Annotated in this window: 55 protein-coding genes, 1 rRNA gene and 4 pseudogenes (1 of these 60 running past the window's edge); 8 read left to right on the top strand and 52 right to left on the bottom strand. The window is 32.4% G+C overall.

Annotated features, from left to right (window positions below; genetic code table 11):
• The 8 genes from HS848_RS09735 to HS848_RS09700 form a co-directional block, all read right to left on the bottom strand.
• Positions 1–125, bottom strand: a 16S ribosomal RNA gene (locus HS848_RS09735); the annotation flags it as partial.
• Between the two features lie 449 nt (positions 126–574).
• On the bottom strand, positions 575–1,642 hold the full coding sequence (locus tag HS848_RS09730; protein ID WP_119527077.1) for an Mrp/NBP35 family ATP-binding protein: 1,068 nt from the start codon (positions 1,640–1,642) through the stop codon (positions 575–577).
• A gap of 186 nt (positions 1,643–1,828) precedes the next feature.
• Positions 1,829–3,259 carry an MDR family MFS transporter gene (locus HS848_RS09725; protein ID WP_198612160.1) on the bottom strand — a complete coding sequence of 477 codons (1,431 nt, stop codon included), beginning with the start codon at positions 3,257–3,259 and terminating at the stop codon, positions 1,829–1,831.
• Between the two features lie 80 nt (positions 3,260–3,339).
• Positions 3,340–3,810, bottom strand: coding sequence for a SepA family multidrug efflux transporter (locus tag HS848_RS09720; protein WP_107508405.1), 471 nt, complete (start codon positions 3,808–3,810; stop codon positions 3,340–3,342).
• Positions 3,811–3,911: 101 nt separating this feature from the next.
• A complete protein-coding gene (sdrM, locus tag HS848_RS09715; RefSeq protein WP_198612159.1) occupies positions 3,912–5,243 on the bottom strand; it encodes a multidrug efflux MFS transporter SdrM in 1,332 nt (443 codons plus the stop codon).
• A gap of 279 nt (positions 5,244–5,522) precedes the next feature.
• Complete coding sequence (gene trhA / locus HS848_RS09710; protein ID WP_107508403.1) at positions 5,523–6,212, bottom strand: PAQR family membrane homeostasis protein TrhA; 690 nt, start codon at positions 6,210–6,212, stop codon at positions 5,523–5,525.
• A gap of 17 nt (positions 6,213–6,229) precedes the next feature.
• Entirely contained in the window at positions 6,230–7,417 is a 1,188-nt protein-coding gene (locus tag HS848_RS09705) for a UTP--glucose-1-phosphate uridylyltransferase (RefSeq protein ID WP_198612158.1), read from the bottom strand.
• Between the two features lie 158 nt (positions 7,418–7,575).
• Positions 7,576–8,094: a metal-dependent hydrolase gene (locus HS848_RS09700; protein WP_198612157.1), complete on the bottom strand. Its 519-nt coding sequence runs from the start codon at positions 8,092–8,094 to the stop codon at positions 7,576–7,578.
• 172 nt (positions 8,095–8,266) lie between these two features.
• Between HS848_RS09700 and HS848_RS09695 the strand changes: the two genes are divergently transcribed.
• Together HS848_RS09695 and HS848_RS09690 are read left to right on the top strand one after the other, a co-directional pair.
• The gene (locus HS848_RS09695) at positions 8,267–8,527 is read left to right on the top strand and encodes a SunI/YnzG family protein (RefSeq protein WP_107508400.1); all 261 of its coding nucleotides are present in this window, start codon (positions 8,267–8,269) and stop codon (positions 8,525–8,527) included.
• A 158-nt stretch (positions 8,528–8,685) separates the two neighbouring features.
• Positions 8,686–9,000 (top strand): annotated as a pseudogene (locus HS848_RS09690) (heme oxygenase).
• A 119-nt stretch (positions 9,001–9,119) separates the two neighbouring features.
• On the opposite strand, the gene HS848_RS09685 reads toward HS848_RS09690, so the two are convergent.
• From HS848_RS09685 to HS848_RS09655, 7 genes are all read right to left on the bottom strand, one after another.
• Positions 9,120–10,493 (bottom strand): YjiH family protein, encoded by a 1,374-nt coding sequence (locus tag HS848_RS09685; protein WP_232806137.1) that lies wholly within the window; start codon positions 10,491–10,493, stop codon positions 9,120–9,122.
• 213 nt (positions 10,494–10,706) lie between these two features.
• Entirely contained in the window at positions 10,707–11,672 is a 966-nt protein-coding gene (locus HS848_RS09680) for a FecCD family ABC transporter permease (protein ID WP_198612155.1), read from the bottom strand.
• A complete protein-coding gene (locus HS848_RS09675) occupies positions 11,669–12,700 on the bottom strand; it encodes a FecCD family ABC transporter permease (RefSeq protein ID WP_198612154.1) in 1,032 nt (343 codons plus the stop codon). The genes HS848_RS09680 and HS848_RS09675 overlap by 4 nt, the downstream gene beginning before the upstream one ends.
• Positions 12,701–12,712: 12 nt before the next feature.
• Complete coding sequence (locus HS848_RS09670; RefSeq protein WP_198612153.1) at positions 12,713–13,711, bottom strand: ABC transporter substrate-binding protein; 999 nt, start codon at positions 13,709–13,711, stop codon at positions 12,713–12,715.
• A 234-nt stretch (positions 13,712–13,945) separates the two neighbouring features.
• Positions 13,946–15,010: an alanine racemase gene (locus HS848_RS09665; RefSeq protein WP_198612152.1), complete on the bottom strand. Its 1,065-nt coding sequence runs from the start codon at positions 15,008–15,010 to the stop codon at positions 13,946–13,948.
• A complete protein-coding gene (locus tag HS848_RS09660; RefSeq protein WP_198612151.1) occupies positions 15,011–16,771 on the bottom strand; it encodes an IucA/IucC family protein in 1,761 nt (586 codons plus the stop codon). It abuts the gene before it with no gap.
• A 3-nt stretch (positions 16,772–16,774) separates the two neighbouring features.
• A complete protein-coding gene (locus HS848_RS09655; protein ID WP_198612150.1) occupies positions 16,775–17,944 on the bottom strand; it encodes an MFS transporter in 1,170 nt (389 codons plus the stop codon).
• 102 nt (positions 17,945–18,046) lie between these two features.
• Here HS848_RS09655 and HS848_RS09650 point away from each other — a divergent pair, with 102 nt between their 5' ends.
• Positions 18,047–20,002 (top strand): IucA/IucC family protein, encoded by a 1,956-nt coding sequence (locus HS848_RS09650; protein WP_198612149.1) that lies wholly within the window; start codon positions 18,047–18,049, stop codon positions 20,000–20,002.
• A 113-nt stretch (positions 20,003–20,115) separates the two neighbouring features.
• On the opposite strand, the gene HS848_RS09645 is transcribed toward HS848_RS09650, so the two are convergent.
• From HS848_RS09645 to HS848_RS09620, 6 genes are all read right to left on the bottom strand, one after another.
• Positions 20,116–20,646, bottom strand: coding sequence for an Asp23/Gls24 family envelope stress response protein (locus HS848_RS09645; RefSeq protein WP_198612148.1), 531 nt, complete (start codon positions 20,644–20,646; stop codon positions 20,116–20,118).
• A 66-nt stretch (positions 20,647–20,712) separates the two neighbouring features.
• Entirely contained in the window at positions 20,713–20,952 is a 240-nt protein-coding gene (locus HS848_RS09640) for a DUF2273 domain-containing protein (RefSeq protein WP_103166903.1), read from the bottom strand.
• A 12-nt stretch (positions 20,953–20,964) separates the two neighbouring features.
• Positions 20,965–21,501, bottom strand: a complete 537-nt coding sequence (amaP, locus tag HS848_RS09635) for an alkaline shock response membrane anchor protein AmaP (RefSeq protein ID WP_107508391.1) — start codon at positions 21,499–21,501, stop codon at positions 20,965–20,967.
• Between the two features lie 180 nt (positions 21,502–21,681).
• Entirely contained in the window at positions 21,682–23,241 is a 1,560-nt protein-coding gene (locus HS848_RS09630; protein ID WP_198612147.1) for a BCCT family transporter, read from the bottom strand.
• Positions 23,242–23,384: 143 nt separating this feature from the next.
• Complete coding sequence (locus HS848_RS09625) at positions 23,385–24,395, bottom strand: zinc-binding alcohol dehydrogenase family protein (protein ID WP_198612146.1); 1,011 nt, start codon at positions 24,393–24,395, stop codon at positions 23,385–23,387.
• A gap of 136 nt (positions 24,396–24,531) precedes the next feature.
• Complete coding sequence (locus HS848_RS09620) at positions 24,532–25,536, bottom strand: NADP-dependent oxidoreductase (protein ID WP_198612145.1); 1,005 nt, start codon at positions 25,534–25,536, stop codon at positions 24,532–24,534.
• A gap of 131 nt (positions 25,537–25,667) precedes the next feature.
• Between HS848_RS09620 and HS848_RS09615 the strand changes: the two genes are divergently transcribed.
• On the top strand, positions 25,668–26,669 hold the full coding sequence (locus HS848_RS09615) for an LLM class flavin-dependent oxidoreductase (RefSeq protein ID WP_198612144.1): 1,002 nt from the start codon (positions 25,668–25,670) through the stop codon (positions 26,667–26,669).
• 173 nt (positions 26,670–26,842) lie between these two features.
• Here the strand turns inward: HS848_RS09615 and HS848_RS09610 are convergent, their stop codons facing one another.
• From HS848_RS09610 to HS848_RS09600, 3 genes and pseudogenes are all read right to left on the bottom strand, one after another.
• Positions 26,843–27,697 (bottom strand): alpha/beta hydrolase, encoded by an 855-nt coding sequence (locus tag HS848_RS09610; protein ID WP_198612143.1) that lies wholly within the window; start codon positions 27,695–27,697, stop codon positions 26,843–26,845.
• A 386-nt stretch (positions 27,698–28,083) separates the two neighbouring features.
• Positions 28,084–29,496: a 6-phospho-beta-galactosidase gene (gene lacG / locus HS848_RS09605; RefSeq protein WP_198612177.1), complete on the bottom strand. Its 1,413-nt coding sequence runs from the start codon at positions 29,494–29,496 to the stop codon at positions 28,084–28,086.
• Between the two features lie 16 nt (positions 29,497–29,512).
• Positions 29,513–31,060 (bottom strand): annotated as a pseudogene (locus HS848_RS09600) (PTS lactose transporter subunit IIBC); the annotation flags it as partial.
• Between the two features lie 306 nt (positions 31,061–31,366).
• On the opposite strand from HS848_RS09600, the gene HS848_RS09595 reads away from it, so the two are divergent.
• Complete coding sequence (locus HS848_RS09595) at positions 31,367–32,674, top strand: TrkH family potassium uptake protein (protein WP_198612142.1); 1,308 nt, start codon at positions 31,367–31,369, stop codon at positions 32,672–32,674.
• A gap of 594 nt (positions 32,675–33,268) precedes the next feature.
• Here the strand turns inward: HS848_RS09595 and HS848_RS09590 are convergent.
• The 16 genes from HS848_RS09590 to HS848_RS09515 form a co-directional block, all read right to left on the bottom strand.
• Positions 33,269–33,718 (bottom strand): hypothetical protein, encoded by a 450-nt coding sequence (locus HS848_RS09590; protein WP_198612141.1) that lies wholly within the window; start codon positions 33,716–33,718, stop codon positions 33,269–33,271.
• A complete protein-coding gene (locus HS848_RS09585; protein ID WP_198612140.1) occupies positions 33,711–34,352 on the bottom strand; it encodes a Panacea domain-containing protein in 642 nt (213 codons plus the stop codon). The genes HS848_RS09590 and HS848_RS09585 overlap by 8 nt, the downstream gene beginning before the upstream one ends.
• Before the next feature lie 352 nt (positions 34,353–34,704).
• Positions 34,705–34,875 (bottom strand): hypothetical protein, encoded by a 171-nt coding sequence (locus HS848_RS09580; RefSeq protein WP_198612139.1) that lies wholly within the window; start codon positions 34,873–34,875, stop codon positions 34,705–34,707.
• A gap of 193 nt (positions 34,876–35,068) precedes the next feature.
• The gene (locus tag HS848_RS09575) at positions 35,069–35,386 is read right to left on the bottom strand and encodes a DUF3102 domain-containing protein (protein ID WP_198612138.1); all 318 of its coding nucleotides are present in this window, start codon (positions 35,384–35,386) and stop codon (positions 35,069–35,071) included.
• Positions 35,387–36,145: 759 nt separating this feature from the next.
• On the bottom strand, positions 36,146–36,511 hold the full coding sequence (locus HS848_RS09570) for a transcriptional regulator (protein WP_198612137.1): 366 nt from the start codon (positions 36,509–36,511) through the stop codon (positions 36,146–36,148).
• A 1,503-nt stretch (positions 36,512–38,014) separates the two neighbouring features.
• Positions 38,015–38,356 carry a sigma-70 family RNA polymerase sigma factor gene (locus HS848_RS09565; protein WP_198612136.1) on the bottom strand — a complete coding sequence of 114 codons (342 nt, stop codon included), beginning with the start codon at positions 38,354–38,356 and terminating at the stop codon, positions 38,015–38,017.
• A 14-nt stretch (positions 38,357–38,370) separates the two neighbouring features.
• Positions 38,371–38,793 carry a pathogenicity island protein gene (locus HS848_RS09560; RefSeq protein WP_198612135.1) on the bottom strand — a complete coding sequence of 141 codons (423 nt, stop codon included), beginning with the start codon at positions 38,791–38,793 and terminating at the stop codon, positions 38,371–38,373.
• A 10-nt stretch (positions 38,794–38,803) separates the two neighbouring features.
• Positions 38,804–39,253 carry a hypothetical protein gene (locus HS848_RS09555; protein ID WP_198612134.1) on the bottom strand — a complete coding sequence of 150 codons (450 nt, stop codon included), beginning with the start codon at positions 39,251–39,253 and terminating at the stop codon, positions 38,804–38,806.
• 39 nt (positions 39,254–39,292) lie between these two features.
• On the bottom strand, positions 39,293–39,472 hold the full coding sequence (locus tag HS848_RS09550) for a hypothetical protein (RefSeq protein WP_198612133.1): 180 nt from the start codon (positions 39,470–39,472) through the stop codon (positions 39,293–39,295).
• Positions 39,473–39,711: 239 nt separating this feature from the next.
• Positions 39,712–40,497, bottom strand: coding sequence for an ATP-binding protein (locus HS848_RS09545; RefSeq protein ID WP_198612132.1), 786 nt, complete (start codon positions 40,495–40,497; stop codon positions 39,712–39,714).
• An 11-nt stretch (positions 40,498–40,508) separates the two neighbouring features.
• Entirely contained in the window at positions 40,509–41,651 is a 1,143-nt protein-coding gene (locus HS848_RS09540) for a DnaD domain protein (protein WP_198612131.1), read from the bottom strand.
• Complete coding sequence (locus HS848_RS09535; protein WP_198612130.1) at positions 41,644–41,967, bottom strand: helix-turn-helix domain-containing protein; 324 nt, start codon at positions 41,965–41,967, stop codon at positions 41,644–41,646. Before HS848_RS09535 ends, HS848_RS09540 begins: the two co-directional genes overlap by 8 nt.
• A gap of 42 nt (positions 41,968–42,009) precedes the next feature.
• Positions 42,010–42,303 (bottom strand): type II toxin-antitoxin system toxin TscT, encoded by a 294-nt coding sequence (gene tscT, locus HS848_RS09530; protein ID WP_198612129.1) that lies wholly within the window; start codon positions 42,301–42,303, stop codon positions 42,010–42,012.
• Between the two features lie 269 nt (positions 42,304–42,572).
• A complete protein-coding gene (locus tag HS848_RS09525) occupies positions 42,573–43,193 on the bottom strand; it encodes a BRO-N domain-containing protein (RefSeq protein WP_198612128.1) in 621 nt (206 codons plus the stop codon).
• Between the two features lie 62 nt (positions 43,194–43,255).
• The gene (locus HS848_RS09520; RefSeq protein WP_198612127.1) at positions 43,256–43,519 is read right to left on the bottom strand and encodes a helix-turn-helix domain-containing protein; all 264 of its coding nucleotides are present in this window, start codon (positions 43,517–43,519) and stop codon (positions 43,256–43,258) included.
• Between the two features lie 42 nt (positions 43,520–43,561).
• On the bottom strand, positions 43,562–43,789 hold the full coding sequence (locus tag HS848_RS09515) for an XRE family transcriptional regulator (RefSeq protein WP_198612126.1): 228 nt from the start codon (positions 43,787–43,789) through the stop codon (positions 43,562–43,564).
• Between the two features lie 131 nt (positions 43,790–43,920).
• Here HS848_RS09515 and HS848_RS09510 point away from each other — a divergent pair, with 131 nt between their 5' ends.
• On the top strand, positions 43,921–44,520 hold the full coding sequence (locus tag HS848_RS09510; RefSeq protein WP_198612125.1) for an XRE family transcriptional regulator: 600 nt from the start codon (positions 43,921–43,923) through the stop codon (positions 44,518–44,520).
• A 117-nt stretch (positions 44,521–44,637) separates the two neighbouring features.
• A complete protein-coding gene (locus HS848_RS09505) occupies positions 44,638–45,774 on the top strand; it encodes a site-specific integrase (protein ID WP_198612124.1) in 1,137 nt (378 codons plus the stop codon).
• A gap of 91 nt (positions 45,775–45,865) precedes the next feature.
• Here the strand turns inward: HS848_RS09505 and HS848_RS09500 are convergent.
• From HS848_RS09500 to HS848_RS09470, 7 genes and pseudogenes are all read right to left on the bottom strand, one after another.
• Positions 45,866–46,095: pseudogene (locus tag HS848_RS09500) on the bottom strand (PTS transporter subunit EIIC); the annotation flags it as partial.
• 5 nt (positions 46,096–46,100) lie between these two features.
• A complete protein-coding gene (gene lacF / locus HS848_RS09495; protein ID WP_107508664.1) occupies positions 46,101–46,415 on the bottom strand; it encodes a PTS lactose transporter subunit IIA in 315 nt (104 codons plus the stop codon).
• Between the two features lie 22 nt (positions 46,416–46,437).
• The gene (gene lacD, locus HS848_RS09490; RefSeq protein ID WP_198612123.1) at positions 46,438–47,415 is read right to left on the bottom strand and encodes a tagatose-bisphosphate aldolase; all 978 of its coding nucleotides are present in this window, start codon (positions 47,413–47,415) and stop codon (positions 46,438–46,440) included.
• Positions 47,416–47,418: 3 nt separating this feature from the next.
• Positions 47,419–48,351 (bottom strand): tagatose-6-phosphate kinase, encoded by a 933-nt coding sequence (locus tag HS848_RS09485; protein ID WP_198612122.1) that lies wholly within the window; start codon positions 48,349–48,351, stop codon positions 47,419–47,421.
• Positions 48,352–48,364: 13 nt separating this feature from the next.
• A complete protein-coding gene (gene lacB, locus HS848_RS09480) occupies positions 48,365–48,880 on the bottom strand; it encodes a galactose-6-phosphate isomerase subunit LacB (protein WP_198612121.1) in 516 nt (171 codons plus the stop codon).
• Between the two features lie 15 nt (positions 48,881–48,895).
• Positions 48,896–49,323: pseudogene (gene lacA / locus HS848_RS09475) on the bottom strand (galactose-6-phosphate isomerase subunit LacA).
• 246 nt (positions 49,324–49,569) lie between these two features.
• Entirely contained in the window at positions 49,570–50,325 is a 756-nt protein-coding gene (locus HS848_RS09470; RefSeq protein ID WP_198612120.1) for a DeoR/GlpR family DNA-binding transcription regulator, read from the bottom strand.
• A 289-nt stretch (positions 50,326–50,614) separates the two neighbouring features.
• Here HS848_RS09470 and HS848_RS09465 point away from each other — a divergent pair, with 289 nt between their 5' ends.
• Positions 50,615–51,349 (top strand): NAD-dependent protein deacylase, encoded by a 735-nt coding sequence (locus HS848_RS09465; protein WP_232806134.1) that lies wholly within the window; start codon positions 50,615–50,617, stop codon positions 51,347–51,349.
• A gap of 168 nt (positions 51,350–51,517) precedes the next feature.
• Here the strand turns inward: HS848_RS09465 and rpsI are convergent, their stop codons facing one another.
• From rpsI to HS848_RS09440, 5 genes are all read right to left on the bottom strand, one after another.
• Positions 51,518–51,910, bottom strand: a complete 393-nt coding sequence (rpsI, locus tag HS848_RS09460) for a 30S ribosomal protein S9 (RefSeq protein WP_216081180.1) — start codon at positions 51,908–51,910, stop codon at positions 51,518–51,520.
• 19 nt (positions 51,911–51,929) lie between these two features.
• Complete coding sequence (gene rplM, locus HS848_RS09455) at positions 51,930–52,367, bottom strand: 50S ribosomal protein L13 (protein ID WP_070442762.1); 438 nt, start codon at positions 52,365–52,367, stop codon at positions 51,930–51,932.
• A gap of 250 nt (positions 52,368–52,617) precedes the next feature.
• The gene (truA, locus tag HS848_RS09450; RefSeq protein ID WP_198612119.1) at positions 52,618–53,421 is read right to left on the bottom strand and encodes a tRNA pseudouridine(38-40) synthase TruA; all 804 of its coding nucleotides are present in this window, start codon (positions 53,419–53,421) and stop codon (positions 52,618–52,620) included.
• A gap of 4 nt (positions 53,422–53,425) precedes the next feature.
• Positions 53,426–54,232, bottom strand: a complete 807-nt coding sequence (locus tag HS848_RS09445; protein WP_198612118.1) for an energy-coupling factor transporter transmembrane component T family protein — start codon at positions 54,230–54,232, stop codon at positions 53,426–53,428.
• Positions 54,222–54,341, bottom strand: the final stretch of a protein-coding gene (locus HS848_RS09440; RefSeq protein ID WP_198612117.1) for an energy-coupling factor transporter ATPase. 744 nt of this gene lie beyond the right edge of the window; 120 of the gene's 864 nt are visible here — the last part of the coding sequence; the start codon falls outside the window, past its right edge; the stop codon is at positions 54,222–54,224. Before HS848_RS09440 ends, HS848_RS09445 begins: the two co-directional genes overlap by 11 nt.

Genomic DNA, 54,341 nt, shown 5'->3' with positions numbered 1-54,341 from the left:
CCACGTGTTACTCACCCGTCCGCCGCTAACGTCAAAGGAGCAAGCTCCTTATCTGTTCGCTCGACTTGCATGTATTAGGCACGCCGCCAGCGTTCATCCTGAGCCAGGATCAAACTCTCCATAAAAATTTATGATGTTTGATTAGCTCATAATACTAAATAATGTTTGTAACATTTAAGTTACTTATTGGAATTAACGTTGACATATTGTCATTCAGTTTTCAATGTTCATCATTTTAAAAACAATCTCTATTAATATAACATTTCTTTTCGAATAAGTCAATATCAATTTCGATTACTTTTATAATTCTAAGTCATCTCAAGTTGTTTTGCAATAGTAATTTTTACACTATGTTAACAATCTTTTAAAAGAATTAATATTCTTTTTCGACGACTTTTATATCTTATCAACTTTCAATAAGTAAGTCAACAATTATTTTTAAATATTTTTTTAGTCATATTTAATCAACTTGTTGCTCACAAAAAATAATTCTATCAGATACAAAATATATTGCAATAGAAAAAGCGCATGTATTTTAAGTTTTACATGCGCTAATTTTTCACTTTTATATTCATTATTTTTTAATAGTAGAAGCAATTACTTTTTGTGCGATTGAAGTATAAATTTGTCCTAATCGATCCTCTGGTTGATAAATAGATGGTGAGAAATCTTTAGGGTTCCATGTTGGTTGTTCTAAAGGTAGCTCTCCTAGTAATTGTGTATTTAATTCGTCAGCAAGTTTACGTCCTCCACCTTTACCAAACACATACTCTTTATTACCAGTTTCTTTACTTTCAAAGTAACTCATATTTTCGATTACACCTAAAATAGAATGTTCTGTATGTTTTGCCATTGCTCCAGCACGTGCTGCTACAAATGCCGCAGTTGGGTGTGGAGTTGTAACGATAATTTCTTTACTACTTGGTAACATTGAATGTACATCTAATGCTACATCTCCTGTTCCAGGTGGTAAATCTAGTAATAAATAATCTAACTCGCCCCATTTAACTTCAACAAAGAAGTTAGTCAACATTTTACCTAGCATTGGACCACGCCAAATGACAGGAGCATTTTCTTCTACAAAGAATGCCATTGAAATTACTTTTACTCCGTGACGTTCCACTGGAATAATTTCTTTCCCTTGAACGCCAGGTTTTTCATCTATACCCATCATATCTGGAACACTGAATCCATAAATATCAGCATCGACTAATCCTACTCTTTTACCTTCACGAGCTAAAGCAACGGCTAGATTAACAGCAACAGTTGATTTACCTACCCCTCCTTTACCTGAAGCGATGGCAATAAATTCCACTGGGTTATCTTTCGAAAGTAAACCTTCAATTGTTTTGGGTTGTTCTTTCTTCTTACCAGTATATTGTTCAACCTTTTCAGCAGGTAATTCTTCAAATCGAATTCCTACAGTATTAGCGCCATTTTCTTTTAAAGCCTTAACAATTGCCATTTGTAAATCTAATTGTGGTTGCCCACCTAATTGAGCCATAGCTACTTTTACACTAACATGCTCAATTTCATCTTTAGTTGTTACTTCGATAATACCTTCTGTCTCTTTAAGAGGTACATCGATAATTGGATCCTTCAACTCTCCAACTATTTCTTTTACTTGATCTACCGTTAACAATGTAAATCCCCCTTAGTTCTTTTACATCTATTTTAACAAATATATTTATAACTTGTGCCTATCTTATTCAGTATATTATTTTCCAATATATAAAAAAAGAAGTTAGCTCATCTAAGAAAAGCTAACTTTTAAAGATTAAAGGCTAGGAAACAGAAATCTAATTTATTTTAAAAATCGATCCACTTCCTACTGCTTAGTATAATGTCTTTCTTCTTTAATAAATAATGAGAAAATAAAACCGATAATAACAAAGCCAGTAACGATTGCAAATGATAAATCGACGCCTGCTGCAACACTTTGTCTTTGTAGTATATCACTATTTGTACTAGCTGAAGAACTTGAAGTTAGTAATTTAGCTCCTATACTCATGAAAGTAACCATTAGAGCCGTACCTAAAGAACCAGCCATAACACGTCCAAAGTTCATAATTGCTGTACCATGAGAAATATCTTCATTTCTTAATGCATTAATACCTGCTGTATTGATAGGCATCATTAATAATGAAACAGCAAACATTCTAATAGCATAAATGATAACTAATAACATGTATGAAGTATCATATTTTAAGAAACATAAGAAAATAGTTGTAATTATTAAAATTGTAAAACCAGTTAGAATTAATAATCTAGGTCCATATTTGTCATAAATCTTACCAGTGTAAACTGACATAATCCCATTTAGGATGGCACCTGGCATAATTACCATTCCAGAAAGAAAGGCAGATAAGCCTAAACTATTTTGTACAAATAATGGAATTAATAATGCGGGACCAACCATTGACATCATCACAATCATAGATGTGATGGTACTAAACGTGAATATTTTACTCTTGAACACTCTTAAATTAAGTAATGGATTAGAAATGTTTAACTGTCTTTTCACAAATACGCCTACTATAACAATACCAACTATAAATGAAATTATAATAATTGGATTTGTAAATCCTAGGTTACCCGCACTACTAAAGGCATATAAGATGATACCGAATCCTAATGTCGAATATACAACAGATCTCTTATCTAATTGAGTGTCTTTCGTTTCATTATAGCTTGTTAAGAAGATCGCTCCGAAGATGTATCCTACTAATGCAATACCCACAATAATTATGAAAGGAACTCTCCAACTTGTGTTATCAATAATTAGACCTGAAAATGTAGGACCTATAGCTGGAGCAAATTGAATGACTAGTCCAGCTAATCCCATTGCAAAACCACGTTTTTCTTTTGAAAATAAGGTAAACAATGTGAATTGCATTAAGGGCATTATGATACCTGCACCAATTGCTTGGATGACTCGTGCAAGCATTAACACACCAAAGTTTGGAGCAATGGCAGCCACAATTGAACCAAGCAAGAAGATACCCATCGATATTAAATATAAAGGTTTCGTTTTAATTTTATCCATTAGATAAGCAGTTAGAGGAATCATGGTTCCATTGACTAACATAAACCCAGTTACTAGCCATTGGGCTGTACTTTCTGACGTTTTTAATTCTTTCATTATATGAGGGAGAGCAGTATTTAATAAAGTTTGATTTAATATTGCTATAAAAGCACTTAAAAGCATGACGGCAACTATTAAATTTCGTTTCTTAGTGGACACTTCTATATTCGACATATCTAATCTCCTTTAAATTTATTGAGCATTTACCTATTCAAACAAATATTAGTTAGCGAAACAAACTAAATGCTTAGTACTTATCGTTTCTTTTCATTTAAATTCTCGCTGTCCGGATAAAAAATGATTTTGAAGATATAGAGCAATCCGATAATTAATGCAATGACCCAAAAATCAATCTTGATATAGACGTAGTTAACGTGAATGATGAAAAAGAATAATACGGTAGTTACTATATATGAAATTAAATGATATGTTACCCCATTGAAATATGGATTGTTTGGTAGTTGTTTTCTGAAGTAGTCCATTAAATGCTCAATTGCGAATAAGATAAAATAGCCGAATACAATATAACTACCATAGTAAATCAAATTATCTTGAAGATTTTTATTATAGGTAAAGTAGCCTAATTTGAAAAATATTAAAATGCGACTTAAACCAAAGAGACCAAATCCTAAAAACATTAGAAATATACACCCAGAAATTATAAAGATAGTAAGGACAAGTAAAGTAGAAAAAACATTTTTAAATTTATTTTTAAAAAACTTCATTTCAAGTCCTCCTATTTTCATTTTACACGCATATTCTATCATTAATGAAAGGTATTATAAATTTAAAAAGGACGAACTACATTTAGTTCATCCTCAAAAGTTTACTCTGCTTCATTTTTATATAAAGTAGACCACATAACTATTAATATAATAGTCACTAAAATTACGGCTCCAAGTATATTATGGAAGTTTCCATCAAATAGACCAAAAGATAGAGCGTATAAATATCCCATAACAGTAGAACCTATAGAAGAACCTAAATTTTTAGTTAATGCATATAAAGACATCATTTTCTTCATATGTTTAGGATTAGTTTCTTCTTGTACAATCACGCTATCTTTAGTGTAAATAAATCCGAAACTTAGACCAGCTAATATAACTGTTGCACCAATTAAGAGTGGCACTTTAAGACCAAACGTAATGATAATACTACTAATTAACAGTAAGGTAAAAGCTCCAAGATATAATGCTTTTCTAGAAAATTTATCTTCGACTTTAGCTAAGTTAAAATTGAGCACAAGCCATGCTACAGATAATGGGAAGATAACTAATCCACTTTCAAGAGGAGAAATATTTAAATGATCTTGTAAATAAATTGGTATATATAAGTTGTACCCCATTAAAGACATTGCAATCAATAAATCTGTAATAAATACTAGTGAAACTGAACGATTAAATTCAGAGACCGGTAAGAAAGGCTGATCTTTAGTTTTTTCATATTGAAACAATATTATCGCTACTATTATAGCTACTATAAAGGCACCTAAATTTAACGTAAGTATAATTTTATTTAATAAACTAAACATTAATAATCCTATGAATAGATAAAATAGTAATAATCCTTTTGAATCAAAGTGAGTCGTTTGAACTTCCGCTTCTTCTGAAAAATGGAATGTGATAAAAGCTAGTATAATTGCAATAATAGCAATCGGTATATTAATGAAAAATAACCAATGCCATGTGGCAAATTCTAGAATTGCTCCTCCTAATAAAGGTCCAATAATACTAGAAATACCCCATACACTACCTACAATTCCCATAATTTTATAGCGTAACGGTATTTCAAACGCAAGTTTAGGTACTATCTGAGTTAATGCCATCATTACTCCGGCGCCCATTCCTTGTACAATTCTTGAAAATATTAGCATCGCAAACGTTCCGCTCATACCGGATAATAAACTACCGATACCGAATAATAATAAGCCAACCATTGCAATATATAGAATTTTAAATCGAGTTAATAATTCGCCTACAATAGGATTAGCTACCACTAGTGCTATAAAATATACTGTGAAAACTAATGATATGGCTGTCCCAGCATTTAAATCTTTACGTATAGTAGGCATAGCTAATGAAATAATGGAAGTTTCAATTGCTGCCATAAACATTGTTAAGACTAACGTCACTACAATTCCGATTGATTTTAAATTCATTAATCAATGACCTCCTTCCTTGATTTTTATTTATTGAACATTTTAATTTTCCAATTAAAACACTAACGAAAAACTTTGGAATAAAAATAGCAGCCAAGGACATTTAAAATGTTCAAGGCTGACTCATTTGAAAGTAGTTAATTAATTATAAGGGAATAGAAATCTAACATAATTTCAAAGATTTTATTATCTCTCTTAGTCAATCTTGCAAATTCTAAGTGGAAATATCACTAAATTCAATGAGAATTTGATATTTCCACTCTTATTTTTAACTCTTTATTACATAAAATATAAAATCCCTATTAAATGTAAAAGCGATGCTAGTACTATAAAAACATGCCATATCATATGAAAATAGGGACGATTTTTCTGTGCGTAGAACCATGCCCCAATAGTATAGGCAAGTCCTCCGAGTACGATGAATAATAAAAATAACCATGAGGTACGCATAAAAATAATTGGTAAAAATATTATGCCTACCCATCCCATAACTAAATACACAATCAGGCTTAGTTTATGGTTAACTTTTACAGAAAGAGATTTATAAAGAATCCCCCATATCGTTGTGCCCCACAAAAGTATAAAGACAAGCCAACCAATCCATCCACCAACTACAGTCAACATAACTGGTGTATAAGTTCCAGCAATTGCCACGTATATCATACTATGATCAATAATTCTTAAAATGTACTTATGCGCAGTATTATTTTGCATTGAATGATAAACCGTAGACGATATAAACATCATGAAAATACTAATAACGTAAATCGACACGCTTATTGAACTTAAGGTTCCTTTATCTATATAACTATGGACGGCAGCATAAGGTAAAATAAATAACGTTAGTAAGGCTGCTGCACCATGCGAGGTAGCATTGCCTATTTCTTCCCCAAAAGATAGTGGAATAATGTCTTTAAAAGATTCAATTGCATTATCTTTTGAATTCTTAGGTTTAGGTGTTTTAGACATCTAAACTCCACCACCTTTTAAATTAAGTTTTTTCGTTTTAAATCTGCTGTAGCAGTTTCAACGCTATCCTTACCTTCCTTATTTTTTAATGGAGAAAATTCATCTTCACGAGATACTTGTAGCGTTATAAAGCTAGTCGCATATCTAAAAATATCAAAATAGAATAATTCAAATTTTAATGTAGGCTTTTCAACTACACCAAAATCCTCGTCCAATTGTTTTAATTTCTTAACTGCTAAATGGTATGGTAATTCATTATCCACGGCTTGTTTAATAAAAGCTAATTTAAACGCATGGATACCGATGTTAGCATTATCAAATGTATTTGCAACGTCTTCGTCAAGTTCAGAGTACTCTAGAACGGTATCTTTGCTCTCTTTATTTACTAATCTACCGACACTTTCTCCATGTTTCGGTTGAATAGATTTAGACGTTACATCTTTATTATTCACTACCGTATAACCAGCAAATAAAGGATCCAATACTTTAACTAATACGTTATCGATGTTATTTAAGAAAATGTACTTAACTCCATCTGTTTGCATTTTATCTAAATAGCCCGTTTTTTCTAGAGATTTAAATACGCCACCATTTCCATTTGGTGTTTCTAGAATATATCCTTGTTCATTAAGTACAAGTTGTCCTTTTTCACTTAAAGCTACAATATTATCTTGTTTGAAAAAGTGAATGTTCTCAGGATTATATCCGAAGTAATTGTGTTCTTTGAAATAAGTAAGTGTTTCTTCATGATTAATATCACTTGTCATAATATACCAGTTAACAAGATGGCCAGTTTCTTTTTTTAGATTGAGTAATTGGCGTGCTTGTAATTCAAATAAACTTACTCCTTCTATTTCAAAAGAACCTTTAGGACCTTTATATCCTAAACGTGTACCTTGTCCACCAGCCATAAGTAGAACAGCAAATTCGCCGTTTCTAATAGCTTCTATTCCTTTGTGTTCGTATTTTTCAACTTCTTGTTCTGTAAGTTCATTACTACGAGCATACTTGACTTCCGTTACAGAAGAAACATCAGAAATCGTTTGACGATTCACATATAAATCTTGATATAAATTTTGTGTAAATTCTAAATCTAGTGAGTCGACTTTTGATTCCAACTGTTCTTTTTCATTACTGCTCATAAGCTTTTCATATTCACTTAAATGTTCTTGATTATATTTCTTTAGTTTACTTTGGTCTAGCATTTTAACTCTCCTTATAGTTAGTTTTATTCTTTCAACCTATTGAAAAAAATCATTTAAATAACCTAAATTTATAATTTGCAAATTGAATTTAAGCAAATATTTTAATTCGATGTATTCATATGCTAACTATCTAATTGTTTTATTTATTCACATTCTACTTACCCTAAAAATGAATGACTAATATAGTGTATTAAATCAATCAAAAAAGTTTGGAAAAATATGTATAGTGCTCCAATACTTAAAGCCGTAGCTAATGATGCATCCACCATGCCACCGGTTTTAAAAGTAAAAGGAAATTTAATTGTTAGAGGAATAGGATAAAGTAACTTTACTCCTCTTGGCGTTAACATATCTAGTATAACATGAGATGCCATTGCACCGATAATTGAAACTAAATAGTACGTAGGTGTTTGTATTAAATTAAGCAAGAAAATAATTATTCCTAAAAATAAAAGTGAATGTGTGAAGGTTCGGTGACCAAAGAAAAGATTGATTAATACGCTAAGCACCTTAAATTGTCTTCCAACTTTACTTCGAGTATGACAGATGTCAGGAAGTAAACTTGATACTATTGCCAAGCATATTACTGTAACAGTAGAAAATATATCAATATGAAAGTGTTCGGTTGTTAATGCACCTACTAATAAGCCAGCAGATACGTGTGTTTTTCCTGTCATTTATCTTCTCCTTTATGTAGAACATATTAACATAAATCGAACAAAAACACGAACATATCTTCGGTAATAATAGTATGTCATAAATATTTAAAAAGTATCACACAAACTCTTGAAAACGATTACACAATGATATATGATGTAACTATAACTTACATAAAGGATGTGTTCTTTAATGGCAATGACAGTTAAAAAAGATAATAATGAAGTTAGAATTCAATGGAGAGTAGCAGATATTAAAATTCCTACTAACGAAATTAAAAATATTTCTCAAGATCAAGACCTTCATGCGGTTCCAGATTTAGAGTCTAAAAATATTTCTCGTATCGGTTCTACTTTTGGTAAAACAAATCGTGTGATTATTGATACTGATGACCATGAATACATTATTTATACTCATAACGATCAAAAAGTATACAACGAACTTACTAAATAATCTTTCTTAATCGATAACTTCGCAAAGTTGATCATTTAACTGCTAGCTAATCTCAAATTAGTTAGCAGTTATTTATTTTGTAATCAATAATAGTTTTTAATTTTATTTTTTTGAAAAAGTGATTATGATAATCATAAAGGTTCAAGGAGGAAATTAAAATGTTTGTAGTAACGAATAGAATTACCGTTAAAAAAGGATTTGCTGAAAAGATGGCGCCTCGTTTTACAAAAGGTGGAAAAATCGAATCATTAAAAGGATTCCATAAAATTGAAGTGTGACAAGTAGCTAATGATGATGAAAGTGAAGATATGTATGTGAATACTTGGTGGGAAACTGAAGAAGATTTTAAAGCCTGGACGCAGAGTGATGCATTTAAAGAAGCCCATAAAAACAGAGGATCATCTGATTCTAAAGAATCTCCTGTCATTAAAAGTGAAATTGTTAAAGCCAATGTATTATCTACATTAGGATAATATGAGAATACACTTATGATTATAAAATCAAGAAAGCCTGATACATACTGTTGAATGCTCATGCACTCACATGTATGAATCAGGCTTTTTAATATGCTAAGTTGTATTTTATATTTTTCCTATAACAATAGATGTGCCATAAGTGAAATAATTGGCAATGTTATCACTGTTCTAATGAGGAAGATCATAAATAACTTGCCTATACTAACAGGAATTTTCGAACCTAAAATTACTCCCCCAACTTCTGATAAATAAATAAGTTGAGAAATACTTAAAGCCCCTATGATAAAACGTGTAATATCACTGTGTACATCAGCGATTAATATAGATGGTAAGAACATATCTGCAAAACCAATCAATAATGTTTCAGAAGCTCTAGCCGCTTCAGGAATTTGAAGTAACTCAAGAATAGGTATAAATGGTTTACCTACAATTTCAAAGAGTGGCGTATAATTTGCAATCATAGTAGCTAATGTCCCAATACTCATAACCACTGGCAGAATAACAAACCACATATCAATCACTGTTTTAAAACCAGATTGCATAAATTCTTTAAAACCTGGTGCTTTATAACCTACTTCTGTAGCTTCTTCAAAGCCATATTTTAGAGCTGATGCTCCTTCTGGGAGTTTTTCAAGTCTTTTCTCTTCAGAAACTTCTTTTGTGTATTCATCAGGAATACTACTTAATGGCCAAATTCTAGGCATAATCATTGCTGCTACAAAACAAGAAATAATAACAGTTAAATAGAATCCAAAAAATTTATTTTGCATTCCAACTGTTTCAGCAATAACGATTGCGAATGTAATAGATACTACACTAAAAGTTGTAGAAATAACGGTAGATTCACGTCTTGAATAAATCCCACGGTCATATTGACGACTTGTAATAAGTACGCCCACTGTACCATCACCTATAAATGAAGCCAAGTTATCTACTGTAGAACGACCTGGTAACGTAAATAATGGTCTCATAACGGGTCTGAAAAGTGGCCCAAGAAATTCTAATAAGCCGTATTCCATTAAGAAAGGTAAAAATAATGCTGCAAATAGAAATACAGCTACTAACGTTGGTAATAAATCGTTAAATACCAATCCACCAGTGTCTTCTGAATAAATAACTTTTGTTCCTAATTTAAAATAAGTCATCCATGCAAAGACAACGGCTAATAATCTCAATGTTAACCAAATAGGACCTACATTGAAGGCGTTATCTAGTAAACCACCTGGCTTAATCTTATTCTTTAAAAATAAGGAGCACACCACGGTGAATATTGCCGATAATGTAATAATAAATAAGATAATAATAAGCATAGCATCGCCAAGCACACTTTTTAACCAACTTGCTAAAAAGGCTACTGGTAATGTAGTTTGTTTTTGACCATCTTGTGTAACAGGTACAGGTATTAAAAATAAAATAATACCTATTATAGACATGGTTATAAATTTGGCTCGCCCTGTTATAATCTGTTTTTTTGTATACCCCTCCACCATTTATACCTTCTTTCTCTTTTTATAAATGCTTATATATTCATTAGTTGTATGTAAATAAGTAAAATTCAATTATCCAAAATATATAAATATAACTTTAAATGTATTTTTATAAACAATATGTATATTACTATATCTCATTTTCAAAAGGTACGCAATATACAAAAAGCTAATTTCTCAATGATAAAATATGAGAAATTAGCTTTTAACTATCTATTATATTCTACGTAGTAAGAACAAGAAGTAAGGAACGCCGATGATAGCTATAATGACGCCTACAGGCACATCTAATGGTGGATGTATCCCTCTTGCAAGTCCATCACTTACTAGAATTAGTATCGATCCAATTAATCCGGACATAATTACCACATGAATATAACGTTGACCTACTATAGTACGCGCAATATGAGGTGCAATTAGTCCTAAAAAACTAATGCCACCCACTACTGAAATGGATGCACCAGCTAACATTACTGATAAGATTAATAGAATCATTTTAAGTCGTTGGACTTTAGCACCTAGCGCTATGGCTATACTATCGCCCAAATTTAAAATATCTAGTTGATAACTTAAAGCTATCACTAGTGGTAACGTAATAATGAACCACGGTAAGATTGAATAAAAATTCTCAATCGTATGACCGTATAAACTACCTGTTAACCACACTAATGCATTATTAGCATCCATCGGGTTACGTATTAATAAGAATTGAACAATTGCGCTACAAATTGCCCCTATTGCCAATCCTATTAATGCTAAAGTAGACCCTTTGACATTAAATTTTGAAATTAGAAAAGATAAAATCAAACTAATAATAAGTGCCCCAATAAACGAAGCAATTGGTAATACAATCAAAGGCGCAGTAGGAAATACCATAATCACGATGACGGCCGCTAGACTAGCACCTTTTGTAATCCCTATAACGTCTGGTGAGGCTAAAGGATTTCTTACAACTCCTTGTATAACTGCTCCGGCAATAGCTAAACTACTTCCAACTATTAAGCCTAATAACGTTCTAGGAAGACGATATTCATTGATTATAAAATCATCTAATTTAATAACACTTTTAAGCGCATGTAGGGGATTGAACATTGTAGATCCCACACACAAACTTATAAAAATACTTATAATTAAGCATAAAATAACTATGGAGTAACGAATCGATAGTTTACGTTTAGTCATATTCGTTTCACTCCTTTAAGCGTAATCATTAGGAAATAAATTGCTCCTACAAATGATGTAACTATACCTACAGGTGATTCGTATGGGAATGTAATTAGCCGACTAAGTGTATCAGATAGTAATAATAAATCTGCACCAATTAGAAAAGTTAATGGCACCATAATAAAGTAATCTTTGCTAACGTAACGTTTAACTATATGAGGAACAATTAAACCTACAAATCCAATTGGGCCTACTATCGATACGGAAGCACCAGCTAACACAATAACTAATAAACCGATTATAATACGTAGCAATTGCGTTTTTTGTCCTAACCCTTTTGCTATATCATCACCTAATTCCATAATAGTTAACTGGCGACCCAATAATAATGTAATTATCACTGCAAGTATAAGCCATGGCATAATCGTTAACACTGCTTCCCATTTTAGACCATTTAACGATCCTACTAACCAAAACATCACAGTTGTATTGGAATCTTCATTTAAAAGGATAATACCTTGAGTTAAACTGCTAAAAAATAAGTGAATAGCCATGCCGGCTAGGGCTAATTTAACAGGGGTAATTTTTTGAGTTGAACCTGACAATACATAAACCGTCAATCCACCAATAAATGCCCCGATAAATGCAAGATATGTCGCATAATTTCCAAGAGCTGGAATTAACACCGTTACTAACACAATTACAAAAGATGCTCCTGCATTAACGCCAAAAATTTGTGGTGATGCTAATGGGTTCCTTGTAATAGCTTGCATCAATAACCCAGCTAGCGCTAATGATCCACCTATAATTAGACCACCAATCATTCTCGGCATTCTTACATTATGAATTAAAAATGTTTGTTTTGTTTCAGTAGAAGTAAAAAAATATTTAAAGATATCATGAGTATGAACTTCGGAAGAACCAATCGCTAAATTAAAATATGCAAAAATAAAAAGAAAGCACACACTCACGATAAACGTGAGTGTAGTGCGTCTCTTATTTGCTCTTTCAATTTCTGATTGACTATTATTTAACTTCATAGTCATTGAGCATCCACCTTACTTACTTGAATCTTTTTTAGAAAGTTCAACAATTTCTTTAGCCATTTCTTCTGATGAAATTAAGCCACGTGCACGTGCCCATGTATCACGGTCTACCACTTCTACTTTGTTGTTTTTAACAGCGTCTAACTTTTTCCATACTGGGTCTTTTTTCAATTCTTGATATGACGGTTCATCTGAACTAGCACCATTTGTCATAATAAACATGCGACCTGGATCAACATCCGCTAATGTCTCAGCGTTTAATTGTAAATAAGGACCTTTCAAGTATTTACTTAAGCCTTTAGTAACGTCTTTAGTTAACGCTTCTTTAAAACCAAGTTCACTTAGTAATTGTCCAACATATGATTCTCTTGGGTGTGCGAGTAAACCAGATTTAGACGCAACAGCTGGTAATACTTTTTCATTTTTATCAAATTGAATTTGATCTTTGTATTCTGCGATTTTTTTATCATGTTGTTCTAAACTTTTTTTACCTTCATCTTCTTTATTTAAAGCTTTAGCTACTACTTTGAATGCTTCAATATTTTGTTTATAGTCCCCATCAAAGCTTTTCAACTCAATAGTAGGAGCAATCTTACTTAATTCTTTATAAATATTTTTATGTCTATTACTATCAGCAATAATTAAATCAGGTTTCAATTTACTGATTTCTTCTAAATTAGGTTGTTTACGTGCCCCTACTGATGTATAGTCACCAATTTTATCTCTTAAAGGTTTAATAATACGTTCTTTTTTATTATCATCAGCAATACCTACTGGTTTAATATTTAAAGCTGCTAAGGCATCTACAAATGAAAATTCTAATGCCACTACACGTTTAGCATCTTTAGGTACTTTGGTAGTGCCTAATTCATGCTTTACTTCAATCGTGTCTTTTGAAGATGACTTACTATTAGAATCTTTTGAGCCATTATTGCTTACGTTACCACAAGCAGACACTAATACTAAAACAGCTAATAATGCTATAACTCCTAAAATCTTAAAGCCTTTCATGACTTCCACTCCTTAATATGTATAAGTTTACACTTCATAGTGTATTGATAACGATTATCAATGTCAATATAATTTGAATAATTTTTTAAATTTTTTATAAAAAAGTTCCTTAATTTAAATTCTAGTTGGGATAAAACACGTTTAGGATAATTAAAAAAACCATTAATCCGATTTTAAATCTAAATTAATGGCTTTTAGTATATTTACATATTTTAAATTGTGCAAAGCATTTTATTATGCTTTATGAGGTACAAGCGTAGAGGCGTCGATATGTTTAATCAAAGACTCAATCATCTTATCCTTTTTATATCGTTTAGATAAACGTTGTTGGTACATAACTTGGGATAATGCCTCATATTCCAAACTAAATTGCATAGTATCACCAACTTGATAGAAATCTTGGTTATCTAAATCCACCATGAGATGATCACTTGTCGCCCCTATTATCTTCACTTTGTCATTGATTGGAATAATTTTCTCAATATAGGTGTCTATATAACCAATGTCTAAGATAGCTTGTAGATAACATTGATTTGTGCCTATTACTCTAGGTTTTATTTCAATAATTTCCGCTTCCAACGTTATGGCATCTTGGTAAAGTCGAGGCATAGGTTGAAGAGTGGTTGTATCAATACCTCTAAACAACGTTTCTCCTATTCTCAACTCATTAATACGTCCTAAGTCGTTATACATTAACTGAGGAAGCATACTAGAATTACCGCCAGAAATCATTTTCAATCTAAAGCCCAATTCATTTTCAATAGCGCCAACAAATTGATTCATAGCATAAATATCATCTTCGGTCGGTGCCATTGATTTAAAGCACATGAAATTAAATGCAACGCCCACTAATTGAATGTGTTTCATCGCTATAATTTCTCGTATATATTCAAGGACGTCATACGTTAAGATACCTTCACGACCGTCCTTCCAATCAATCATTAACATGACTTGATGCTTGTCATTCAAACGCGAGGCCATCTCATTTAATTGTCTAATCGTTTCAATTTCTGTTTGCATACTTATTTTAACTGTTTGGATTAACCCTTCATATTGGTCCTTGGCTGTTGGTCTTAGTAATAAATAATTAATTTTTTCGCTTGTATTAGAATTTATGTTTTCCAATCTTGAATCAGCAAAATGATTAAACCCTAATTGAATTAATGTTTCAATAATTTGAGTATCTCCGGCTACACATTTAACGACGGGTGTTAATTGAATATCTTGTTCTTCTAATAAACTGCATAGCATTTCAGCATTATATGCAATTTTCGATAAATTTATATCAATATGTGCCATTTAATTCACCTCTGTATTTATCGGATTATCTAAATCTATGTTCACATACTTTTTAACTTTATTTTCTATACGCATACGTAATAACGCTTTGACCGTAATTTTAGGTCCAAATAATACTTTTTTAAGAACTGCAGCGTGAGGTTTATTATCATTAATGGCATGCGCTATCTCTGTTTGAACAATATCAAACAATTCTTTTTCCTCAATATTTTCATATTTGGAAAAGTGGAAGATTAATTCCGCCAGTTGATTTTGAACCACTGCATGTTGGAATTTAGCGATGACTTCTTCAATTGAATTAGCTATCAAACTATCATTCGTTATTTCAATATCTTTCAATGATTGCGATAGCGTATTTAAATCAATACGCGAACCTCCAAGATCTCTAACTACAAATTGCATTTGATAATGTGGTCCTAAGTTTACAATGGTATTTTGCATATGAGCTTCTAATGCAATTCCATAATCTTGAATTAACGTTATTAAAGGTTTAACAAGTTGACGCGTATATGTCTGAATAAATAAGTGGATACTTTTCTTATCCACTACGCCTTTAACCCATTCAATATAACTATCAACTGTCACGTTATCATCTATAGGATTGCGATTCACTAAAGCGCCTGTAACAATAGTCGCTCCATTATTAGCAATATAAGGTGCTTCTCGTATAATACATGCTAATTGACGAGCGTCATCATTACCTGTATCAGCATAGATACCATATGGCTCAATTGCCACACTTAATTGTGGATACTGATTAAGCACATTTTGTAACGATAAACTTAATTTAGGGCCGTCTACAGTAGTAACACTAGAAACCGTTCTAACTGCGCTAGTTGCTTGCACATTAACAGGTAATTTAACGTGAAACGGGCGACCGATAAGAGACATAGTTCTAAATGATAGCGTTGCTTTTGATTTCACTTCAAAAGGCGTTGTAATAAGTGTTTGATTCTCAATCCACTTTTCGAACTTATCATAAATTATATTTTCATATTGCCAAGGATGAACAAGTAGCACTTGATAATCTTCTAATGATAAGTGCAACGACTGCGCAAATTTTCTTATTTTTGCACGATATTCTGGTATAACCTTATGTAAAATAAATTGTGTGTCGCCATCGATAGTAGTTACCCTAGCGTATTTTTTATGTAATAACATAATTTTAAGGGGAATCATTTTCTCAAATTCAGGAGAATATGCCTTTACCTCATCCATTGTTAACGGCAATTTAGTCTTAGTAAGTGGGTGTGTAGGATGGCCTTCAATAACTAAGCTTTCAGAATACAGTAAATCATCAGTTTCATCTGAATCGCTAATATGTTGTAACCATGCAAAGAAATTTAAGGTCATTGGCATACGTGAAAATTGCATACTAGCTTGAATATTATGTTTACGACTACTAAACAATTTATATATTTCTACAAAACTATCACGACTATGTAATAATTCTTTATTTAACTGAGCACTAATCTCTATATCAAAATGTTGAACTAAAATATCGATTAAGTTTTCTAATGATGTCACTTCAGTTTTATGTTTCCCACAGCTATATATAATAGGACCTTCAAATTCATATCTACTCATCATACTTGAACGTTTAAAGTGAGTGATAAGTAGACATCCATGCAACTGAATTTCAAGTGTATGATCTTGTGAAGTGATTATTGTATTCTCAGACCAAACTTTTTCCTTAGTTAAGGCGTTTAAAACTCGATATTGCATATTTTTATCTGCTAATTGCCAATCATTTTGACTCATTTTTTACTCCTCCACTTTACTAGTTCGTTGCATTAAGTATACTGTTAAGGCTACTAATGTTGTAAATAATCCCATTACTAAAAATGTATCTAACACACCTATAAGTTGCGCTAATGCTGTCATAAGTAGACTTCCTAATGGAATCATACCTCTATCCATCATAATGACACTTAATAATTTCCCTCTATTTTCAGGAGAAACATGTTCTTGGAAATAAATGCGATTAGATGTACGTGCCCATTGGCTAAATAATCCTACTAAGGACATACTCATAAACATTAAAATTACGTTATGTATAACTACGCCTAATAATGCTATGCCGAAAAGACATGAACTCAAATAATACATATGCACTGTACTTATTTTATTCAAAATCATGGGTAATAGGATCGTCGCAATGATACCACCTATTGCACAAAAGGTCATAGAGATCCCAAAAATCTCAGATTGACCTGGAAAGACATGATGAACTAATACAGGTATAAGCGTCGTATATGAGAACCCTGTGGCCATGATGATTAAAGAAGTTATAAAAATTTTCGATGCTTGTGCATTATTTTTAAAGTAACTCCAAACAAATTTTAAAGACAGTTCTTTTTTATTAGTGATTCCTTCATTATCATTTTTAAAATGAAGCGGTAAACAAAACAGAACAGCTACAAAGTAACATACACTTTGTGCTAAAAACGTTGATGGTGCATGATAGACTGCTAAGATAACCCCGGCAATAGCTGGCCCGATTGATCTACATATATTGATAATAAATGAATGGTAAGAGACAGCTTGGCTAGTACTCAACCGTTTAGATAAATCAGGTAATAGCGCCTGTCTAACTGGTGTTTCAACAGCGTTTAACATCCCTCTTAAAGTAGCATAAATTAATATCACTATTATTGAAACGTGGGCGATAGTATAGGTGCAAATGCATAATAGAGCGGTAACCAAGAATGAAGAAGAAATTGTAATTCTAAGTAATTTACCCCTATCATATTTGTCAGCAATTGAACCTGCCCACACACTTAGTAGCAAAATCGGTACGAGTCGGCAAAAATTTACTAATCCTAAATAAACTGCGTTATGATAACTTGTAAGTACATACCAGTTCAAACCAATTTGTCCTATCCAATTTCCTAGAAATAGCAAAAAGGAACTGGAGAAGAAAAATTTTGCCACTGTAGCTCACCTACTCCTTTATTATTGATAATGAATATCATTATCGATATTATGGATTATACAAATCATTTAGATTTTTGTAAAATAATTTTGAGGTGTTTTATGGATAAATCAATCACTATAGATCATTTAAATATACAACTTAAACAAGAAGAATACGAGGCGTATTCTTTTTTACATCAAGAATATCCACACTTAGTAACTGCTTTTGAAGAAAATTTACTACTTGGACGCGATAAAATTTCTCAAAGACTAATTACTTCTTTATATCGTGAAAATTTAGTTAATGCGAAAGACAATAGTCAAATACTTACATATTCTGAACTAGGAGATATCTTCGTAGACAAACATTCTCATGTGCTATGTATACATTTTCCAAAGGCAAATAGATATTTATATGCGCCAATCGAAGGATTTCATGCGTTTGGGCGTGTAGATGTCGTGGGCCCTTTCTTCTTTACTACGTCTAAAGAAGATAAAGATTATACACGAATCATGCACCCTAATGAGGTATTAGCGTTAATATTAATAGAAGCTCCGAATTTAGACAATGAAGCTAGCCAACAATTTAAAGATGATTTAGAAAATAGTGTCGTTAATATGACGTTAGCGTTGACACATCAGGCTTATACCATGAGAGATACTACTCAAACCTTATGGGAGATTATAAGTAACAATAAAGATAGTTATTTACGATCAGAACAAGCAGTTATTGAAGGACATCCGCTTCACCCTGGCGCCAAACTACGTAAGGGTCTTAGCGCTCAAGATAATATTCATTATAGTTCCGAATACGGTGAAGAAATTAAATTGAAATGTGTTTTAACGCATCATAGCGTGGCACGGACTCAGTCGTTACATAATAATTACAACGAAGATTTAAACAAACAATTTCCAGAGTTATATAAGACAATTCAAGATGAACTGGCTGAAGATATCATTTTAGATGATTATCATCTTATGATTATTCACCCTTGGCAATATGAGAATATTTTACTGACTCAATATAATCAGGAAATTCAATCACAACTAATCATTCCTTTAAAAGTTGAACTATCCTATTATGCGGGGCTGTCGTTTAGAACTTTAATGCCAAAATATCCGTCCTTATCTCCACATATAAAATTATCGACCAACGTACATATTACTGGAGAAATTAGGACACTTTCTGAGCAAACGACACACAATGGTCCTTTAGTCACTCGTATTTTAAATGACATCTTAACTAAAGATAGTGATTTCCAACTATATAAAATAGGCATTATGGAAGAATTAGCAGGTAGTCATTTTTATAATGCACAAGATACTGAAGCTATTCAAACTGATCGTAGTGAACAAGTGGGTACCCTTTTCAGAGAAAATATTTATGCGCTTATAGACCCACAAACAATACCTATGATTCCTTCAAGTTTGGTTGCGACATATAAATATAATAAGGAAGCGCCGATTATAAGTCTTATGCACCTGTATCGACAAAATACAAAAGAAGACCAATCATTTAATACAGCGGCAAGAGCCTGGATTACGTCTTATGCGACACACTTATTAGGTATCGTTATTCCACTATACGTTAAGTATGGTATAGCGTTAGAAGCACATTTACAGAATTCAATCGCTACGTTTAATAACGATGGTTCTTTAAATAAGATATATATCCGTGATTTTGAAGGTTTGCGAATTGAGGAACAACAACTCAATTCTTGTGGTTATAGTACTGAGGATTTTCATGAAAAATCTCGAATATTAACTGATTCTCAAACAACAGTCTTTAATAAGGTATTTTATTCTACTGTGCAAAATCATTTAGGTGAATTGATTCTAACAATAGCTAACTACGTTAATGACGATGATTTTGAAAACCTAGTTTGGCAAGAAATTAGTGATATTATTAAAGATATTCTTGCAAATCTAAATAATGTCGATTCAACGCGAGTATCACATATACAATCTATTCTATTTGCACCAGAGATTGACTATAAATGTGTAACGACGATGCGCTTAGAAGATGAAGCGCATCACTATAGCTACATTAAAGTAGATAACCCGCTTCATAAATAGTACTCTATATAAAGCTTGAACTGGTGATTTCTCATCAGTTCATGTTTTATTTTAAAAGAACAAAAAACCTTAGAATGTCTATACATCCTAAGGTTAAAACTACAACATACTTATTATTGTAAGCCTGATCTTTCAGTGTTGTTATTGTTGTTGTTATTATTTTTTTCATTTTTTTGTTGCCATTCTTTTTTAGTCATTACATCGTCAACTTGCATGTTAACTTCAACAACTTGTAAACCAGTAATATATTTAACTTGTTCTTTAACTAATTCAGTTACTTTACGGAAGATTTTAGGAGCTGATTCACCGTATTCTAAGATTACTTTTAAGTCTACAGCAGCTTGTTTTTCTCCAACTTCAACAGAAACACCTTGTGTTACGTTGTTATTATTGCTTGAGAATGCATTAGTGAAACTGTCAGCGAAGCCGCCTTTCATGTCTAAGATACCTTTAACTTCGCGAGCTGCGATACCAGCGATTTTTTCTACAACTTCATCAGAGAAAGTTAATTTGTTTTCAAATTGTTGTTCTTCTCTTTGTTCTCTGTATTGTTCATGTTGTTTTTGTTGTTCTTCTCTTTCTTTTTCGTTAACTCCAGTTTGGTTGTTATATGCGTGTTTAGCTTTATTGTTATCTACTGTCATGATAAAGTCTCCTTTATAAATAAAATATAATTTTTAAATTTAATTTTAAGTCTTAAATATCCTAACCTAACTCCATCTATTTAAGAAATTCATAAAGTCTTGTGTACGGTCTTTAATATACCCCACACCAATTCCAATTAAACACAATACAATAATTAAAATTGTTTTCCAGAATCCTAAAGTTAGGAATAAAATTGCTATAATTAAGAATGCGAAGAAACCAATGATACGCCATTTATAAGACTTGATGAAATCAATGATTTGTTGACTAGCATCTTGTCCATTTTGATTGTTATTATCAGCCATGTTATCCCTCCCTTATAGGACGCGTTGTCCAGAAGTTTTTTGATCTCGCACATTAACTTCAAGTTTTCTTACTGGAATTTCAGTAAAGTGCTCTACGTTATGTTTAAGATCTGCTCTAATGCTTTCAGTTAATGATTTAACTTGAATATCATTTGGTACTAAGAAATCAGCTTTAATATCGATATAAGACTTGTTCTTCTTATTGAAAAGCTTAGTAACCACATTCGGTTGTCTTACTTGGTCATATTTAGTTAATGTATCATAAGCTGATTTTTCAATTGCTTTACGTGATACATAAATATGGCCATCATCATAATCTTTATATAAACCTGGTTTTCTATATGTTGGTTTAAAGATGCTGAATACTAATATTAAACCGATTAATATGAGTAGAGCAGCCAAACCAATTAATAGTGGTTGGAACCAGTTGAATTGTAGGAAGTAGTCTTGATATTTAGAAATTCGACTATCCTTTATGTACATAAACAACAGGAACCCAACAATAGCAACTATTAATAGGCCGAGGACAAAGTTTTTTAATCTTTTCACCTTGTCATGCACCTCCTTAGGTATTGTTGAATTATTATAATTATAGAAATCAGTACCCTTTTAATGTTTTTCAAAACATTAATTTAAAATTATTTAATTAAATTCCTAAAAAATCATTAAAGTTTACTTTCTAAAATAAATATTCCCAAATTTAACACAATAGAAACATAAATTTTATTATTATTTTTCCTCTACTTTATCTTTTGAACTTTTATATTGTAATACGTTTTTCCCCATTGTCAGCTTATTCGAATGCTTTGGATGATCTATCGCTAATGATTTAAAGAGCGACCAAATCATCATGATAATTACAATTGAAAATGGCAAGGCAGCTATAATAAGTAGGTTTTGGATGGCTTGCGTACCGCCTGTATAAATCATAATGATGGCAAATAGTGCTAGTATAATACCCCAACTTACTTTTACGAATGAAGCAGGATTAATATCACCTCGGCAACTTAACATACCTAATACGTAAGTCGCTGAATCGGCTGATGTAACAAAGAAGATCATAATTACGACGAGTGTCACTAAACTTAAGACAAATCCTAATGGGAAATGTTCTAAGGTCGCAAACGTCGCTGTCTCTGTTGCTTCTTTCGCTATATTTGCAATACCTTTATCTTGTAAATATACCGCTGACGCGCCAAACACTGAGAAGAAGAAAAAGCATACGAGTGCTGGCACAAATAATACGCCTAAGATAAATTCTTTAATTGTTCTTCCCCTTGATACACGGGCAATAAAGATACCGACGAATGGTGCCCAAGATACCCACCATGCCCAATAGAAGATAGTCCAATTTTGTAGCCATTTAAACTTCTCGCCACCGTTCATTGGAATACGTAAACTCATGTTAAAGAAATTAAAAATATAGTTACCTAGACCGTTCGTAAAGGTATTTAAAATATATAATGTTGGACCTACAATAAATAATCCTAATAATACGATAAACGCTAATAACATATTGATATTACTTAATGTTTTAATCCCTTTATCGATACCAGACCATGCTGACCATGTAAATAATGCCGTAGCAATCACGATTAGAATGACTTGTGTTCCAAAGTTATTCGGCACGTTAAATAGGAAGTTGAGCCCTTCGTTAATTTGTAATGCTCCGAAGCCTAAAGTAGCGGCTACCCCTGTAACCGTTGCGATAACGGCTAACACGTCTATTGCCCCACCAATAGGACCTTTCATGGATTTTTCACCAAAAATAGGAACTAACGTAGCACTTACTAATCCTGGATATTTTTTATGGAAACTGAAATAAGCGAATACTAACGCTACAATTCCATATACCGCCCAAGCATGCACGCCCCAGTGGAAGAATGCAAATTGAAAGGCATCATTAATCGCTGATTGTGTTCCTGCTTTATGTATAGGTGTTAACGTAAACGCATGACTAACTGGTTCAGCAGTTGTCCAAAAGACTAAACCGATTCCCATCCCAGCGCTAAATAACATCGCAAACCATGATGGTAAAGAAAACTCAGGATCTTCTCCCTCTTCACCAAGCGTAATTGATGCATATCTTGAAAATAATAGATATACACATACAAAGAATATAAGTAATACAAGTAACAAATAATACCATGAGAAATTCATAGCTATAAATGAAGTAATGTTTTGAGTAACAGTTTCTAATTGTTTCGGAAATATAGCGCCATAAAGCACGAATAAAGTACAAATCGTTAACGCTGTCCAAAACACTGCACTAATAGATTTATTTCGCATCTAATTCTCCTTTTCTGTGTTGCAGTTTATTGCCAATCTCCCAATTACGAAAAAAATGACGTTTATATTATTACCTATTTGAATAATAATAAACGCCATTTTATAAATAAGTTAACTTTATTTAAATACTAATTAATTTTTTCTCAGTCCAAGTTAATGACAAATTTACCAATCATCGTATTAGATTCTAATAATTGATGTGCCTCATATAGACTCTCTGGTGTCAAACCGTTAACGATTTTAGTAGTGGTAGGTTGATAGATGCCTTGTTCTACCTTTTCAGAAATATCTTTTAAATATTCATGATGCTTAACCATGTCATGCGTCTGATGTAATGGTCTTGTAAACATAAATTCATGCGTAAAACTGATACTCTTCGGCTTCAAGGCATTCAAATCTTGTTTCTCTTGAAAAGCTACAATCGTTGCAATATGACCACGAGGTTTCACTAGTTCAATCATCGTGTCATAATACATATCCGTATTGAATGTGCAGAAGACATAGTCAGCGCCTTCAATGTTATTTGCTTCAAACTGTTGTTTTAAATCTTCTTTATGATTTAGCACAATATCGGCGCCCATTTGTTTAGACCAGTCTACTGTTTCTGAACGTGAGGCAGTAGTGATTACCGTTAATCCGTATGCTTTAGCAATTTGAGTTGCGATACTACCAACGCCACCAGCGCCATTAATAATGAGTAACGTTTTGCCGGCATTATCTTCAGCTCGAGTTGAAATGCCAAAGACATCAAACAACGTTTCTGAAGCAGTTAAACCTGTTAGCGGAAGACTTGCAGCTTGTTCAGCTTTCAAATTAGATGGTGCTTTTGCTACGAGACGCTCGTCAATAAGTTGAGACGTCGCGTTTGAGCCATATTGATTAGGAGATCCGGAATAAAATACGATATCTCCTTCTTTAAACATTTCAACTTCTGGCCCTACCGCTTCAACTTTGCCGACACTGTCAAATCCTAACACTCTAGGAGCGTTGTCAACGGCTGTAATTCGTTGTTTCGTATCTACAGGGTTAACACTTATACTTTGAACATTAATCAATAATTCTCGCTTTGTAGGTTGTTCAAGTTCTAAGTCATATGTTTGAAAAAGATTACCTTCTTCTAATTTAAAGGGTTGTTCAAATCCAATTGCTTTCATAATTTATAGCCACCTTTAACTTTTACTTTTTGAAAATGAGGCAAGCATTGGCCGTAATAGATTTACTTAACTTATCTACCAACTTCTAGCCAACCTCGCCTCATTAAGATTTTTGTCACTAAATTAAATTATTACCTTAGTCTTCTGAAACTTTAACGACTTGCTTACCAAAATTATCTCCAGTAAACAAGTTACGGAATGCTTGTGGTAATTTATCGAAACCTTCTTCGATAGACACTTTTGTTTTTATTTTACCTTCTTTAACCCATTGTGCAAGGTCTTTGCCGGCATTTTCAAAATCATCAGCAAACTCGGCCACAAGGAAACCTCGCATCATGGCTTGTTTCTTAATTAAAGTACTTTGGATACGTGGGCCTTGGTCATCTTCAGGATGGTTATAATTTGAAATTGTTCCGCAAACTGGGATACGCGCATAACGATTTAAGTGTTTAAACACTTCATCACCAATTTCGCCGCCTACATTTTCATAATAAACATCTACGCCATTAGGCACCGCTTCCGCAAGTGCTTCAGCAAAATTATCTTTCTTATAATCAACGCCAGCATCAAAGCCTAATTCATCAGTCAGATAATTCACTTTCTTATCTCCACCAGCGATACCAACTACATTCGCACCTTTAAGTTTAGCAATTTGACCTACAACTGCACCTACTGCACCAGAAGCAGCAGATACTACAACTGTTTCGCCTTCTTGAGGGCGACCAATATCAAGTAAACCATGATAAGCCGTTTGTCCTGTTAGACCTAATGTGCCTAAGTAAAGATGTAATGGTACATCTGTGCTCGCTACTTTATCAACTTCTTCTTCATTCACTGTGTTAACACGTTTCCAAGGTAGACGTCCTAAGACAATATCGCCTTCTTGAAATTGAGATGATTTCGACTGAACGACTTTACCAACAATATGACTTTCTATTGGCTTACCTATTTCAAATGGTTCGACATACGAATCTGCTTGTGACATTCTTCCACGCATATATGGATCTACTGAAATATAAATAGACTCTACTTGGACTTCTTTATCTTGAGGTTCTTTTAATTCTGTTTCTTCATATTGAAAAGTATCATCTTCGGGCATACCTTCCGGATATTGCGTAAGTAACACTTGTTCATTCTTCATTATTAATAACCCCTTTCGATATTTACTACAAGTATAGTACCCTAAACAATTTAATCGCAATCAACCTGCTTTCCACCTATAATTACAATTAATCAGATATTACATATAATTTTTCAAGGAGGTCATTTACGATGAAGTTAAGTCTTCTAGATTACGTTCCTATCTTTGAAGGACGCTCTGCACAAGAAGCTTTCAATCATAGCGTAGAACTTGCTCAAACTGCAGAACAATTGGGTTACGAGCGTTATTGGGTAGCTGAACATCATCACGTTCCTTCTGTCGCTTCAAGTGCGCCTGAAATGGTGATGATGATGTTATTAGAACAAACTTCGTCTATACGTATTGGAAGCGGTGGCGTTATGTTACCTCACTATAGCTCATACAAAGTGGCTGAACAATTTAAAATCATGGAAGCACGTCATCCTTATCGCGTAGATATGGCAATAGGTCGTTCACCTAGCTTTAAAAATGTAAACGAACCACTTAATGAATTTAAAACACAACAAGCTGATCTAGACCAACAAATTGACGACTTAAACAAATATTTTACAGATGATACTCAATCACCTCATCGGTTTATGTCATTGACTGCGACACCGTTTATTCAAAGTACTCCCTTAATGTATGTTTTAGGAATGAGTGAACGTAGCGCCGAGTTAGCTGCACAAAAAGGTCTACCTTTTGTAGTAGCCCGTATGGGACAAGCACCCACTCAACTCAATAAAGTCATTCAACACTACCGTCGTTGTTTTGAGGATTATCATCCATCTAATGCTGCTAAACATCCTTATGTCATTATGGCTACATTTGTAGTTACTGCTGACAATGAAGAAATGGTTGGTAATTTGCTTGATGCGCTACATTTATGGTTGATGCGTATTAATTACTTAAAGCAACCTCAAAATTATCCTTCTATTGAAACAGCACAACAACGTCGCTATAGTCAAAGAGAATTAGAGAAAATTACCAAAGATAAAAAACGTATTATTAGCGGCCTGCCAGAAGATGTCGCTCAACAATTGTCTACTTTACAAAAAGACTATGACGTTGATGAAATTATGATATTACCTCACATATTTGGAGAAGAAAATCGTTTGAATTTAGTTAAGTTGGTCGCTAATGCCATCCATTAAAAAAGAGCGGAGACAAAATAATTGGCTTCCCAAAAATTTTGTCTTCGCTCCCTTGAATTTTGTTAATTCGTCATAGTTTCTACTAAAAATCCTGATTATAGAGAAAAATAAATCATTTTTTACAACATAAATGCCTTAATGTTCTACTCTTTTAAAAATTTAAAAAAGCTAGTTTATTTATTCCATAAGAAGTTGATTATTTCATTTGCCACTTCTTTATTTTCATGTAGTTGACTGTGTTGAGCTGACTTTCCAGTATATTTCGATTCTTTATATGAAGCTGGACTATTTCCTAGTAAATATTTAAGCGAACGTGCTGAGCTCATTGAAACTCTACCGTCAGAATGAGTGCCATCTTGCAAATCTCCATAAATATTTAATACATCGATATGTTTGTCTTTATAAACATTCTTTAATCCCAATAATTCTTTATAGTTATCATTCATTTTGCTAGGCTTACCGTTTTTATCAACACTAATTTCATTTACTTTTTCATTAAGATTAAGAATACCGTTATATGTGCCGGCTATATTTACTTCTTTTTGAAGTTGTGGCAATTGTTTATTATCCCCAAAGTTCTTCATAAAATAAGCAAATGACAGATTTCCCATTGAGTGCGCTACGAAATTATACTTCGTAATATTGTATTTTGTCTTCAACTGCAATAATACATTGCGGATATTAGTCGAATTTTGATCAACATTTCCATTTTTATTATCTTCAAATATGATTTTAACAATAGGATGCGTCGCATTTTGAGGAATATCTCCTTTAAAACTAACCTTACCAAGTGAAGATACTTTCGCAGTTACAATCGTATTCGTGACTCCTTTTTTCTTCGCTTGATTAACCATAAATTTTTCAGAGTTTTCCGTACCTCCATAGCCATGCATAAATAGTGTAGCTATTCTGTCATTCTCATTTGTTGACTGAGATTTTGTAGTATTGGGCGCGCTTTGGCATCCCGTAAGTGTCACTAACATGATACATACAATCGTAATTATCCCAAATAATTTTCTACTAACCATAATTCGCTACCCCATTAATTAAGTTTTCTCTTATTATAAACCAAAAGTTTTATGACCAACATGAAAAATATAAATAGTTAAATCTGTATTATATGATTACTAGAAAAACCAAAAGACGTTTGGAAGTAAATATTTTGGACTAATAAAAAATTAGTAATTTCTAGTGAAATAAAAAATTGCTATTTCTTCGCTTTTATAAAATCACATTAAGATATCTTATTAATTTAAATATTCAAATGTAAAATTACGCAAAGCTAACGTAGTATTGATTAATAATTGAACCATACAAGCGATTATATTTTGGCACTATGTTCCATCCGGATTTTACCAATACACAAAAAACCTAGGACACTTGTAATAAATGTCCTAGGTCCTTCTAAAAATAATTATTTAATTTCTTTAGATTCTGCTAATTCTTTATACCAATGCGCACTTTTCTTAGGATAGCGTTCTTGAGTATCAAAGTCGACATAGAATAGGCCGTAGCGTTTTTCATAGCCATTAGACCATGAGAATACGTCCATTAATGACCAAATAAAGTAACCTTTAACATTAGCACCATCACGAATGGCATCTGAAATTACTTCAAGATGTTTTTTAACATAATCAATACGTGCATCATCATCTACTGTTTTAAGTTCTTCATCAAATTCATCTTTATAACCAAGACCATTCTCAGTAACATAAATTTTATGATAATTAGGATATTCTTTTACTACACGCATAATTTGATCATATAAACCTTGAGGATAAATCATCCAGTCCCAATCAGTACGTGGTACGTCTACATCAAATTCACGTTGTCCTACGCCTTTAAGTTGATACTTAGAACCACCTTTATCGCCAGTGGCATTATGAGTAATTTCAGATTCGCCCTCGTAGCCTCTCATCCAGTCACTCATATAATAGTTAATACCTAAGAAATCATTTAAATCTTTAGCGGCATTTAAAATAATATAATCATCTTCTGGAATATCTAATTTTCCACCGTTAACAGATAAAATGTGTTGAACGCCTTCCATTGTTTCACGAGAATATTTACCAAGATACGTAGCATCTAAGATAAATTTATTGTGAATAATATCTTCAAGTTCTGCTGCTCTTACATCTTCTGGATTTGATGGGTCATAAGGATATTTAGTTGGTAACGCATGTACAACACCGATTTCACCACTGTATCCATTATCTTTAAATAATTTTACAGCTTTAGCATGTGCTACCATCATATTATGATGAGATTGGAACACTTTAGCGAAATCATATTTTATTCCAGGAGGGAACTTACCTACTAAGTATTGTCCATCTCCAATCGGGCCAATTTCATTAAATGTCGTCCAATAATTAACCTCTGAAAATTCTTCAAAACAGAAGCTTGCATATTCTACAAAGTGATCAATTGTTGTACGGTTTAAGAAATCTCCATTACTATGCAGATTTTCTGGCGTATCGAAGTGATGTAATGTAACAAAAGGTTCAACGTGACGTTTATGACACTCTTTGAAAAGATTGTGATAGAATTCTACGCCTTTTGGATTCACTTCGCCAAAACCATCTGGAAAAATTCTTGACCAAGCAATAGAGATACGGATACCATTTACTCCATATTCTTCACTTAGTTTTAAGTCTACAGGATATCGATTATAGAAATCACTCGCTGGTTCAGCTGTATACCAATAATTTTCTTCTAGATAAGTGTCCCATGCTACACGACCTTTTCCATCTTTTTGAGTCGCACCTTCCGCTTGATACGCTGCTGTCGCACCACCGAAAATAAAATCTTCTGGTAATTTTTTCATTATACTTTTCTCTCCTAAATTATTTTTCAAATTGTTGTTGAACGAAGTCTAATGCTGCTTTGCCATCACGTGTTAAGTTAATATATTCAACACCTTGTGTTTTAGCTAATTTAATACCTAAACGATCTGTATCTTGCTTAATATCTTCGTAGTTTGAAGCTACTTGTGGCGCTAAAATAATTAAGTGATAATCTTTCATAATATCCATATGCGCACCATATCCACCTGCTGCCGCTTTAACTGGTACATCGTATTCTGATGCTGCTTTATTAAGCGCATTTGCTAGTAATCCACTTGTACCACCACCAGCACAAAGTACTAAGACGTTTGTTTCTTCAGTAATATGGTTGCTTGATGCTTGTTCTTGTTGTTTAGTATCATCTGATGCAGTATCATTAGTTGCTTCTTTAGCACCCGCTGAAGCTAAGATTGCATCTGCTTTTTGTGTATTGAAGTTGGCTGATACTTTATCTTGTAATTCAGTGTTAGCTTCTTTGTTACCTAATTCTTCTTCTAAAATTTGTTCGTCATATACTTTCACGAATGGATAGTAAATAATAACATCGACGACTATTAATACAATCGCTAATACAAATGACCAGAATGCGAGTCCAGTACCCATCACGATACCTAATGGACCTGGAGTCGTCCATGGTAAGAAGATACTAAAACTATTCATACCGAGTACGTCTACGAAGAATTTAAAAATCCATACGTTAACGATTGGTGCTAAAATGAACGGAATAAAGAATACTGGGTTTAAGACTAATGGTGCACCGAATAAAATTGGCTCGTTTACACCGAAGAACGTTGGTACAACTGATGCTCTACCAATCGCTTTATTACGTTTCGATTTAGTTAACCACATGAACATAAATGGTACGACTAATGTTGCACCAGTACCACCCATAGTAACAACGAACATTTGAGTACCTGGAGTGATAACTTTATCAGCATGTTCACCCGCTTGGATTAAGTGTAAGTTTGTTTCTAAGTTAGCGTAAGTAATCGCTGCGATAGCTGGTTCTACGATTGATGGACCATGGATACCTACGAACCAGAAGAACGCAAAGGCACCAAAGATAATTGTTACACCAATCCAACCGTCTGCTGCAGTAAATAATGGTTCGAATAATTTCAATACTGCATTAGCAACGTTTGTATTTACTAAAGCATGAGAAAGTAAGTCTAAACCATATAAAATTAAAATTGCTGCAGATAACGGGAAGATATCTTTAAATACTTGTGAAATATTTGGTGGAACTTCTTTAGGCATTTTGATTGTAATATCACGTTTAATAAAGAAGTTATAAACGATTACAGTCACAAATGCAGATAAAAATGCTGTTAATAAACCTTTAGTTCCTAGGAAGGCACTCAAAAATCCTCCCTCTTTAACTGGGTCAGCAGCTAAGAATAAGAACCCAGCCATTGCAGCCATCATTGTTGAAATAAAGTTAATTTGGTTCGTTTTGTCTAACTTCCGATTGAATGAATCGGTCAACGACTTGGCTGTAGTACCGGCAACGATCAAACCAACAATTCCCATCGTTTCGTTTGTACTTTTTCTATGTATTTCTAACTGTTTATAAACGTTGTTATATCAATGTTTTGTAGCTACATCATTATTGTAGATTGCTATTAATTTTTAATTAACGTATTCAAAACGTATTCAAAATAAAAACGCCACTTTGAAAGTGACGTTTAAAATGAAATATCTAACTTGTCCGTGTGCTAACCATTTACATTATCATTCTAAGTTAAACTTCATTCTTTTTCTAATAAATTGTTATTCTATGGTTGTTATATTTTATATTCTATTTATGATATTATCTACTTATCAAAATAGAATATAAATATTGGAGTATAAATCATGAATAAAGCTAATAAATCATTGTACTTTTATTTAATGCTCTTTTTTTCAACGACACTTGTAGGGGCTATCTTACTTTATTTACCCTATACTGGTAAAAAACCTATAAACTTTATAGACGCTCTTTTTATTGCTTCTAGCGCTTTCACTGTTACGGGTTTATCTCCAGTTGATATAGGAGCCCAATTTAACCTACTTGGAGAAGTAGTTATATTATTATTAATACAAATCGGTGGGCTTGGTATTGTGACTGTAACAATGCTCGCATTTGTGTTCTTAAATAAAAAGGTTTCACTGCAAAACAGATTTTTAATTATGGTCACATGGAATATAGATGAAGCTGGGGGAGTTGTCAAATTAATTAAGCATTTAGCAATTTATAGTTTTATTACAGAATTGATAGGTGCATTTTGTTTAAGTCTATCATTTATACCTAAATTTGGAATTGGACAGGGCTTATTCATCAGTTTATTTACTGCTGTATCAGCTTTTAATAATGCTGGTTTTGCCTTATTTAAAAATAATCTAATAGACTTTTCTAACGATCCAGTAGTTATCATTACTGTACCCCTTTTAATAGTTCTAGGTGGATTAGGACATTTCGTACTTGTTGATTTGATTAACTGCAAAAAACTTAATAAGCTTTCATTTCATTCAAAAGTGGTACTATCAACTACTTTTGTTTTAATTATTTTTGGCGCTATATTATTCTTTTTATTAGAACAATCCAATACTTTAAATAATATGGGATTGATTGAAAAAATAGGTAATGCCCTATTTCAATCGGTAACGACAAGAACAGCCGGTTTCAATAGTATTGATATGGGAAATATTAAAACCCCTACCGCTTTATTATTAATGGCACTTATGTTTATTGGAGGAGCTCCTCTTAGTGCTGCTGGAGGTATTAAAGTAACAACATTTGCAATAGTTTTTATTTTTGTTTTAAATGCTATACATAAAGAAAATACTGTCTCTTTGTTTAATAGAGAAATATCTGACAAATATATTAAACTATCTATTGTGACAATTAACATTTCTATTATTTTCATATTCGTTATTACTTTTTTATTAACAATTATTAATCCAAACATACCATTAGTTAAAATATTGTTTGAAGTTATATCCGCTTTTGGGACTGTTGGTTTGACTATGAATCTAACATCTGAATATCACGGCTTAACAGAACTAATTATCGTGATTGTTATGCTATTTGGTAAAGTGGGGTTATTAACTATGGCAAGAGCTTTTATTTCTCCAAGAAGCCCTAGAAAATATCATTACCCAAAAGGACATATTCATATTTAATAACAAAGCCTCCTCTATGAAAAATAGAGAAGGCTTTTATTTATATCAAAAAAGCAGAATTATTTCTTAGTAATATTAAAAGCATGGAGTGTAACTCCATTTTACTGCGCCAAGTTCATACAGAATTTCTTTCTATATAAACCGATTAATTATTATTAAAAGTAACATACATATTCTTCCAAATGAGCAAAAAACGTCACTCTTTAAGTGACGTTTAGCAATATATTTAGCTTGCTCGCATGCTTACTAATGCAATTAATTAAAAATCTATAGTGCTGGTAAAACTTCAGCATAATTACTACTTTTACCAACCTTAAAAATAATTTTAGGGTTTTCTTCTTTAGATTTATTTTCAGATTCTCTCAAGATTTTGTTTCCATTTATATTTCTCTCGTAAATTGTTTCATTAACTAAAACACCAATGATAAAATCATTTAGTAATGCAATTCCGGTACTAGAAAAAATGGTAGCAAGAAGAATGAATTTCAAACTACTCTTATATTCTTTTTCTCTACAAAAATGTAAAGCGCCTCTCTCAGCGTCTTAAAGTACATAAAAAACGCCACTATTTAAGTGACGTTTATAACTTTATATTTAACTTGTCCGTGTGCTATTTACTAATTTGGGATTATGAGCCAAAAGGTCCTGATAAGTTATAAATACATCTGGCTCATTTAAACCATTTGAACGAATTGTATTTGCTTTTTCAATTACTTTTTCAATTAAAGTATTAGTTACTTCACGATGTTTAAGATTGATTAGTTCAGGAAAATAATCACATTTAAATACCTCTTTACAATTAATAGCTGTATCTACGTTAAATCCATTCTGATTTTTTTCACTTTGACTTAAGATGTGATAATATTTTTCTGTTTCTGAACGATTAACAACGTTAAATTTATCCTTATTAAGTGTTGATTCAGTTTCGAGAAAGAAGACATTACTATTATTATTTAATATCACAATAAATTGTCTTGGTTTGACTTGTGAATTTGGATCACGAGAAAACCTAATTCTAGCTATAAAAACACTAGATTTATCCATAAACTAATTCACCGTCTATTTTTTCAACAAATACGCTATCTTCTTCTTTTTCCAACGACTCTAATTCAATATAATCTTCATCTGTAATTTTAGTATCACGACTATAAATAAATGTATTGTCTCCAATTTTATCAACAAATAAGTTATCTAAATCCATCGCTTTATAGGAATTAAATAATTGAATAATATTATCTCTTTCAACTTCATTAAAATCAGCAAAATCTAGAGAAGGGTTATAATCTACCCTTTCACAATCTTCTTTTTTATTTTTCCAAGGGCTTTGTGCATGTGATATATCACTTAATTTCTTATAATTATCACTTTGTCCAAACATAAAATTTATTATTTTTAGAAGTTCGATAGTGTCTTTATCTAGATTTACATTTTGCTCTTTAATACCCACCATTCCGTTATGCTTAAAATCAACATATATATCTTGATATACCGGACCATTTTTATAACCCACTACATCCTGTTTAATTAATTTTTCTCCATTTAGTACATAGTTAAAAGAATCAGCAAAATATAATAATTTATTTAAAGTTAAATTACCGTCATAGGTATTTTCTTGTGTTTTTAGATTGTTATTATAAAACCAGTTAGCAATATTATAAACACTATATTGTTTAACCATGATTAACTCCTCCATAATCAACACATCATATTGAACATAAAAATAACAGCGACTATACGCTGTCACTGTGTATATGTTTTCAATATATAATACACAAAAAACAGCATGTAACTTTCTGTGTATTCACTAAGATGTGTTGCGAATATGCAACGTTTATATATAATATAAAACATTTTTGTACTTTTTACTATACATTTACATAAATTTGTCAAGTTGATTATAAATTGTTGACACAAAATGTTAAATAATTACTAGGCTTCATATTTAAACTTTGCCCATTTTTTTTAGGTATCGACAAAACGCATACCCCTTTTAAACCACATTGCTAAATTGACAATCTAGTTACTATCTTTTATATTTTCTCTTTATAATAAACATCTGCAACATTTAAGAATAAATATGATCGTCTTTTTACTTCAATAATCTCAATGCTATTGTACGACTTAATATTATTTATTTTCCTCTCTAATTTATCTACTGATAAAGCTTTAATCTTTTGTACCTTTAATAACCGATTAGCCATGTTACTTCCTCCTATGCCTTTTTAAACACTCCTACCCTAAGTATTTAATAACGTAAACAATATAATTAATATAAAAATAGATGTAATCTCAGCTTAAAGCTACCTCTATTTATGTATCAAAGCGGTTGCTTTATTCACTTACATAACGTCGCAAGTTGCGATGGCAGACATGATGGAACGTTTCGTTCTCCCCTTATGATGTTTTATGTTCTTTGGTGCGTTCTGGTTCAGGTAGTGTAGCAATTTCGTATAATACCCTACTTCCTAAATTCATGTACGTGTATGAATTTGAGTTAAGTTCATTTGCGATTTTCATCATTTTGTTAGCTGTATCGTGATGCATGTTAATTGATCGCAACCACTTACCAAACTCGCCATGTGCTAAGTCATTCTCTTTTACGTGTTTCAATCTTCGACCAATCTCGAAAATAGATTGACCAGCAATGTTTTGATAGCTTTTGATTTCTGTTTCAATTGTGGTTAGGTCGTTGCTAAGTTGTAATTCGTTCATGTTGACCTCCTTTTATCTGCCCTAACGTTTCATTCAATTAGCTACCGTCACAAACCGTTACATCAGCTCATTCACTAAATTAGTGCGTTACCTTACACGCTAAAATACCTTATGAACTGTATGTAATTTTGAACATATGCCACTGTCCATATTTGGACTGTGAAACTCACGGCTCAAATCTGAGCCGTGAGATCATACATCATAAATATGTTTTGGCTATAAGCTGCGTAGCTAAATTGACTACGCGCATCTATAAGTTAGATAACCGATATTTCGGTTTTCTAAAGTACCGTTTTAGTAGTTCGGATATTAGAGAACTCACATTTGAGGTTTCTAGCTATGTATTCAGAGAAGCCAGATTTGGCTTTTCAGAATTTAGAGAACAGGTATTGTTGTTTTCTGATTTACCATTGTTATATGCGAATAATAAATTGAATACGGCCAACATTTCGGCTGTATTAACCAGCTCAATTTTGAGCTGGTTGAATAATTAACACGCTCACATTTGAGCATATTAAATATGTATAGCTATTCAGTTCTATTACTGAGCTCACATTTGGGCTGGGTGATAAACTAATATCCTCAAATTTGGGGATATTAACAGAAACGGCTAATAGGTCCACTTATGGACACATTTAACCAATCCACATTTGGGCTGGTTAAACCACTTCCCTATTTTAAGGTACTGGTTTACAAGCATACTTTTAAGTCCGTTTGTAACTTAATGAAATATAAAGTTTTGACAAGTTGTATTTATCTTTATACATAGCCTATAAGCGTTGCTAAACGTCTGATTATAGCGTCACGTTTACGCAATATACTTGTTTTACTTATGCCGAAGTAATCTGCTATATCTTGCCACTCATAACAGCCAATCGGACACTCCCAATACCTAAAACGAATAATTTCTTTGCTTTCGTTGTCCGCTTCATCTATGAGTTGATCTACACCATTAACAATATTACACAATCTCTCATATTTATTTTTCATAACTACGCTGTTTGTTTCGTTGTTGGTATCATTTAGCAATTCAAAGTGAGTAAACTTCATTTCTTTGCGATACTGCTCTATACGTTCTATATAGTCCTCTAATTTCTTAATATCGTGTCTTTCAATCGTTAGCAAAGTAATACCCCTCTATATTTCAAGTTTTTTAAAGTTGTTTTAGAACCTAGTACTAATTATAGATTATATATAACTCATGAGCTTACTAATAAACAATTAAATGTACGCTTTTTACATATTCGAAGCGGATATATCGCTCATATATGTATATATGCTCAATAGAGAAGCCTAGAAGCGATTGAATAGCTTAAATGATGTTTTATTACCTAATTATATTAAAACGTCTTAAATAGGCTTAAAATTAATTGCTCAACCTTATTAAAACCTTATCATTTTTAAAAGTCGCCAACCTACCTAAAATCTTACTATTGTTGTGTGTTCAAAGCGTTGATATAAAACCATTTTACAAATTTAAAAAGTTCGCTTACCTTTGTAAAAACTTGGTATTCTTATTTTGCTCTACCTTCCCTAAACCTTCCTAATTTTTCTTACATACCTTGCACAAACCTTGCACATTTTATTTTTGCTCTACCTTTGGGAAAACTTGGGGTTTTTGAGTTATGAAAAACGCTTCAAATCAACACTTATATTATTTCGATACGTTGGTTATAAAAACGGACTACCTCCCCCTTACCTATCCCTTTTTTATGGCGTTCAAAAAGTCCATTTATGGCTGCCGAAAATGACAAATAAGAATTTGTCTATCACAATAAAATATTAAGGGTGCGACAATTTAGGTACCCCCTTACTTATTCCAATAACCTAACAAAACTTAACATTTGATTTAAAGGGGGCTGAATAATAGTGACACCTTATATAATCTTAAAAAGTCATAACTTGTTAGCATTCACATAGTAGTTAGTCATTTTTGACTATGTACTTATGTGGTTATTAATGAAGTTGATCCCCCTTATATATTTAAAGCCCTCAACATTCTTCATCATTTAAGTAAGTTATTGTAAGTTTTAAACATAGTATGTGGGATTGTATAACAAACATTAATCTTTCTAGTATGTAGTAATTTGTAGTAGCTTAATCAATGCTAAATGTTACATAGCTAAAATAACTTTGAAACTATACTACATCTGCATTTAAGCCAAATTAAACACCCTCCGAAAATTTGCATAAATTGGCATTAATAAAATGTACACGGTCAAAAATGATCGCATAATTTTAAACTGTTAGACATTAACGACTAATAGCTCAAGCTAATCGAAAATGATTAACTTAAATATTTTTAAACTTTTTATGAGGAATAGTTTTGCTTAGTCAAAAAAGTCAAACCAAATAAGCTGCTACTTATTATTAAGTAACAGCTTTTTCATACTAGGATTTGCTAGGTTATCTCTCAAAATCTTTCCTACATTTTCCAATATTCTTATATAAAAAATACCCAACATTTCCCAACATTTTGGGAAACTATTATCGCATATATAAATTAAATGCTAGCATTTTTTAGAATAGCCCCCTCACGCATGAAAAAAGAATAAATTTGGAGAGTAGATACCCCTCGCCGTTCTCCAATAACACTTTTACTCTTTAAATGTTTAGAGTGGGGAGGTATTAACTGGCTTCATTTACAATCTTATCTAGCAAACCGTTATACATTTGTCTAATGCGTTCTCCCGAAAGATTAAATACCTTTCCTACTTCGTTAAAAGACTTACCCTGACATAATAAGTAAAATACAAAGTATTCTTTATCCGTTCCCAATTTGTCTACAATTTGCTCTAGTTCATTAAAAAAGATTTGATTGTCGATATTATCATTTACTTCTACCGCTTCGACATCATCATTAATTTCAAAGAAGTTATCTATATCTAGCTCACTCTCTTTTACATCAATCGTAGTCGTGTTATGACATTCTTTTATAAACCGCTTAACTGTTTCTCTATCATATTTCATACTTTAGCACCCTCTTAATATGAATAAGTTGCTTTATATAAATCAGATCTTAATCGATTAATTAGTTCATTATTTACTACTACACCATTAGAACGAATGTAATACATTATTTCTTTTTGCTCACTTGATGTATATCCTTTAACCACTTCTTTAAATAGTGCTAGTTTCTTACTTGATCTTTTAATATATGCGTTTAGCTTAGCCTTTTCTTCTAGAATATGTATAACTAGCTTCTCAAGTGGATAAGAAACAGATACGAAACCAAACTCATTAGAAGATGAATGAGAGATATTTAAGTAGTACATTGCTTCAATTTGCAATCTAATACCCTTAATTTTTGTATTTATGAACTGCGGACTAAATTCAGTTAATAGTGCATATTCTGTTATCTTTGCTTCACGGTAATATAAACAATGTTTCACTCGTTTAATATTCATTCATACACTCCTATTCATTATCGTTTAATACATCTAAGTAACGCTGTTTAACTGAACGTACCCCAATATAGCCCGCTTCATCTTTCGTTGCTGGTACGCCTAAATAACTCATTTTAAGCGTATTCAACGTATTTCTTTCACTTATCAATCGTTTGTATTCCACTTCATCAGAATAAGGGTATAATACCTCTCTTTTTAGTTTCTCGAAGTCTTTTGATATATGTTGCTTTTCTAATTCAGTGAAGCGGTTATTAATCAAACTTTGATATAGATATATCTCATATATTTTCGTGTTAGACGGTACTAATTGTTTAATAAGCGTTATTGCTTCGCTATTAGTTATAAGTGATAACCTAGCTTGTAAATCCTGTCGCTTAATAATTTCAACATGTGGATCATCTATATTATTCTCTAATGCTTCACTTTGCATGGTGCATAATTGATTATTGATACTTTGCAACTTACAAACTGCAAACGCCTTAAACTTATTCTCTAACTTCTATATTTTAGGTAATTGCTCATTGTCTATATCCTCAATACTATATCTTTGTTTAACCATATCTCTCGTTCGATTAAGAAACGCTTCTAACTCATTGATAATTGCTTGATAGTTACTATCTTCAAACAGTACACTCCATGCGTCAGCAATAGCTTGATTGCTTTCTTTAGTAATTGTCATAGTGTCTTACCCCCTGTTTCATTAATAGATTGAAAAAACCACATTTCAATTAATAAAATTTCCTCTAATTCATCAAATTGCTTTTAAGCACGTTTACAGGCTCATTTAAAGCATTTAACTGTTTTTAATGTTATTTATCGTATCCAATTATCTTTGCTCGAAATGATAGCTTAAAATAGCAAATAAACATGTTTTAAATTCAAAATAAAGTCACGGACAAAAAAGTCCGCAACTCTTATCTATGCTTTGAAGTCTTTAAGTCTATAATCTGCACCGTGCATTTTAATTACTTTTGTATTTTTCATTAATCGACTAAATATCTTCGCCATATCTTTTGTAGTAGCTAATTCTGACGCTTTATTATTAGTTGTAATAATGTTGTGCTTTCCAGTTCTTAGATTGGCTACGGTAAACATCTTACTAATACCGTATTGCGTGAGTGATGTTCCGTAGTCATCTATTACAAGTAAATCAACTTCTTTAATCAATTTATCAAGTTCTTTTTCTGTGATATTCGATTGCTTATTATATGTGTCTCGATAAGCTGTAACTAATTCTGATACATCTATAAATAAAGCTGTAAAACCCTTTTTCTTAACTTCTCTTACAACTGACATTGCTAAATGACTTTTTCCAATACCAAAACTCCCCTCAAGTAATAATGATCTAGGATTATCTAGGTTAAAGTTTGCTGTATATCTTTGAATAATTTGTTTTGCTTCTAAAAGATTATTATTTGTGGGCTTATAATTATCAAATTTGGCATTTAGCAAATCATCATTAGTCATTGACTGGTTAAATACATTTTCAATACTTAATCGCTTTTGTTTAGCTTTATAGTTGTGTGTACTTTCTTTAGCTTTATCAATCATGTAACAGTCACAACCTATACGCTCCTCTTGTCCATTATCAAATTTATAGTAATCGTATCTATTGCCACATTTTTCACATTTTAAATCGAGTTGTTTATCTACAATTCCGCTTCTTAATTTAGTGTTTAAATTAATTTCTGTAATATTTTTCATAATTAAGCCCCCTAGAACAAATCTCGATATTGTGAGTTATCAAACGTTTCTTCTTGTGTCATTATTTCCTTACGCTTATTATTCAGAAAGTTATTCTCACTTTTATTTTGGGTGCTTAAAACTTCTCTTTGTTTTCTACGCGCTTCTATATCCTCAACTGTCTTGATATTATCTTGATACCAATTCTTTAAGATACTATTCACATACGCCCACTTATAAACGTTATTGTTAATCGCTTCTTTTAATGCTTCGATAACTATATCGTCATTACCGTTGAAATCTTCTCTCCATGCTTCTATCTTTTCTACAATTGTAGAATTAAGACGACCAAATCCATTATTTTCATAAAAAGTAAAAACATTATCCGCTTCATGTATTGTTTGATTTTTATTTTCGTTAGTATTTAACTCTTTTTCCATTGCTGCAAATACTTCATCAGTTTTATTATGTTTCTTATTGTTAGGTGTCACTTTAGCTAGTGCTTTCTCTTTAGTATCTACATCATCAGCTATCCAGTTTTTAATTACTGCTATAAAGTAGTTAAGCCCTTTATTATTATCCTTACAGTAGTTAGTAGCCACCTTTACTACATCAAGCGTATTATCTTTAATATCTTGTAAGAGATTGCTTACTTCTTTTTGTTTATTAGTGTTTTGCATTTCAACAAAATTATTCAAAAGAAAGTCGTAAGCTGTTGTTGTGTCGTCACTACTACTACTGTTATTCTTCTCTTTGTTATTCTTAATATTGTTTTTCTTAATACTGTTATTCTTAGTACCTACATTTTGTCCGTGTACATTTTGTCCGTGTACGTTTTGTACGCGTACGAATTGACCGTGTACGAATTGACCGTGTACGAAATGATGATTGATTGTGTAAATAGTTTTACTAAAACCATTATCGGTGCGTTCTCTATGTTTACTAATCACTTGTTTATCAAGTAATTCTTTTCTATGTTTGTAAAATCGTTTCTCGCTAATGTTTAATTCGTGACATATTAAACTGATACTAGGAAAAGCTGTATCTTTGCCACCTGCATAAGATGATAAGTAACTGTATATAGCTTTAGCCTCGATACTTAATTTAGGTTCTTTCATGACTTGCTTATAAATTGTTCCATATCCGCCTGTAACATCAATTAATCTATCACTCATAGTTACCACCCTCACTTTCATATAACACTGGTGCTATCTGTCTTTGTAATACGTTATCTATATACTTATATGTGATCTTTAAGTAACCTAGTTTTCTTAAATGGTTAATTCTGTTTAATATCGTTAATTTATTATGACCGTACAAGCTAGCGAAATACTCATCGCTAGCAGTACAATAACCATATTCATTACTAAATGATGTTATTTCTGCAAAAATTACCCTTTCGCTATCAGTAATGCGATTGTCATATCTTACGTTAGCGGGTAAAATAGAGAAGTAACTAGGTTGTTTTCTTAATTGTTTTATATTGCTCATAATGTTATCCTTTCATGTAGATTTTTTAGTTTACCTAACTATTTAATCGGCGTTACTTTCGCTTTGGTCGGTGGGAAGTGACGCTTTTTTTACGTTTTCGAGTGTTGTATCCAAACGTTCTAGGTAAGTGCCTAACAAATCAATATGTTGTGTAATGTAGCAACGATGTTCATGATAACTATGACCATGCATTTTTATTTCTTCAGTAGTTAATAAGTGATTAGGTTCATGGTTAAAGTATCTATTCTCAAACCACCCAAAAGTATCTTTTAAACCCTCTATTTTCTCTTTGATGATTTCTATATCTTCGATTAAAATTTTAGTTTCTAAATTCATTTTATATCCTCCTAATCGCCTCATTTTGAAGCGGTTTATATTATTATGATGTTTCTATCTGCTTTTCCTTAATGGCTCTCTAAACGTCTTATATGCGTTTATTAGCCATCTGTTCTTTTCTAATCTCGTACTTGATTAATGTAATAATTGAAGCTAGTCCATAGAATGCTAGTGAATAGTGAAATTCACTATACATACATATAAATATGGTTATTACACTTATATAAATAAGTTCGTTTATAAATCTAAGCATTTTCAACGCCTCCCCTTTATTTATCTACACCTGCATTATATTTGTCGTAAATACTTTCACTGACCTTAATATCTAAATTAAAGCGATTTTTAGCCTCTGTTAGTGTTACTACATCATCAAGTATGGTTTGTCTTACCTCTAACATTGGCGGCGTCATATCGCCTTTCTTAATGGCCTTTTTAAAGCCGTATAACGTTGAAGTTGTTTTATTAGCTATCATATTGGCTTTAATGTAATTGACTGGATTATCATTCTTGTGAGCCTCTTTAACAATGTTCATTGCTTCTTTTTGCTTTTCTTTGTCTAACATTCTAAAGGCTTGATAACCTTCTAGGCCTGTTGCTCTACGTAACTCAACAAGTAAGTCACATATCCAATCTTGAAACTCTTCCGCTTCGGCTTTATTAGAACGCATGACTAATCTGTATATGCCTTTTTCATTGATAACCGACATATTTTGTTCTCCTCCAAGGGTACGCACTTTGTGTGTATCCTTTACATGAGTAGGCAATACTCTTATTGCTGAATAACTATCTCTAAAACCTAATATCGTGGCTACGTCACTCGCTATTGCCCAATGCTCCCCGTCTTTATCTATAAAACGTATTTCATTACCTTTGAAAATTTGCTTAATCATATAGCACCTCCAGTTATTTGACTGATACTACTTAACATCTCTCGCTTGCGGGCAAGATTTCTTTAATATTTTTGATTTTCTAAAAATCTTTCTATTTCTTGACGATCATAGTAATAGCTTCGCCCCTGTTTACGTTTAGTAAGTCCTAAACGTTCCCACTCTGTAACATCACTATGTGTACATCTGTATAACTTCCTTACTTCTGTTTGTGTAAGCCACCGCTTCTGTTGTTGCTCTATCTTTTGCTGTGCTATTTGCTCGGCCAATTTCAAAATGCCGTTTGCTAGCTCGATTGAAGCGGCTTCGCTTAATATTGGTGTAGTCATTTTTCAACCTCCTTATAAAATCTCAAATTGAGATATAAGTAATTAAATAAAAAAAGTATCTATATTTATATTTATTTCATTACAAATAGCGATTATTTCATAATCATGAAATGGATAAAATCCTTCTTCCTTTAATTTGTATTGCCTTCTATCTACACCTATAACATTAGCCATATAAGAAAGACTATACTCTCTTTTCAGTCTTTCTTCTTTCAACGTTTTTTTAGGTTTTAACATTTCTTTTTTTATTTTTTTCTTTTTAGTGATCATATTAATATCCTCCTAACTAACCTTATCATCTCATAACGAGATAAAAATATCAACTATTAAAATCACAAATTGTGATATTTTTATTTCATACTATCTTGAATTATGCTACTCTTATTTAAGAGGTGTATCTTATGAGTAAGAATAAAAAAAATCAATTAGGTTTTATCATAAAAAAAATTCGTAAATCAAAAAATATGACACAAGAAGAATTAAGTAAAGAGGCTGGTTTTAGTCAAAATACAATTTCAAATCACGAAAATGGGAGAAGATCAATCGGAGAAAATGAAGTACAAAGATACGCAGAGGCTTTAGGTGTCACTACAAAATATATCTACAATCAGTTAGATGATATAAATAGTAAGTCATATACTGAAATTAAGGTTCACTTTGGTAACTTAGTTAAAGAAGTTATAGAATCAAAAAATATTGACATTGATGATCTAATGAAATTTTCTGGAATTTCTAAACCTCAACTTCAAAGCATATTAAACGGTTACTCTGGAGAAATATATGCAAATAAAATATTGGCTCTTTGTGAATACTTAAATATCAATCCTTTATATTCCTATACTAATGAAAACCTTACTGAAAACACTTTTGAAGATTACCAAAAAGCTAGAGATATGGAAAATGAAATTGAGGTTAATTTTGCAAAGCTTCCATTTAGAAGTAAAGAAGCCGTTTATAACTATTTTATGTTTGAATTAAACAAATTAAAAGATGAAGAATAAAACTTCGCTTCTCTTACGAGTTTATACATACTATTACCGCACTGATGAGTAACCATTCTCAAAGGTGTGTTCAATCCAATCAAACGCATGCGGGCAAGTAGAAAGGATTGATTTAAAATGATTAAGAAATATAAAAAGAAAGACGGGACAACTGCTTATATGTTTGTAGCATATTTAGGCATTGACCCTATCACTCGTAAGCAGAAGCGGACAACAAGACGAGGCTTCAAGACTGAAAGAGAAGCAAAAATTGCAGAGGCAAAGTTACAAACGGAAATACAAAACAACGGCTTTTTAAATACAGAGATTACTACATTTAATCAAGTATATGAATTGTGGTTGCAGCAATATAGAAATACAGTGAAAGAAAGTACATATCAACAAGTATTAACGGCGTTTAAATGTATGATACTTGTACACTTTGGCAATATGCCTATTAAAGAAATAACTGTACCTTACTGTCAAAAAGTTGTGAATGAGTGGTATAACACTTATTCAGAAACGAAAAAGGGGCGTATATATGCGTCTAATGTATTTGATTATGCGATTAGTTTAAAGATAGTCAATGATAATCCTATGAAGCATGTTAAACCACCACGTAAAAAGGATAGCGAGAAGTCGGAAACAATGAAGTATTATACAAGCGAAGAATTACAGCAATTTCTCAAGCTTGTGAAAGATAATCCATTAAAACACGCTATGTTTCGTACACTAGCGTTTACTGGTATGCGCAGAGGCGAACTTATGGCTTTAACATGGCAAGATATTGACTTTAATAATCAAACTATAAACATCAACAAGACGCTTACAAACGGGATAGGCTATAAAGATAAGATTGATACACCAAAGACAAAATCATCAAAGAGAGTAATCAGCCTAGATAATAAAACGATAGAGGTATTAAAAACGTGGCGTACTCAACAACGTATTATGTCGCTTAAACATGGACATAACACATCACATAAGCAGCAAGAGGTATTCACAAACGTAGAAACAAATAAGCGGCTAAACAGAGTATATGCTAACGAAACGCTTAACCTTATATGTAAGCAAAATGATTTTAAGCGTATAACCGTTCATGGCTTTAGACATACACATTGTTCACTACTATTTGAAGCGGGCTTATCCGTTCAAGAAGTACAAGATCGTTTAGGCCATTCTGATATAAACACAACTATGAGTATCTACGCGCATGTGACAGAAAAACAACGCGAGAAAGTGGCCGAAAAGTTCGCTAATTATATCAGTTTTTAGCAATAACGTATTCAAAACGTATTCAATTTAGTTCATCAAGAGTTGTAAACCGCTTCATATCAATGTTTACAGCTCTTTTTTTACTCAAACCAACAATCCCCATCGTGTAATTGTATGGTTTCATCAATATACCTTCCATTGTTTTACTCCATGTAAATCCGAAAACGTTGGCACATAAGTGATTAAAATAAATATACTTGAGAACAAGATGATTGGAATTGCTGCAATAAATCCATCACGGATTGCTCTTAAATAAATATTACGCGATATCTTTTCGAAGAACGGCTTCCCTTTTTCAATCCATTCAATTAACTTATTCATAGGTGTCAACTTCCTCTTCTATATAATTCTATTAAATGCTTCATTAAGTCTTTTAATAATAATGTTGTCATTAAATGGTCTTGACCATGCATCATTGTTACACTGTATGCAATATCATCACCTTGTGCTTCTTTTGCCAATAAGCTTGTTTGCGCTTTATGTGCGTTCGCAATACATTCATTTGCTTCTTCAGTAAGTTGTTCTGCTTTATCTAACTCACCATCTTTAGCAGCAGTTAATGCTTCTAATAATTTAGAACGTGCATCTCCTGCATAAGCTACAATTTCAAATCCAAGTAATTGAACTTCTTCTCTATTCATAACAGAGTCCTCCTCTTATAATTTATCTAGACTGCCAAGAAGTAGCAGTAGTTGTAAGCACTTTGTTTAATTCATCGATATTTTTAAAGCCTTCTTGGTGTAACCAATCATGTGCAGCTTCTTCACCTTGCTCAATATAAACTTTTACTGCACCAGACCATGTTGCACGGCCACAAAGTACACCGTTAAATTTAGCGCCAGCATCATGAGCAAATTTTAAAGTTTCTTGGAATAATTTTGCTGTTACACCAGCACTTAAGTAGATGTATGGTAAATGTGTTGCAGCATCTTGATCACGGAAGTGTTGTGCCGCTTCTTCTTTACTGTAAACAACTTCACCATCTGTAAAGCCTTCTACAAAATTCATGTTAACTGGTACTTCTACTTTAAGTACGTCAACATTAAATCTTTCTTTAGAGAATAATTTCATCGCTTCGTTTACTTTATGAGGTTTTACTTTCGCAAATTCAGCGCTTTTATTATCAGGAATATTATCATCGTATGTTAAAACTTCTAAGAAGAAAGGAATATCTTCTGCTACACATTCAGAACCAATTCTTTCAATGTACGCTTGTTTTTGAACATTGATTTCTTCAGCATCATCAACGTCGTAATAAAGTAAGAATTTAACCGCATTTGCGCCTTGTTCTTTTAAGCGTTTAGCAGACCACTCAACTAAACAGTCAGGTAAACGTCCTTTTGTATTTACGTCATAGCCTGTTTTTTCATAGGCAAGTAATAAACCACAATCTTTATTACGTGCCTCAGAAGCAGGTAAACCATATTCAGGATCTAATAAAATTGATGAAGCATATTGAGTTAGTTCTTCAGAAACTAATACTTTTAACTTTTCAATTTGTTCTACAGTTGGCTCTTCTGTTTGATGTTCAGCCATCATTCTTTTTAATGCACCACGTTGGTCGAATGCTAATGCTGAAATAATGCCATCCTTATTACTTAATTGATTTATTGATGCTACTTTTTGTTGTGATCTTGTCATGTTTTACACCTCTATAACTTCAATTTTTTGGAAAATTTCGTCAAATTTATTTACATTAATATGACCAGTTTGGCTCTCCATTGCATTAAGCATGCCAAACGTATTAGCTTTTCTTAGTAAATCCTTATCAGAATCGTGATGAACTAATCCTGATGTGATACCCGCTACAGTCGAGTCTCCAGAACCCACAGGATTAACTACTTCAATACTAGGAATATTCACTTTGTAATATGTCTCATTATGTTTAGCGAACGCACCATCGCCACCTAATGAAACGATAATCCATTCTATTCCTTCAAAAATAGGTTGATTAACCGCTTCTTTTAAACTTTCAATTTCTAGTGTTACTTTCGTTTGAAGTAATTGAGAAAGTTCGTCGATATTAGGTTTAATAACAGTCGGTTTTGTTTCACTTAATAAGACATCCATGAGCGATTGCCCAGAACTATCTAACACTGTTGGAATGTGTTTATCATTCGCTAATTGAATAACCTTTGCATAATAGTCTGTGTTTAATCCTTTTGGTAAACTACCTGACATAGCAATGGCTTGAACGTCTTTGAACAACTTGTTTAAATGAATTTCAAAGTTGTGTGCTTCATCTTCTGAAATTGTTGGACCTTGTTCCAAGATTTCAGTTTGTTGTCCTTCATGTAGTACGGCTATACAGTTTCTTGTTTCACCTTCAATTTTGAAGAATGAATGTTGAATATTAGTGTTATTTAGCTGTTGCTCGATAAATTCACCTAATTTTCCACCTAAGAAACCACTAGCTACCACATCTTCGCCAAACTCTGCTAGCACACGTGTAACGTTTAAACCTTTACCGCCGGCAGTTTTACTCGTATTGGTTACTCTGTTAACCGTATCTAGTTTGAGATTATCTAACTGATAAGAAATATCTATAGACGGATTTAAAGTTAATGTTAGAATCATTGTTGAGCCACCCTTAGTCGTGATATTCACCTTTGTCCCATTTTTCTAAGAATTCATCAAAGAAATGTGGATCTGCTTGTTTATCATTGTGTGCTTCTAAATGTTCGATTTTAGCGATTAACTTTTTATTTTCTTCAGATGGTTTGTATTCAGCTTTAATAAATGCGTCAACAATATCGAAGAGTAATAACTTACCGATAGTTGCTCCGCCAAAGCTAACCACATTCGCATTTAATTCTTCTTTAGAATATAACGCTGAAGTCATATCTCTTACTAAAGCAGTTCTAACACCAGGTACTTTATTAGCAGCGTTACTAATACCTACGCCTGTACCACAAATACAAACACCTAAGTCTGCTTCACCACTAGTAACTGTTTCGCCTACTTTTTTACCAAAAATAGGATAATGTGTACGTGTGAAGTCGTAAGTTCCTACGTCTATTACTTCATATCCTTCTTCTTTTAAATGTTTAGAAAGTTCCATTTTTACGTCAGTAACAATATGGTCACAACCAATTGCAATTTTCATTATTTATTCCTCCAATTAACACATTTTATTTAACATATCTACGCGAACTTGGTGGCGTCCACCATCGTAATGACCATTCACAAATTCTTTTGTTACATTTTTAGCTAATGTGTCTCCTACGATTTCTGAACCCATAGTAATCATACGTGCATTATTATGACCACGTGTCATGTATGCTGAGCGTTCGTCTGAAACTTCAGCAGCAATCATACCTTTTACTTTTGTAGCAACCATGAAACTACCAGCACCATATGCATCAATAGCGATGCCTAAGTTTTCATCATTTTTTGTACTTCATTAACGACAGCTAAAGTTGAATCAACAAAATCTAATTCTTTACCTTCAGTTACGTCTAGTACATCGTGATTACTTTCTTTTAAAAAGGCTTTAACAACATCTTTGAGTCGTTTGCCAGCTTCATCTGAACCAATAATAATTGTCATAGTCATTCTCCTTTTTAGTTGGACGATTTTCACATATATTTCTTTTATATGGAAAAGCGCTTTCAAATCTTTACGCTTAAATTATAAACATAAACAAACAAATAATCAACATCAAATGTTTGAAAGTTGTTTGATAATTAGTTGTTTTAAACAAAATAATAAGATATTATGTTTAATTAAACTTTTATAAACTAAAAAAATCTCGAAATTGTTTATTTTCAAACAATCTCGAGATTCATCTATTATTTAATATATTACTTCTGTATGTAATTTTAATTTCTGCATATTCTCTTCTTCATTATTGTCGATAATAACCGCAGTTAAATCGTCTAACTTACATAGTTGGGTAAAGTCTTCTTTTCCAATTTTCGAATCATCTATTAATAAGTAAGTTTCAACAGAGCGTTCTAATGCAAGTTGTTGGGTATACGCTTCATCAATCGTTGAAGTTAACACATCAGCTTCTTTAACTCCGTTACAGCTAAAGAACATCTTACTAAAATGTTTCGTTTTAAGTAATGCATTCGCCATTTCCCCGACAAATGATTCTGTGAGTTCTCTCATTTCTCCACCTAATAGATATACTTTAAAGTCTAGTGATCTTTTCTCAAATAATATCTTAAATACTGGGAAACAGTTGGTAATAATCGTTAGCGATTTGTAGGCTATGAGTTCTGCTAAACATTCAATTGTTGTACCTGGTCCCAGAAAGAGAGTATCTCCTTCTTCGATTAGATTCACTGCTTTACGAGCAACAAGTCGTTTTTCTTCGATGTTATGGGTGTGTTTTTCTTGATGTGATTTCTCTTTAAATTGAAATACTGAGTTACTTCTAGCTCCCCCATGTATCTTAGTGAGTAAACCTTTTTCTTCTAACTCCGCTAAATCACGTCGCACTGTCATATCGGACACATTTAATTCTTCAACGATTTGATTCGTCCTTACCGTGCCTTTTTGGTTTACAAGTTTGATAATTTCATCCAAACGATCATATTTATTCACTTCAATTGTCACTCCCTCATCTATAATCATTAATTTATTTGTTGAAAATGTCTTCGAAACTTTAATATCTCAGTTCCTAAATTTTTACGCACATTTCAATTTTATACTATTAAACGACTGAACTCTAATAATTTATTAAAATATCAGTATAAAGCAAGCCTGAATTGCTTATATTTAATATGAAAATCTAGTAAAAATGCTTAAATATATGTTGTAATGGAAATATACGTATAACATAGATACAATTGATTAAATTATAGATTTAAATCGTTCTGACGAGGTGTTAATTTTGGAAAATAAAATTGAACAATTAAAAGAAATTGTAGACAAATCAAATCGCATTGTCTTCTTTACAGGAGCTGGCGTTTCTGTGGCAAGTGGTATTCCGGATTTCCGTTCTATGGGAGGACTATTTGATGAAATCTCTAAAGATGGTTATTCCCCAGAATATTTATTAAGTATTGATCATTTGAATGATGACAAAGAAAGTTTTATTGATTTCTATCATAAACGTTTACTTGTAGCAGATAAAAAACCAAATGTTGTACATGAATGGATTGCTGCATTAGAAAAAGAAGGCAAGTCATTAGGCGTCATTACTCAAAATATTGATGGCTTACATGAAGATGCAGGCAGTGAGAATGTTGATGAAATTCATGGTACGCTCAATCGTTTCTATTGTATTAGCTGTAACGAGCAGTATTCTAAATCATATGTGATGAGACATGAGTTAAGATATTGCGAAAAATGTGGTGACGTCATTCGACCTGATATTGTCTTATATGGAGAAATGTTAGACCAACCTACCGTGTTTAGAGCGCTCGATAAAATTCAAAAAGCAGACACAGTGATTGTCTTAGGATCATCACTAGTAGTACAACCTGCAGCCGGTTTCATCTCAAACTTTACAGGCGATAACTTAGTTATCATTAATCGAGACAACACTCCTTACGATAGAGATGCTAGCTTAGTCATTAATGACGACATGACAGATGTAGTTCAAGAAGTCTTTAAAAATAAATAAAGATTAATAGCTAGTGGTGATGAAGCCACTAGCTATTTTTGTGTAATAAAAAAACACTTCCTGGAAAATTCCAAGAAGTGCTGTAAACGTATGTTTAGTTGAACACAAATTGCTGATGCAATCTGCAAAACTTCATCTGTAAGCGAATAAATTCGCAACAGTGGCATATTAACGTTTTGAGAATTGTGGTGAACGACGTGCTTTTTTAAGACCTGGTTTTTTACGTTCTTTCATACGTGGGTCACGAGTTAATAGACCTGCGCGTTTTAAAGAACCTCTGTATTCAGGATCAGCTTCTAATAATGCACGAGCGATACCATGACGGATAGCTTGAGCTTGTCCAGTGAAACCGCCACCGTGTACATTTACTAATACATCGTAGTTACCTTTAGTTTCTGTAACATCGAATGGTTGGTTTAAGTCTAAGATTAATGATTCAAATGGTAAGTAGTCACGTACGTCACGTTCGTTAACAGTGATATTACCTTCGCCTGGTACTAAACGTACACGTGCTACTGAGTTTTTACGACGGCCTGTGCCTCTATATTCAACTTGTGCCAATGTAATTTCCTCCTTCTAATTAACCACGTAACTCGTAGTTTTCTGGTTGTTGTGCAGCGTGTGGATGTTCAGCGCCACCGTATACAAATAATTTTTTACCTTGTTTTTCACCTAAACGTGAGCTTGGTAACATTCCTTTGATAGAAGTTTCAAGTAAACGTTCTGGGTTATTACGTTTTAATTCACCAGCAGTTACTGATTTGATACCGCCTGGGTGATTTGAGTGACGATAGTAAATTTTATCTGATTCTTTTTTACCAGTTAATTCGATTTTTGAAGCGTTGATGATGATTACATAGTCACCAGTGTCAACGTGTGGTGTATAAGTTACTTTATTTTTACCGCGTAAGATAGATGCTACTTCTGATGATAAACGACCTAATGTTTGGCCTTCAGCATCAATAACATACCATTTGCGCTCAATGTTTGATTCATTTGCCATAAATGTTTGACGCATAATAATTGTCCTCCTAAAAATAAATGCTTCGTCTTAGATTGTAGATGTTCATTGCAGTCGAACCTACAAATGAAATCTACAATCCGGTATTTCTGTTACGATTTCAAAGCGTAAATGTTCATTTATTTTATTCCTGTATAATCTGCTTATATATCTTGTAACATAATAAGTTTCCGGGGCTTATCATGGGGTGATATAAAACAATACCGTTAACTATGTTATATTTTATCAAGGGTTTTGTCAATGCAAATCAGTCATTTTGTAATGATTTTTTACGATGAATTTTTATATCGCTTCCAAAGTCTTGAACTAAAGCCTCTGGGTCTAAATAAATCTTTTCTAAATAAAGTCCTTCTGCCGGTGCTGTAAAGGGAACATTGTCTCGATTTTTCTCTACTAGAAGTTGTTGTACTTCCTCTGGTTGACGCTTCCCTTTTCCAACTTCAATTAAAAATGCCACGAGTACACGAACCATGTTATATAAAAATCCAGATCCTGTGACTATATAATCAAAGCCTTTTGCCGTTTTAATAATCTCACTTTGATACAATGTACGTTCCTTACTTTCGACTTCTGTTTTCTGAGAACAGAATCCAGTAAAATCATGTGTGCCAATAAAGTATTGCGCTGCTTGGTTCATTCGATTTAAATCTAAATCTTCCTTAATAAATGTCTTTAAGCCACTTTCAAAAGGATTGCGATGTTCAGATTGATAAACTTTGTAACGGTATCTTTTACCTACGCAATCATAGCGACAATGAAAATCATCGCTAACTTCTTGCACATCGTTGACATAGATGTCATCAGGTAACGCACTATTCATTGCATACTTCCATTGCTTAGGGGCAATGTTCAAGTCAGTATCAAAGTGAAAGTATTGTTCATACGCATGTACACCTCGATCAGTACGACTTGATGGATGAATACGTACATGTCGTCGATGCATACGCTTCAGAATTTTCTCAAATTGTTGTTGTACGGTACGCCCTTGTTGTTGAATTTGAAAACCAAGGAATTGATTACCTTGATATGAAATATTAACTAGTATACGCACTCTATTACACTCCAATATATTTTAGTACAAATAGCACAATAGCTATAGGTATGATGCTTAATAAGCACATTGTGTCATTTAAACGCCATTCTAGCTTTCTATAACTCGTTCTTTGAGTATCTGCATCATAACCTCTAACTTCCATCGCAATTGCTAATTCCTCTGCTCTCTGAAAAGCAGAAATAAACAATGGAATCATAAGTGGCACAAATGCTTTAATACGGGTCATTAAACTTCCAGAACTAATTTCAGAACCACGTGACTTTTGAGCCAAGATAATTTTATCTAGTTCATCCATTAATGTTGGGATAAATCTTAACGCGATTGACATAATCATACTTAATTGATGGACAGGAACTTTAACCCATTTAAGTGGGGTCATAAGTTTCTCAAATGCATCAGTTAAGTCTATAGGGCTTGTTGAGAGCGTCATAATTGTAGCTATCATTACTATCGTGATTAATCTTAATGAAATAAAGATACCTTCTAATATACCAACACTATCTATTTTAATAAAACCGAATTCTACTAATCTCGTTCCGCCATGCGTGAAAAATATATGCATTAAAAAGGTAAAAATTAAAAAGATAAAGATTGGCGTTAATCCTTTAATTAAAAACCAAAATTTAATTTTGGCTAGCATCATGAATGACAGAATAAGTAATAGAATCCAACCGAATGTTGCAAATGAATGAGCAAAGAATATAAGAATAATAAATAAAAACACAAATATCACTTTGCCACGAGGGTCTAAATTGTGTATGACTGAATCATTAGGTAAATAACGACCAATAATGAGTTTATTCTTCATGATGTTGCCACTCCCGATACATGCTTACAAATTCCTCTTCAGTTAATGCTATATCTTTTAACTTAGTATGATATTTATTTTCAAAATCACGTTGTAATTGAACAATGTC

It is taken from the genome of Staphylococcus caledonicus (genome assembly GCF_016238465.1).
Taxonomy (GTDB): Bacteria; Bacillota; Bacilli; order Staphylococcales; family Staphylococcaceae; genus Staphylococcus; species Staphylococcus caledonicus.
This window is presented reverse-complemented; position numbering and strand designations above follow the sequence as displayed.

Bases quoted from the DNA above. Each gene is read 5' to 3' on its own strand.
- HS848_RS09630 (WP_198612147.1), bottom strand. From the start codon at position 23,241: ATGCGAAATAAATCTATTAGTGCAGTGTTTTGGACAGCGTTAACGATT.
- HS848_RS09540 (WP_198612131.1), bottom strand. From the start codon at position 41,651: ATGAGTGATAGATTAATTGATGTTACAGGCGGATATGGAACAATTTAT.
- HS848_RS09585 (WP_198612140.1), bottom strand. From the start codon at position 34,352: ATGGTTAAACAATATAGTGTTTATAATATTGCTAACTGGTTTTATAAT.
- rplM (WP_070442762.1), bottom strand. From the start codon at position 52,367: ATGCGTCAAACATTTATGGCAAATGAATCAAACATTGAGCGCAAATGG.
- HS848_RS09595 (WP_198612142.1), top strand. From the start codon at position 31,367: ATGAATAAAGCTAATAAATCATTGTACTTTTATTTAATGCTCTTTTTT.
- HS848_RS09700 (WP_198612157.1), bottom strand. From the start codon at position 8,094: ATGACAGGAAAAACACACGTATCTGCTGGCTTATTAGTAGGTGCATTA.
- HS848_RS09685 (WP_232806137.1), bottom strand. From the start codon at position 10,493: ATGGTGGAGGGGTATACAAAAAAACAGATTATAACAGGGCGAGCCAAA.
- lacF (WP_107508664.1), bottom strand. From the start codon at position 46,415: ATGAATAGAGAAGAAGTTCAATTACTTGGATTTGAAATTGTAGCTTAT.
- HS848_RS09615 (WP_198612144.1), top strand. From the start codon at position 25,668: ATGAAGTTAAGTCTTCTAGATTACGTTCCTATCTTTGAAGGACGCTCT.
- HS848_RS09510 (WP_198612125.1), top strand. From the start codon at position 43,921: ATGAGTAAGAATAAAAAAAATCAATTAGGTTTTATCATAAAAAAAATT.
- HS848_RS09445 (WP_198612118.1), bottom strand. From the start codon at position 54,232: ATGAAGAATAAACTCATTATTGGTCGTTATTTACCTAATGATTCAGTC.
- HS848_RS09625 (WP_198612146.1), bottom strand. From the start codon at position 24,395: ATGAAAGCAATTGGATTTGAACAACCCTTTAAATTAGAAGAAGGTAAT.
- HS848_RS09725 (WP_198612160.1), bottom strand. From the start codon at position 3,259: ATGTCGAATATAGAAGTGTCCACTAAGAAACGAAATTTAATAGTTGCC.
- lacB (WP_198612121.1), bottom strand. From the start codon at position 48,880: ATGAAAATTGCAATTGGTTGTGACCATATTGTTACTGACGTAAAAATG.
- HS848_RS09650 (WP_198612149.1), top strand. From the start codon at position 18,047: ATGGATAAATCAATCACTATAGATCATTTAAATATACAACTTAAACAA.
- HS848_RS09575 (WP_198612138.1), bottom strand. From the start codon at position 35,386: ATGAACGAATTACAACTTAGCAACGACCTAACCACAATTGAAACAGAA.
- HS848_RS09695 (WP_107508400.1), top strand. From the start codon at position 8,267: ATGGCAATGACAGTTAAAAAAGATAATAATGAAGTTAGAATTCAATGG.
- HS848_RS09705 (WP_198612158.1), bottom strand. From the start codon at position 7,417: ATGCTAGACCAAAGTAAACTAAAGAAATATAATCAAGAACATTTAAGT.
- HS848_RS09645 (WP_198612148.1), bottom strand. From the start codon at position 20,646: ATGACAGTAGATAACAATAAAGCTAAACACGCATATAACAACCAAACT.
- HS848_RS09640 (WP_103166903.1), bottom strand. From the start codon at position 20,952: ATGGCTGATAATAACAATCAAAATGGACAAGATGCTAGTCAACAAATC.
- HS848_RS09610 (WP_198612143.1), bottom strand. From the start codon at position 27,697: ATGGTTAGTAGAAAATTATTTGGGATAATTACGATTGTATGTATCATG.
- HS848_RS09590 (WP_198612141.1), bottom strand. From the start codon at position 33,718: ATGGATAAATCTAGTGTTTTTATAGCTAGAATTAGGTTTTCTCGTGAT.
- HS848_RS09665 (WP_198612152.1), bottom strand. From the start codon at position 15,010: ATGGCACATATTGATATAAATTTATCGAAAATTGCATATAATGCTGAA.
- HS848_RS09660 (WP_198612151.1), bottom strand. From the start codon at position 16,771: ATGAGTCAAAATGATTGGCAATTAGCAGATAAAAATATGCAATATCGA.
- HS848_RS09535 (WP_198612130.1), bottom strand. From the start codon at position 41,967: ATGAGCAATATAAAACAATTAAGAAAACAACCTAGTTACTTCTCTATT.
- HS848_RS09680 (WP_198612155.1), bottom strand. From the start codon at position 11,672: ATGACTAAACGTAAACTATCGATTCGTTACTCCATAGTTATTTTATGC.
- HS848_RS09620 (WP_198612145.1), bottom strand. From the start codon at position 25,536: ATGAAGAATGAACAAGTGTTACTTACGCAATATCCGGAAGGTATGCCC.
- HS848_RS09560 (WP_198612135.1), bottom strand. From the start codon at position 38,793: ATGAATATTAAACGAGTGAAACATTGTTTATATTACCGTGAAGCAAAG.
- HS848_RS09515 (WP_198612126.1), bottom strand. From the start codon at position 43,789: ATGATCACTAAAAAGAAAAAAATAAAAAAAGAAATGTTAAAACCTAAA.
- trhA (WP_107508403.1), bottom strand. From the start codon at position 6,212: ATGTCTAAAACACCTAAACCTAAGAATTCAAAAGATAATGCAATTGAA.
- HS848_RS09545 (WP_198612132.1), bottom strand. From the start codon at position 40,497: ATGAAAAATATTACAGAAATTAATTTAAACACTAAATTAAGAAGCGGA.
- sdrM (WP_198612159.1), bottom strand. From the start codon at position 5,243: ATGAATTTAAAATCAATCGGAATTGTAGTGACGTTAGTCTTAACAATG.
- HS848_RS09580 (WP_198612139.1), bottom strand. From the start codon at position 34,875: ATGGCTAATCGGTTATTAAAGGTACAAAAGATTAAAGCTTTATCAGTA.
- HS848_RS09520 (WP_198612127.1), bottom strand. From the start codon at position 43,519: ATGACTACACCAATATTAAGCGAAGCCGCTTCAATCGAGCTAGCAAAC.
- HS848_RS09550 (WP_198612133.1), bottom strand. From the start codon at position 39,472: ATGACAATTACTAAAGAAAGCAATCAAGCTATTGCTGACGCATGGAGT.
- HS848_RS09505 (WP_198612124.1), top strand. From the start codon at position 44,638: ATGATTAAGAAATATAAAAAGAAAGACGGGACAACTGCTTATATGTTT.
- HS848_RS09485 (WP_198612122.1), bottom strand. From the start codon at position 48,351: ATGATTCTAACATTAACTTTAAATCCGTCTATAGATATTTCTTATCAG.
- HS848_RS09525 (WP_198612128.1), bottom strand. From the start codon at position 43,193: ATGATTAAGCAAATTTTCAAAGGTAATGAAATACGTTTTATAGATAAA.
- lacD (WP_198612123.1), bottom strand. From the start codon at position 47,415: ATGACAAGATCACAACAAAAAGTAGCATCAATAAATCAATTAAGTAAT.
- tscT (WP_198612129.1), bottom strand. From the start codon at position 42,303: ATGAATTTAGAAACTAAAATTTTAATCGAAGATATAGAAATCATCAAA.
- HS848_RS09565 (WP_198612136.1), bottom strand. From the start codon at position 38,356: ATGAAATATGATAGAGAAACAGTTAAGCGGTTTATAAAAGAATGTCAT.
- HS848_RS09675 (WP_198612154.1), bottom strand. From the start codon at position 12,700: ATGACTATGAAGTTAAATAATAGTCAATCAGAAATTGAAAGAGCAAAT.
- HS848_RS09720 (WP_107508405.1), bottom strand. From the start codon at position 3,810: ATGAAGTTTTTTAAAAATAAATTTAAAAATGTTTTTTCTACTTTACTT.
- HS848_RS09670 (WP_198612153.1), bottom strand. From the start codon at position 13,711: ATGAAAGGCTTTAAGATTTTAGGAGTTATAGCATTATTAGCTGTTTTA.